This window comes from Bradyrhizobium sp. SZCCHNR1002, from assembly GCF_032381435.1.
Lineage (GTDB): Bacteria > Pseudomonadota > Alphaproteobacteria > Rhizobiales > Xanthobacteraceae > Bradyrhizobium > Bradyrhizobium aeschynomenes.
This window is the reverse complement of sequence record NZ_JAUHIS010000001.1, coordinates 1-57,671: the sequence shown is the minus strand read 5'-3', so window position 1 is coordinate 57,671 and position 57,671 is coordinate 1. Positions and strand designations below refer to the sequence as shown.

Here is a 57,671-nt window from a genome sequence, read left to right as displayed (position 1 = left end):
ACGCCGTGCTTGCCGACGTCGTGGCGCGAGCCCTCGTTGTAGATGCAGCAGCCGCCGAACGCTTCCGACATGAACCAGGACCCCGGGATCCGGTCGCCCCAGAACGGCTCGTCGAACAGGATCGAGACCCGCAGATAATGCGCAGGCCGGTCGAAATAGGCGATGTGCTTGATCATGGACTGGCGCAGCTTCTCGCCCTCCCAGCCGACGGTCGACAGCCAGGAATGCGGCAGGCAGACCAGCACGAGATCGAACTCGCGCGTCTCGGGGCCCTTGCCGTTCATCATGTTGAGCCGGTAGCGACCCTGCTCGGTCTTGCCGATGCGCAGCACGCGGTGATTGAGCTGGATGTCGGCGTCGACCTCGGAGCGCAGGCACTCGATCAGCTGCTCATTGCCGTTCTGGATCGAATACAGACCGATGTAGTCGTCGATATCCATCACGAAGTTCTTGAGCGCGTTGAGGCCGTTGGTGTTGTGGGCCTCGGTCGCGAGGTCGGAGCGCGACATCACCTTGAAGAAGCGCTTGGCGGTGGGATCCTCAACCTCCTCGTCGAGCAGCTCCTCGCAGGTCTTGTAGGCCCAGGGGTGCTCGTTGTCATGGGCGCCGACGCCCTCGTAATATTCGACCGGCGACATCACGTCGGCGCAACGCTTGCGGAACGCTTCGACGGCGGCCGCCGTCTTCGGCCCGTATTTGCGGCGCAGCCCCGGCACGTCGTCGAGCAGCTCGCCATCGAGCTGCACCTGCAACGCGTCCATCGGGATCGTCTGCAGGCCGAAATGCTGGATCAGCTCGCGCAACGGATCGGGGCCGGTCATCGAGTAGTCGTAGATCTCGGCGACACCCGCTTCATACATGGCCGGCGCGCTGTCGAACTTGCGCGTGACGATCTTGCCGCCGAGCCGGTCGGACGCTTCGAAGATCGTCACCTTGCAGAGATCGCCGAGCTTCCGCCTCAAGTACCAGGCGCTCATCAGGCCGCCCGGACCGCCACCAACAATCGCAAGGTCAAGCATCGAAGTTCCGCCATCTCCGGCTGTCAGCGACGTTGCCGGTCGTCCATGTCGCGGGTCCTGCCACCCACCCTCGGCGCCCGACCAGCCATAACCTACCGCTCTCCGCATGGTTTGCGCCTGAGCAAATCAGCGCATCGCATCGCGGTCGACGGACATCATGTCGGCGGATCAGACGCTCCCAGAAGCGCCTTTTTCCCTGAAGGGAAGATGAACAAGGAAGGTGCAGCGCTGCAACAGGAGAAGATAATGTTAAAAAAGGCCGGCAAAAGCCGGCCTTTTTCTATGCTCGATGAACGCGCGGCAGAACCAGGCACCGCTGGCCGGCTCGCCGCTCGTTCGCTTACTCCGCCGGGGGCAACGCCAGCGGCTGCGGCTCGGGCTGCGACGGCACGATCGCCGCCTGCTTCTCGCGCTCGTCCAGAATCAGCTTGTCGCGCTTGAGAGCGACTTCGCGGATGCGAGCCATCGAGGCGCCGGTGCCGGCCGGGATCAGACGGCCGACGATGACGTTCTCCTTCAGACCCTCGAGCGGATCGATCTTGCCGTTGACGGCCGCCTCGGTGAGGACGCGGGTGGTCTCCTGGAACGAAGCCGCCGAGAAGAACGACCGGGTCTGCAGGCTCGCCTTGGTGATGCCGAGCAGAACCGGATTGCCGGTCGCAGGCTTCTTCGCCTCCTCCACGGCCTTCGCGTTCAGCGCGTCGAACTCGATCTTGTCGACCTGCTCGCCGGCGATCATGTCGGTGTCGCCCTGGTCGGTGACCTCGATCTTCTGCAGCATCTGACGGACAATCACCTCGATGTGCTTGTCGTTGATGAGCACGCCCTGGAGCCGGTAGACCTCCTGGATCTCGTTGACCAGATAAGCCGCGAGCTCCTCGATGCCCTTGATCGCCAGGATGTCATGCGGCGCCGGGTTACCTTCGACGATGAAGTCACCCTTCTCGACGATGTCGCCATCCTGCAGATGGATGTGCTTGCCCTTCGGGATCAGGTACTCGCGCGGCTCCTCGGTCTTGTCGACCGGCTCGATCGAGATGCGACGCTTGTTCTTGTAGTCGCGGCCGAACCGGATGGTGCCGGCGATCTCGGCGATGATCGCGGCATCCTTCGGCTTGCGCGCTTCGAACAGCTCCGCCACCCGCGGCAGACCGCCGGTGATGTCGCGCGTCTTGGCGCTCTCGGTCGAGATACGTGCCAGGATGTCGCCCGGCTTGACCGTCGAGCCGACGTCGACCGACAGAATCGCGTCGACCGACAGCATGTAGCGGGCATCGCCACCGCGGGCGAGCTTGAGCACCTTGCCGTCCTTGCCCTTGATCACGATCGCCGGACGCAGATCCGCGCCACCGCGCGTTCCGCGCCAGTCGATGACCACGCGCTTGGCGATACCGGTGGATTCGTCGAGCGTTTCCGAGATCGACAGGCCTTCGGTCAGATCCTCGAACCCGATCGTACCCTCCGCTTCCGTGAGGATCGGACGGGTGTACGGATCCCACTCGGCGATGCGCTGGCCGCGCTTGATCGTGTCGCCGTCGTCGACATGCATGCGCGCGCCGTACTGGATACGATGCGTCGCACGCTCGGTGCCGTCGGAATCGACGATCGCAACCACCATGTTGCGGACCATCGCGATCAGGTGACCCTCGCTGTTGCGAGCGATCGCCTTGTTGCGGATCACGACCTTGCCTTCGAAGTTCGATTCGACGAAGGACTGCTCGTTGAGCTGCGCGGCGCCGCCGATGTGGAACGTGCGCATCGTCAGCTGCGTGCCCGGCTCACCGATCGACTGCGCGGCGATGACGCCGACAGCTTCACCATGGTTGACCGGAGTACCACGGGCCAGGTCGCGACCGTAGCACATCTTGCAGATGCCGTTGACGAGCTCGCAGGTGAGCGCCGAACGGATCTTCACCTCCTGCACGCCAGCCTGCTGGATGGCGTCGATGTGGCTCTCCTCCATCAAGGTGCCGGCCTTGATCAGCACATTGCCGGTGGCCGGATCACGCACGTCATCGCAAGGCACGCGGCCGAGGATGCGCGAGCCGAGCGAGGCCACGATGGTGCCGGCGTCGACGATGGCGCGCATCTTGATGCCGAGATGGGTGCCGCAATCGTCCTGCGTGATGATGCAGTCCTGCGCGACGTCCACCAGACGACGGGTCAGGTAGCCCGAGTTCGCGGTCTTCAACGCGGTGTCCGCGAGGCCCTTGCGGGCGCCGTGGGTCGAGTTGAAGTACTCGAGAACCGAGAGACCTTCCTTGAAGTTCGAGATGATCGGCGTCTCGATGATCTCGCCCGACGGCTTGGCCATCAGGCCGCGCATGCCGGCGAGCTGACGCATCTGGGCCGGCGAACCGCGGGCACCGGAGTGCGACATCATGTAGATCGAGTTGATGTCGGCATCCGCCCCCGTCGCCGTCTTCTTGGTGACGGAGATCTCCTTCATCATCTCCTTGGCGATCTCTTCCGAGGCCTTCGACCAGGCGTCGACGACCTTGTTGTACTTCTCGCCATGGGTGATCAGACCGTCATTGTACTGCTGCTCGAAATCCTTCGCCAGCGTACGCGTCGTGTCGACGATCTTCCACTTGCCGGCCGGCACGACCATGTCGTCCTTGCCGAACGAGATGCCCGCCTTGAAGGCGTTGTAGAAGCCGAGCGCCATGATGCGGTCGCAGAAGATCACCGTCTCCTTCTGACCGCAGTGACGGTAGACCTGATCGATCACGCCCGAGATCTCGCGCTTGGTCATCAGCTTGTTGATGACCTCGAACGTCACGCGCGGATGCTTCGGCAGCAGGTTGCCGAGCATGACCCGGCCAGCGGTGGTCTCGATCCAGCGCTTGGCGATCTTGCCTTCCTCGTTCATCCCCTCCCAGCGGTACTTGATCTTGCTGTGGAGATGGATGGCCTTGGCGTGCAGCGCATGCTCGAGCTCGGCCATGTTGCCGAACGCCATGCCCTGGCCGGGCATGCCCTCGCGCATGATCGAGACGTAGTACAGACCGAGCACGATGTCCTGCGACGGCACGATGATCGGCTGGCCGTTCGCCGGGTGCAGGATGTTGTTGGTCGACATCATCAGGACGCGCGCTTCCAGCTGCGCTTCGAGCGACAGCGGAACGTGCACGGCCATCTGGTCGCCGTCGAAGTCGGCGTTGAAGGCCGAGCAGACCAGCGGATGCAGCTGGATCGCCTTGCCCTCGATCAGCACCGGCTCGAACGCCTGAATGCCGAGGCGATGCAGCGTCGGCGCACGGTTCAGCAGCACCGGATGCTCGCGGATGACCTCGTCCAGGATGTCCCAGACCTCAGGGCGCTCCTTCTCGACCAGCTTCTTGGCCTGCTTGACCGTGGTCGACAGGCCCTTGGCATCGAGCCGCGAGTAGATGAACGGCTTGAACAGCTCGAGCGCCATCTTCTTCGGCAGGCCGCACTGATGCAGGCGCAGCTCCGGACCGACGACGATGACCGAACGGCCGGAATAGTCGACGCGCTTGCCGAGCAGGTTCTGACGGAAGCGGCCCTGCTTGCCCTTGAGCATGTCGGCGAGCGACTTCAGCGGACGCTTGTTGGCGCCGGTGATGACGCGGCCGCGGCGGCCGTTGTCGAATAGCGCATCCACCGCTTCCTGAAGCATGCGCTTCTCGTTGCGGATGATGATGTCAGGCGCGCGCAGCTCCATCAGCCGCTTCAGCCGGTTGTTGCGGTTGATGACGCGGCGGTAGAGGTCGTTGAGGTCCGAGGTCGCGAAGCGGCCACCGTCGAGCGGCACCAGCGGCCGCAGATCCGGCGGGATCACCGGAACCACGGTCATGATCATCCATTCCGGCTTATTGCCGGAGTGGCGGAACGCCTCGACGATCTTCAGGCGCTTGGCGAGCTTCTTGTGCTTGATGTCGGAGTCGGTCTCCTGCATCTCGGCACGCAGCGTCTGCTCGAGCTTCTCGAGCTCGAGGCCGCGCAGCAGCTCACGGATGGCCTCGGCGCCGATCATGGCGGTGAAGCTGTCCTGGCCGTACTCGTCCTGCGCCTTGAGATACTCGTCCTCGGACAGCAGCTGACGGTCCTTGAGCGCGGTGAGACCCGGCTCGAGGACGACGTAGTATTCGAAGTACAGGATCCGCTCGAGATCCTTCAGCGTCATGTCGAGCAGCAGGCCGATGCGCGACGGCAGCGACTTCAGGAACCAGATGTGCGCGACGGGAGCGGCGAGCTCGATGTGGCCCATGCGCTCGCGCCGGACGCGCGACAACGTCACCTCGACCGAGCACTTCTCGCAGATGATGCCCTTGTACTTCATCCGCTTGTACTTGCCGCACAAGCACTCGTAGTCCTTGATCGGCCCGAAGATGCGGGCGCAGAACAGACCGTCGCGCTCCGGCTTGAAGGTACGGTAGTTGATCGTTTCCGGCTTCTTGATCTCGCCGTAGGACCAGGACAGAATCTTCTCCGGAGACGCAATCGAGATCCGGATCTGGTCGAAGACCTGAGCCGGCGTCGTCGGATTGAAGAGATTCATAATTTCTTGGTTCATCGTATTCTCCTCGCGGACCGATCGGGGGTCAGCCGCAAATTCGAAAATCTCTTGGCAGACGGCGTCCTGCCCCGACCCGCGGGAAGAAGGCGCCGGCACCCGGCCGTCAGGGACGGCCGGGCCGGATGTCTTGAACTACTCGGCGGCTTCCGACGTCGGCGCCGGTCCGAGCTTGGAGTTGTGCAGGTCGACGTTGAGGCCGAGCGAGCGCATTTCCTTGACCAGCACGTTGAACGATTCCGGAATACCGGCCTCGAACGTGTCGTCGCCGCGCACGATCGCCTCGTAGACCTTGGTACGGCCGGCGACGTCGTCCGACTTCACCGTCAGCATCTCCTGCAGCGTGTAGGCCGCGCCGTAAGCTTCGAGCGCCCACACCTCCATCTCGCCGAAGCGCTGGCCGCCGAACTGGGCCTTGCCGCCCAGCGGCTGCTGGGTGACCAGCGAGTACGGACCGATCGAACGCGCATGGATCTTGTCGTCGACCAGGTGGTGCAGCTTCAGCATGTAGATGTAGCCAACGGTGACCTTGCGGTCGAAGGCATCGCCGGTGCGGCCGTCATAGACGGTCGACTGACCCGAGGCGTCGAGCCCGGCGAGCTTCAACATCTCCTCGATGTCGGCCTCCTTGGCGCCGTCGAACACCGGCGTGGCGATCGGCACGCCGCGGCTCAGATTGTGACCAAGCTCGATCAACTCGTTGTCGTTGAGCGACTTGATGGTCTCGTCCTCACCGTAGATGCGCTTCAGGGTCTCCTTCAGCGGCTTGACGTCCTGCTTCGACAGATACGCATCCACCGTCTGCGCGATGCGCCGGCCCAGGCCCGCGCAGGCCCAGCCGAGATGCGTCTCGAGGATCTGGCCGACGTTCATGCGCGAGGGCACGCCCAGCGGGTTCAGCACGATGTCCGCATGGGTACCGTCCTCCAGGAACGGCATGTCCTCGATCGGCACGATCTTGGACACGACGCCCTTGTTGCCGTGACGGCCGGCCATCTTGTCGCCCGGCTGGATCTTGCGCTTCACGGCGACGAAGACCTTGACCATCTTCATCACGCCTGGCGGCAGCTCGTCGCCACGCTGCAGCTTCTCGACCTTGTCGAGGAAGCGCTGTTCCAGCCCCTTCTTCGACTCGTCGTACTGCTTCCGCATGGCCTCGATCTCGGCCATCAGCTTGTCGTTCGGCGAGGCGAACAGCCACCACTGCGACTTCGGATACTCGTCGAGCACCGCACGCGTGATCTTGGTGTCCTTCTTGAAGCCCTTCGGCCCCGAGATGCCCTGGCGGCCGTCCAGCATGTCGGCGAGACGGCTGTAGACGTTGCGGTCCAGGATCGCCTGCTCGTCGTCGCGGTCCTTGGCCAGACGCTCGATCTCTTCCCGCTCGATCGCCAGCGCACGCTCGTCCTTGTCGACGCCGTGACGGTTGAACACGCGGACCTCGACGATCGTGCCCTGCACACCGGGGGGAACACGAAGAGAGGTGTCGCGAACGTCGGAGGCCTTCTCGCCGAAGATCGCGCGCAAGAGCTTTTCTTCCGGCGTCATCGGGCTCTCGCCCTTCGGCGTGATCTTGCCGACCAGGATGTCGCCGGCGCGCACTTCCGCACCGATATAGACGATACCGGCTTCGTCGAGGTTCTTCAGCGCCTCTTCCGACACGTTCGGAATGTCGCGCGTGATTTCCTCCGGACCGAGCTTGGTGTCGCGGGCCATCACCTCGAATTCCTCGATGTGGATCGAGGTGAAGACGTCCTCCTTCACGATCCGCTCGGAGAGCAGGATGGAGTCCTCGAAGTTGTAGCCGTTCCACGGCATGAACGCGACCAGCACGTTGCGGCCGAGCGCGAGCTCGCCGAGATCGGTCGACGGACCGTCAGCGATGATGTCGCCCTTCTTGACGATGTCACCGACCTTCACCAGCGGACGCTGGTTGATGCAGGTCGACTGGTTCGAGCGCTGGTACTTCATCAGCCGGTAGATATCGACGCCCGACTTGGTGGGATCGAGATCCTCGGTGGCGCGGATGACGACGCGGGTCGCGTCGATCTGGTCGATCACGCCCGAGCGGCGCGCCGCGATCGCGGCGCCCGAGTCGCGGGCCACCACGCCTTCCATGCCGGTGCCGACGAACGGCGCCTCGGCGCGAACCAGCGGCACCGCCTGGCGCTGCATGTTCGAGCCCATCAGCGCGCGGTTGGCGTCGTCGTTCTCGAGGAACGGGATCAGCGCCGCAGCGACCGAAACGAGCTGCTTCGGCGACACGTCCATGTAGTCGACCTTGTCCGGCGTCATCGGCACGACTTCGCCGGCGTGACGGCAGACCACCAGGTCCTCGGTGAAGCGGCCCTTGGCATCGAGCGGCACGTTGGCCTGCGCGACGCGGTAGCGCCCTTCCTCCATGGCGGACAGATACACCACCTCGTCGGTGACGCGGCCGTCCTTGACCTTGCGGTACGGCGTCTCGACGAAGCCATACTTGTTGACGCGGGCGAACGTCGCCAGCGAGTTGATCAGGCCGATGTTCGGACCTTCCGGCGTCTCGATCGGGCAGATGCGGCCGTAATGCGTCGGATGCACGTCGCGCACCTCGAAGCCGGCGCGCTCGCGGGTCAGACCGCCCGGTCCAAGCGCCGACAGCCGGCGCTTGTGGGTGATCTCGGACAGCGGGTTGGTCTGGTCCATGAACTGCGACAGCTGCGACGAGCCGAAGAACTCGCGCACCGCGGCCGCGGCCGGCTTGGCGTTGATCAGATCCTGCGGCATCACGGTGTCGATGTCGACGCTCGACATGCGCTCCTTGATGGCGCGCTCCATGCGCAGCAGACCGATGCGGTACTGGTTCTCCATCAGCTCGCCGACCGAGCGGACGCGGCGGTTGCCGAGATGGTCGATGTCGTCGATCTCGCCCTTGCCGTCGCGCAGGTCGACCAGGGTCTTGATGACCGCCAGGATGTCTTCCTTGCGGAGGGTGCGCTGGGTATCCGGCGCATCGAGCTCGAGGCGCATGTTCATCTTGACGCGGCCGACCGCGGAGAGGTCGTAGCGCTCGGCATCGAAGAACAGCGACTGGAACATCGCCTGCGCGGAATCCAGCGTCGGCGGCTCGCCCGGACGCATCACGCGGTAGATGTCGAACAGCGCGTCCTCACGCGTCATGTTCTTGTCGGCCGACAGCGTGTTGCGGATATAAGGACCGACATTGACGTGGTCGATGTCGAGCAGCGGCAGGTCCTTGTAGCCCTGCTCGTTCAGCACCTTGAACAGCTTGTCGGTGATTTCGTCGCCGGCCTCGGCGTAGATCTCGCCGGTCTTCGGGTTGACGAGATCCTCGGCGATGTAGTTGCCGAGCAGCTCCTCGTCCGACATGCGCAGCGCCTTCAGCCCCTTCTCCTGAAGCTGGCGGGCGGCACGGACGGTGAGCTTCTTGCCGGCCTCGAGCACGACCTTGCCGGTGTCGGCATCGATCAGGTCGTTGACGGTCGAGTAGCCGCGGAAGCGGTTGGCGTCGAACGGAACGCGCCAGCCTTCCTTGATGCGCTTGTAGATCAGCTTCTTGTAGAAGGTCGACAGGATCTGCTCGCCATCGAGGCCGAGCGCGAACATCAGCGACGTCACCGGCAGCTTGCGGCGACGGTCGATGCGCGCGAACACGATGTCCTTGGCGTCGAACTCGATGTCGAGCCAGGAGCCGCGATACGGGATGACGCGGGCGGCGAACAGCAGCTTGCCCGACGAATGGGTCTTGCCCTTGTCGTGGTCGAAGAACACGCCGGGCGAACGGTGCATCTGCGAGACGATGACGCGCTCGGTGCCGTTGACGATGAAGGTGCCGTTCATGGTCATGAGCGGAATGTCGCCCATGTACACGTCCTGCTCCTTGATGTCCTTGACCGACTTGGCGCCGGTCTCCTCGTCGATATCGAACACGATGAGGCGGAGCGTCACCTTGAGCGGCGCAGCGAAGGTCATGCCGCGCTGGCGGCACTCGTCGACGTCGTATTTCGGCGGCTCGAATTCATAGCGGACGAACTCGAGCATCGAGGTGCCGGAGAAGTCGGAGATCGGGAACACCGAACGGAACACCGCCTGCAGGCCCTCGTCCGGCCGCCCGCCCGTGGGCTCGTCGACCATCAGGAACTGGTCGTAGGATGCCTTCTGAACCTCGATGAGGTTCGGCATCTCCGCGACTTCCTTGATGTGTCCAAAGAACTTGCGAACGCGTTTGCGACCGGTGAATGTCTGCTGCGCCATCGTGGCCTCTCATGTCGTCGCCCGGAGGGGCGATCCTTCCGAAACAGCGGCTGCCACCGCCATCCCGGGTTGAATTTCGATCCATTTCGAAGGTCTGAGGGACAGAACGCGGAACGGAAACGTCCCAGATCTGTTCTTCAGACCGCCAAAACGCAAAACGACGCGCGAGGCGCGAGGACGCACCCGCTCGTCAGAACCATCTCGTCACGGACTGCAAAAGCCCGAAATTGCCTATCTCCCAACGGCTTACGACGGAAACGCCACTCCATCGTCAAAACCGGCTTTTCGTGCTGCCAACCCAATATGGGTTGACATTAGTCGAGATTCGAGAGCGACGTCCCCAAATCTCCACACTTTTCCGTGTTCGGCCCGCAGCGGACTTCCTCGTTGCACGCCTTTTGCAACGATTCCGGCCGATCCGGATACCCCCGCAATCGTCTTTGTCTTTATGATGACCGGGCGATGTTACCACCCGGTCACCAAATTCGTTTGGAAGCGCCGCGCCTTGCCGTCAGGCGGCCCGGCGCCCCGCAAGAAGCCGTCGCTTACTTGAGCTCGATCTTGGCGCCAGCCTTCTCGAGCTGAGCCTTGATCTTCTCGGCCTCGTCCTTGTTGACGCCTTCCTTGACCGGCTTCGGAGCGCCCTCGACGAGGTCCTTGGCTTCCTTCAGGCCCAGGCCGGTGATGGCGCGGACTTCCTTGATGACCTCGATCTTCTTGTCGCCGGCCGAAGCCAGGACAACGGTGAACTCGGTCTTCTCTTCCGCCGGAGCGGCAGCGGCGCCACCAGCGCCCGGAGCGGCGACGGCCACGGCGGCCGCGGCGGACACGCCCCACTTCTCTTCCAGGAGCTTGGCGAGCTCAGCGGCCTCGAGAACGGTGAGGGCCGAGAGGTCGTCGACGATCTTCTGCAGGTCAGCCATTGATGTACTTCCTTGATTTGGTTCGGTTCGAAACCAGGTTGTGAGTGTTTGCGAAGGGCGTCAGGCCGCTTCGCCCTTTGAGGCATGAGCCTGAATGACGCGCGCGACCTTGGCCGCGGGAGCGTTGGCGAGCTGGGCCAGCTTGGTCGCCGGAGCCTGGATCAGGCCGACGAGCTTGCCGCGCAGTTCGTCCAGCGACGGCAGCGAGGCGAGAGCCTTGACGCTGTCGACATTCAGGACGGTTGAGCCCATCGAGCCGCCGAGGATGACGAACTTTTCGTTCGCCTTGGCGAATTCGATGGCAACCTTGGGCGCCGCGACAGGATCGTTCGAAGTTGCGATCACGGTCGGCCCCTTCAACAGGGAACCGATGCCGACGACGTCCGTGCCTTCAAGAGCAATTTTGGCGAGACGGTTCTTCGAGACCTTCACCGATGCGCCAGCCTGCTTCATCTGCTTGCGCAGGTTCTGCATCTGAGCCACGGTAAGGCCGGAATAGTGAGCGACGACGGCAACGCCCGTGGTCTTGAAGACCTCGTGCAGCTGCTCGACCGCCTCTTTCTTTGCCGCTCGTTCCACAGCAAGCTCTCTCCGGTTGGCGGCCTTCGCCCGAAAGCGGGACCGCCGGGTTAAACCCGCCGCCCACCAAACCCGACCTCTGGACGCTAGAACCCCAAAGGACACGTCAGGCAGCACGACGATGAATAGCCTGCCCTTCCCGAGGGCCTGACCGGCCCTGGGAGTGTCGAGGTTCGAACCAAACCTGCATGCCACCGCGACGAGCGCAGAGGACATGCCGAAATCCGGTCTTCACCCGTCTATGCAGGCTGAATGATTAAGCCATTGAGGAAATTTGACTTCCGCGCCGGCGCCTGCAGTCTCGGACAGGATTCGAGGGGATCGGCGGACCGACCTCCCCTGCGGCATTCGAGAGCAGAAAGATCCTTCTTCCTTCCGAGAAATCCAAACGGATATCCTCAAAGGAATGCTGGCTCCCTAGGCTGTCGGAATGCGCGCACGGGCGCGCCAGCAACAGCCAGCCCGCCCGGAAGCCGGTTCTTTAACGGGTCAGTGGCGACTTGCCAAGACCCCCAGGAGCAAAAATCGCACCAATTGGCCATGCCGGAAAGCCCATAGGCTCGCATGCGCGACAGCCGGCGCGCGGGACGCCCGTCGGTCATAGCGACATGCGAACCTCACGTGCCGGCCGGAGAATCCGGATGTCGCTGAGCGCATCCGAGGCTACCGGGAATCACGCGCAGTGGCGCGATCCCGCCTCACCCTTTCGGACAGGCTGCTCCGGCGTCGGCCCAGGCCTTGATCAGCTCACCAAACTGCTTCTGGGTTCCCGGCGCCGGCGTCCGCCCCGCGCCCGGATTCCAGCCCCAGCCGACCAGCTCATCCTCAGCCATATGGTGAACCAGCTGAGCCATGGTCTTGCCGCCGTTGAGCTTCGAATCCTTGATCTGCGCGCAGATCTGGCCGAGGGAGCGGCCTTGCCAGGCCATCTCGATCGGCGCCAGCTGCCACTTTGGATTGCCGGGCACACGTGCCGCGTCGAAATTGGCCTCGTGGTGACAGGTGGTGCAGGCGAGTCCGCCTGGCGCTCCCATGCCGGCTTCGCCGCGGACCACCAGCGGCTGGTGCGGAAGCATCTTGTCGGTCTGCGTCGGGCGATCGCCGGCCGGATGACAGTTCATGCAGCGCGGCGACTGGAGCACCTTGCCGGCTTCCTCGAACAGCGCCACCGCGCGCTCGTCCTTGTTCTTGATCTTGGCGAAATCCGTCACCGGCTTCAGCCCGGCGGCCATGCGGACCGCCTCCGGCGCGGCGTCGGCGCGCTGCAGCCCCGGATAAGCGGCGATCGCAACCGCGGCCAAGCTGCCGGCGAGCAGCGCCAGCGTCCCCGTTCCGACCACTCTCATGCGGTATCTCCCGGCCGGATCGGCAATTGCGTGGGTCGCGGCAGGCCGAGTTTCGCCATGGCGTTGGCGACGGCCGGTCCGAGCGGCGGCACGCCGGGCTCGCCCACACCCGTGGGCTTCTCTGTCGACGGCACGATGGTCACCTCGATCTGCGGCATCTCGTTGATCCGCAGCGAGCGGTAGCTGTCGAAATTGCCCGCCACTGGCCGGCCCTCCTCGAGCGGCTGCTGCGCATACAGGATGTGGCCGAGCGCAAAGCCGATGCCGCCCTCCATCTGGGCCCGGATGATGTCCGGGTTGACGGCAACGCCGCAGTCGACGGCGCACCAGACCTTGTGAACCACCGGTCCCTCCTGGCCCATCGACAGTTCGACCACTTGCGCCACATAGGTATTGAAGCTCTCGACGACGGCGACGCCGCGGGCGCGGCCGGCTTCGAGCTTGGCGCCTTTCCAGTCGGCGAGCTGCGCAACCGCCTTGAGCACGCCAGCATGGCGCGGCTTGTCAGCCATCATGGCAAGCCGGCCCTCGACCGGGTCCTGACCGGCGGCTTCGAGCAGTTGATCGACGAACGCCTCGACGGCGTAGCCGGTGTGGGTGTGGCCGACCGAGCGCCACCACAGCACGGGGACGCCGACATCGACCTGATGCAGGTCGCAGCGGAAGTTCGGCACCTGGTACGGGATCTCGTTCGAGCCTTCATAGGCGGTCGAATCGAGACCATTCTTCATGGTCATCGCCTCGAACGGCGAGCCCTTCATGATCGACTGGCCGACGATCGTGTCCGACCACGCCACGATCTTGCCGTCGCGGACCACGCCGCGCATGCGATGCAGGCTGAACGGCCGGTAGTAGCCGCCACGCATGTCGTCCTCGCGGGTCCATACCAGCTTGACCGGCCGTCCCGGCCCGATCGCCTTGGCGACCTGCGCCAGTTCCAGCGCGACATGGGTCGATTGCTGTGCCCGCCGGCCGAAGCTGCCGCCGGCCAGGATCGTCTTGAGCTCGACCTTGGAAATGTCCAGCCCGAGCACCTGGGCGATCGCGGCATGATCGGGCGTCGGAAACTGGCTGCCATAGCGCGCCGAGGCGGTGTCGCCCTTCCAATGGATGAACGCGTTGATCGGCTCCATCGGCGCATGGGCCAGATACGGAAAGACAAACTCGGTCTCGATCAGCCTGCCGCCCTTGGCGATCTCGGCGTCGACATCACCTTCCTGCTTGACCAGCGCGCCCTGCTTGTTCGCGCGCGAGCGAAACTCCTCGAGCAGTTGCGCTGTGCCGCGCATTTCCGCCTTGCTGTCATCCCAGGTGATCTTGAGCAGCTCGCGAGCTGTCTTGGCCGGCCAGAATCCATCGGCATAGACGGCAACGCCGTTCGGCACCTCCTTGATGTCGACAACACCGGGCACGGCCTTGGCTGCCGCCGCGTCGAACGAGGCGACCTTGCCGCCGAATCGCGGCGAGCGCGCCACCAGCACGGTCAACGTGCCCGGATCCTTGATATCGAGCGTGTACTCGGCCGTGCCGTTCGACTTCGCCACGCTGTCGAGCCGGGTCACGGCGCCTTCCTTGCCGATCAGCTTGAACGCGGAGGGATCCTTGAGCTGCGGGTTCGCCGGCACCGGCTGCTGCATCGCCTTGGCGGCCAGGGCGCCGAAACCGCTCTGCTTGCCCGAAGCGTGCTTGATGATGCCCTTCTCGACCGTGATCTCCTCGGCCGGCACCTTCCATTCGTCGGCGGCCGCGGCCACCAGCATCGCGCGGGCGGCGGCGCCGACCTTGCGCATCTGCTCGTAGGAGTTGGCGATCGCGCTGGAGCCGCCGGTGCCCTGCACCCCGAACAAGAGATTCTTGTAGAGCACCGGATTCGAGGGCGCATGATCGGCGCGCATCTGCGACCAATCCGCATCGAGCTCCTCGGCCACCAGGGTGGCCATGCCGGTGAACGGCCCCTGCCCGAACTCGATGTGCTTGCACAACACCGTAACGGTGTCGTCCTGACCGATCACCAGGAACGTGTTCGGTGCGATGTTGACGGACTTGGCCGCGGCGCCGTCCTGCGCGAAAGCCACACCGTTACGGGCGACATAGGTGGCGAGCACGAGGCCTGCCCCTGCTTTCAGCAGCGAACGGCGTGACAATGCGGTCGAGGCAGCAGGCTTCACATGTGCATTCATGGTCAGCCCTCCAGCGACTTGGCGGCGGAATGGATCGCGGCGCGGATGCGGACATAGGTCGCGCAGCGGCAGATGTTGCCGTTCATCGCCAGATCAATGTCCTGGTCGGTGGGCTTGGGATTGAGCCCGAGCAGCGCGGCCGCGCTCATCACCTGTCCCGACTGGCAGTAGCCGCATTGCGGCACGTCATGCGCGGCCCATGCCTTCTGCACGGCGACGGCTTCCTTGGATGCCAGCCCCTCGATCGTGGTCACCTCGCTCTTTCCGACCGCCGAGACGGGCAACGAGCATGAGCGGACGGTCTGGCCATCGACATAGACGGTGCAGGCGCCGCACTGCGCGACGCCGCAGCCATACTTCGTGCCGGTCAACCCGACATTGTCGCGAATGGCCCAAAGCAAGGGCGTCCCAGGATCGACATCAACCTGATGCTCCCGCCCGTTGATCTTCAAGGTGAACGCCGCCATTGCCGCCCTCGCTCTTCATCCACGAATAGCAATGATTAGAAGCGTTCGAGAACGACTCGCAACTCACAGAGATGTGCAGTGCGTCAGAATATTTCTCCGACTGCGCGGAACGATTTCGGAGGCAGGAGAACGCCGCCGCGAACTGATCACTTGACTTGGTAAGGCAATGTCTCACCGGCGAAGAAGGCGGTGAGATTGGCGACAACGCAGGCCTGCATCGCGACATGCGACTCCCGCGTGTTGCCGCCGATATGGGGCGTCACCACGACATTCGGAAGCGCCGTCAGTTCATCCGGTGCATGCGGCTCGGTTTCGAACACGTCGAGCCCGGCGCCGGCGATGACACCGTCCTTCAGCGCCGCCAGCAGCGCGCGCTCGTCGATGACCGAGCCGCGTGAGATGTTGACGATATGGCCGTCGGGCCCAAGCCTCTTCAGGAGTTCAGCATTGACGACATGGGTCGTCTCGGCGCTGGCGCGGACCGCGATCATCAGCACGGTGCACCATTCGGCGAGCGCATCGAGGCTCGGGAAAGACTGATACGGCAGGTCGTCGTAGCGGGTACGATTGAAATAGCCGACATCGGTCTCGAACGCGGCGACGCGGGCCGCGATCTTGCGGCCGATCTCGCCCATGCCGTAGACGCCGACCCTGCAGCCGGCCAGGCTCGGCGGCGGCTTCATCAGCGGCGACGGCTTGGACCCAGCCCAGCCGCCGTCGCGGACGTAGGCGTCGGCGACGACCAGCCGCCGCGTGCTCGCCAGCATCAGCATCGCCGCGACATCGGCGACCGCCGCGGCATTAGCCCCTGGACTGTGGCCGACGGCGATGCTGCGCGCCGCCGCCGCCTTCAGGTCGACGCCGTCATAGCCGGTGCCGTAGCAGACGATCGCCCCCAGCGCCGGCAGCCGGTCCATCTCTTCCGCGCCGAGCCGCGTGGCGCCGGCCGTGATCAGCGCCCGGACCTGCGCCACCTCCTCCGCCGCAAACACCTCGTCCGCCGGCCTGCCACCAGTGTCGAGCAGGTCGAAGCGGTCGGCGAAGCGCTGGGTGAGGGATTTGGGGAAGCGGGAGTAGATCAGGACCTTGTCGGGCATCGCGGCTGCGGACTCCAAAATGCGAAGGGCGGGATCGTTCGACGATCCCGCCCTTCCTCACTAACTCATGCGAGGCCGCTTACGCGAGCACGGTGCCCGGCTCGACCTTGACGCCCGGGCCCATCGTCGACGACACCGCGACGCGCTGGACGTAGGTGCCCTTGGCGCCCGCCGGCTTGGCCTTCACGACCGCGTCCGCCAGCGCCTTGATGTTCTCGACCAGCTTGTCCTCGGCGAACGAGGCCTTGCCGACGCCGGCCTGGATGATGCCTGCCTTCTCGACGCGGAACTCGACCGAGCCGCCCTTGGCACCCTTGACGGCGCCGGCGACGTCCATGGTCACGGTGCCGATCTTCGGGTTCGGCATCATGCCGCGCGGACCGAGCACCTTACCGAGACGGCCGACCAGCGGCATCATGTCGGGGGTGGCGATACAACGGTCGAAGTCGATGTTGCCGTTCTGAACCTTCTCGACCAGGTCCTCCGCGCCGACCACGTCGGCACCGGCGGCCTTGGCCTCGTCGGCCTTGGCGCCGCGGGCAAACACGCCGACGCGCAGCGTACGGCCGGTGCCGTTCGGCAGCATCACGACGCCACGGACCATCTGGTCGGCGTGACGCGGATCGACGCCGAGGTTGATCGAGACCTCGATGGTCTCGTCGAACTTCGAGACGGCCCGCTCCTTGATCATCTTGATCGCATCAGCAAGCGGGTAGAGCTTGGTGCGGTCGATGCCCTCGCGGGCCTTCTTCAAACGCTTTCCGATCGCCATGGCCGCTTACCCCGCAACTTCCAGACCCATCGAGCGGGCAGAGCCCTCGACCATCTTCATGGCCGACTCGATCGAGTCGCAATTCAGGTCCTTCATCTTCTTCTCGGCGATCTCGCGCACCTGCGCCTTGGTCACCTTGCCGGCCTTGTCACGACCCGGGGCTTTGGAGCCCGACTGGATCTTGGCGGCCTGCTTGAGGAAGAAGGACATCGGCGGGGTCTTCATCTCGAAGGTGAAGGACCGGTCCGCGTAAATGGTGATGACCACCGGGATCGGGGTGTTCTTCTCTTCCTTCTGGGTCTGCGCGTTGAACGCCTTGCAGAACTCCATGATGTTGAGACCGCGCTGACCGAGCGCGGGGCCGATCGGCGGCGACGGGTTGGCCGCGCCGGCCGGGACCTGAAGCTTCAGGTAACCGGTTACTTTCTTTGCCATTGTGATTCTCCAACGCGTTCGCGCTTTTTGCCTGATGCGAACGCACCGCCCTCCGGGCGACAAAACCCTTTGGGCGAGGTTTGGGACCGTGGTCCGGCGCGCTTTGTCCGGCTGGCAAAGCCGGCCGCGCCTCCCACGAACGAAATCGCCCCCCGTTTGGGGAGCGAAGGGCGCCCGATACACGAGATCGGACGAAAAGGAAAGGGTGGAGCACGCGAGCTCCCTCCTCCCGTCATTCCGGGGCGCCCGTCAGGGCGAGCCCGGAATCCATAGCCACAGGGCGCTGTGTTGGGCACCTCAGAAGTGGCAGTTCGCCGTCCCAAACCCGCTTGGGGTTATGGATTCCGGGCTCAGCCCTTTCGGGCTGCCCCGGAATGACGGCGGAGAGGGCGAAGCCGCCGGCCTTAACCCACCACCTTCTCGACCTGGTTGAACTCCAGCTCGACCGGGGTGGCGCGGCCGAAGATCGACACCGCGACCTTGACGCGCGAACGGGCCTCGTCGATTTCCTCGACCACGCCGGAGAAGGACGCGAACGGGCCGTCGGCGACGCGGACGTTCTCGCCGATCTCGAACGACACCGAGGATTTCGGCCGCTCCACGCCTTCCTGCATCTGGTTCAGGATGCGCATCGCCTCGCCTTCGGAGATCGGCATCGGCTTGTTCTCGGCACCGAGGAAGCCGGTCACCTTGGGCGTGTTCTTGATCAGATGAAACGCCTCGTCGGTCAGCTTCATCTTCACCAGCACGTAGCCGGGGAAGAACTTGCGCTCGGCGTTGATCTTTCGACCGCGGCGCACCTCGGTGACATTCTCGATCGGCACCAGCACCTGCTCGAACAGATCCTCGAGATTACGCTGCTTGGCCTGCTCGCGGATCGACTCCGCGACCTTCTTCTCGAAGTTCGAATAGGCGTGGACGATGTACCAGCGCTTGTCGGAGCTTTGCGTTGCGATTGCCATCAGTGGATGCCCAGCACGAGGGTGATGAGATAACGGATGATCTGATCGGCGGCGAAGAAGAACACCGAGGCCAGCGCCACCATCACGAACACCATGATCGTGGTGATGGTGACCTCGCGACGGCTCGGCCACGAGACCTTGGCGGTCTCCGAGCGCACTTCCTGCAGGAATTTGAACGGGCTTGTAGCCATCGTCAGGGGTCCTCGTCCGTCATCGGACGATTGAAGAGTTGACTGGGAAAACCGAACAGCCGACCGCTGCCCACCCTCTTGTCGGAGAGATGAGCCGGAAACCACGGGCTCGCTTGTTCGGGGAGTGAAAAGCCGCGCCGGATATCCGCTGTCCGCGGGCCGGCTGCAGGTTGTCGATATCTACTGTCGGAGCGGTCAAAGGTCAAGATAAGGGCAGGCCGGGTGTCCCCGGTCATTCGCTTGGCAGAGGTCCGCTGGACCCGCCTCACGCCGGTTTTTCGTGCCGCGGCAGGCCATTTCCACACCACGGCAGGTTGAGCAGGTGCCGCGACGAAATGCCCGTTGCGGAGGGTTTCCTGCTCTTGCCGGGCCTGCGGCGCCCGCTCATTCTCACCGGCACAAGAACAATCAGGAGGAACCCCATGACCTTTGCCACGGGCAAGGGACGGACGCGCCTTGCCGCCGTCGGTCTCGTTGCCGGCCTTGCCGCCCTCACCCTTACCGCCATCCCTGCCCTTGCCCAGGCGCCGCTCAAGATCGGCGTGCTCGGCGACTTCTCGTCGGTCTATTCGGACATCGGCGGCCAGGGCAATCTGGAGGCGACCAAGCTCGCGGTCGAGGAGTTCGGCGGCACCATGTTCGGCAAGCCGATCGAGATCATCAGCGCCGACGCCCAGAACAAGGCCGACATCGCCGCCACCATCTCCCGCAAATGGTACGAGAACGAAGGCGTCGACATGATCATCGACATGCCGACCTCGGCCACTGCGCTGGCCGGCATGGAGATGTCGAAGCAGTTCGAGAAGCTGATGATCGTGACGGACGCCGCAAGCTCCGACATCACCGGAAAATCCTGCTCGCCCTACACCGTGCACTGGACCTACGACACCTATGGCAATGCGCACACGGTCGGCCAGGCCATCGTCAAGAACGGCGGCAAGACCTGGTTCTTCATCACCGCGGACTATCTGTTCGGCCATTCGATCGAGCGCGACACCGGCGACGTCGTGCGCGCAGCCGGCGGCACCGTGGTCGGCAGCGCCCGCCATCCTCTCAACAACCAGGACTTCTCGTCCTTCCTGCTGCAGGCGCAGGCCAGCAAGGCCAAGATCATCGGCATGGCCAATGGCGGCGGCGACACCATCAACACCATCAAGCAGGCGGCCGAGTTCGGCATCGTCGCCGGCGGCCAGAACCTCGCCGGCATCGTGATGTTCATCTCGGACATCCACAGCCTCGGCCTGAAGCTGGCGCAGGGCCTGATCATCACCGAGGCCTATTATTGGGACCTCAACGACCGCACCCGCGCCTTCGGCAAGAAGTTCTTCGACAAGATGAAACGGATGCCGACCATGAACCAGGCCGCGACCTACAGCGCCACGCTGCACTATCTCAACGCGGTGAAGGCCGCCGGCACCCGCGACACCAGGCCTGTCCTCGCCAAGATGCGCGAGACCCCGGTCCGCGACGCCTTCACCGACAACGGCTTCGTCCGTGAGGACGGCCGCATGGTGCACTCGATGTTCCTGTTCGAGGTCAAGAAGCCGGAGGAATCGAAGGGCCCGTGGGACTATTACAAGGTGCTGGCGGAGGTGCCCGGCGACCAGGTGTTCCGGCCGCTGAAGGACGGCAATTGTCCTTACGTGAAACAATAAGGACCCGCCAAAACGCGTTCGGGGCTCGCGCATCGCGGGCCCCGGGCAAACTGTCGTCGTCGATTTTGGCTTTAAGTGCTTGATCTCGCTGGCAGGAGTGGAGAGGCTCGAACTCCCAACCCCCGGTTTTGGAGACCGGTGCTCTACCAATTGAGCTACACTCCTAGCGAGCCGGGACAGCGTCGCCGGTTCGGCCGCTTTGAAGCATAGACCTCCCCCCGAATGCAAGGGTGCAATCGGGCAAATCGACTGGTCAGACCACAACTTCCGCGCCAGACTTGATGCAAACCGACAACATCGCCCAGAACAACACTGCTCGAGGGAGAGCCCATGACCCCGTCCCCCGCCCCCAGCATGCCGCTGTCCGCGCTCCGCTCCCTGAGCCTGCCATTGCCGGATGACCGGCCTGAGGCGCTCGGACTGTCCGCGGCGCGGCTGCAGCGGGCCTCGGACGCGTTCAAGCGCGAGGCGGACAAGGGCACGATCCCCGGCGCGACGCTGCTGGTCGGCCGCCGCGGCCGGATCGGCTGGTTCGACGCCATCGGCCGGCAGGCGCCGGACCAGGACACGCCGATGCGGCCCGATTCGCTGTTCCGCATCTTCTCGATGACCAAGCCGATCGTCTCGCTGGGCATCATGATGCTGGCCGAGGACGGCGACCTGCTGCTGTCCGACCCCGTCGCCAAGTTCATCCCGGAATTCGGCGACCAGAAGGTCGGCGTGGACAAGGGCGGCAAGCTGGAGCTCGTGCCGGTGGCGCAGCCGATGACGGTGCAGGACCTGCTGCGCCACACGTCGGGTCTCGCCTATGAGCACACCGGCACCGGGCCGGTGCACCAGCTCTACCAGCAGTCGCGCGTGCGCAGCCGCAAGATCACCAACGCCGAGCACGCTTCGATCGTCGCCGGCCTGCCGCTGATCTGCCAGCCGGGCGCGGAGTTCAACTACAGCCGCTCGACCGACATTCTCGGCCGGATCATCGAGGTCGTCTCCGGGCAATCGCTCGGCGCGTTCCTGGCCGCGCGCATCCTGAAGCCGCTCGGCATGAACGAGACCGGCTTCTTTACCAGCGAGGCCAATGCCGGCCGGCTGGCCGAGCCGTTTGCCAAGGACCCGTGGACCGGCGAGGCCGTGAACCTGTTCAAGATGACCGAGCAACCGGTGATGGAATCCGGCGGCGGCGGGCTGGTGGCGACCACCATGGACTACGCCCGGTTCTGCGCGATGCTGCTCAACAAGGGCAGCTTGGACGGTGTCAGGCTGGTCGGCCGCAAGACGCTCGAGCTGATGGCCTCCGATCATCTCGGCCCCGACGTGAAGACGGTCGGCACCCTGCTGTCGCCGGGTCACGGCTTCGGCCTCGGCTTCGCCGTCCGCCGCGACGCCGGCATCGCCCCCTTCCCCGGCTCGGTGGGCACCTTCTTCTGGAGCGGCATCGCCGGCACGTTCTTCTGGATCGACCCGAAGGAGGAGCTGTTCTGCGTGTTCATGGCGCAGGCTCCGGGACAGCGGGACTATCTGCGCACGCTGGTGCGCGACGTCGTGTACGCGGCGGTGGAGTGAGCCGGCTGCGTCGTATGCCCGGATCTGGCGACACCCACCACCGTCATCCCGGCGAACGCCGGGATCCATACCGCGTGATCTGTCGAGGGATGTCACTGCCAGTTGCCTGCCTCATGATGGCCGGTGGTTATGGGTCCCGGCGTTCGCCGGGACGACAGTGGTGAGTGTCTGTGGAGTGAGGGACGTATGCTCTCTCCGTCGTCATGCCCGGGCTTGACCCGGGCATCCACGCGCATCGACACCCGCCGCTCGACGTGGATGGCCGGGACAAGCCCGGCCATGACGGAGAGCGCAGAGACAGCGTCGACCTCAACTGATCGTCGCGCCGCCGTCGATCACCATGGTCTGGCCGGTCATGAAGTTGCCGGCGGCCGAGCCCAGGAACACCGCCGCGCCGGCGATCTCGTCCGGGATGCCGATGCGCAGCAGCGGCGAGCGGGCGGTCGACGCTTTCAGATTGTCCGGATTGTCCCACAGCGCCTTGGCGAAATCGGTCTTGATCAGGCCGGGCGCGATGCAGTTCACGCGCACATTGTGCGGGCCGTATTCGCAGGCGAGGTTGCGCGCCAGCTGCATGTCGGCGGCCTTGGAGATCGCATAGGCGCCGAGGATGGTCGAGCCCTTCAGGCCGCCGATCGAGGAGACGATGATGATCGAGCCGTCCTTGCGCGCGATCATCTGCGGCACCACCATGCTGATCAGCCAGTTGTTGGCGACGATGTTGTTGTCGAGGATCTTGCGGAACTGATCGTCGGAGATGCCGGCGAGCGGTCCGTAATACGGGTTCGACGCGGCGTTGCAGACGAGAACGTCGATCTGGCCGTAGATGCGGTTGGCCTCGTCGACGAGGTTCTGCAAATTCTCCTTGCTGGAGATGTTGGCGGCGACCGCAGCCGCCGTGCCGGCACCGAAGCGCTCGTTGATCTCCTTGGCGACGGCGTCGCAGACATCGGCCTTGCGCGAGGAGATCACCACCTTGGCGCCGTGCTCGGCCATGCGCTCGGCGATGGCGAGACCGATGCCGCGGGTGGAGCCGGTGATGACGGCCACCTTGCCGGTCATGTCGAACAGGGTCATGGGGAGGTCCTCCTAGGTTGTTGTTAGGTCGTTATCGGGTCGACATTTGTCGTGAGGCGGATGGAATCCGTTCCACCCACCGCCGTCATGCTCCGCGCAGGCGGAGCATCCAGTACGCTGCGGCGGTCGTGAGACCCGGGAGGCCGGCGTGTACTGGATCGTCCGCCTCCGCGGACGATGACAGTTGAATGTGCGGGTGCACTGAGAGGCTCACCACCCATATGCGACCTGTCGAACACCCGCGCGTCTCCTCACGCCAGCTTGCTCGTCGTGACCTCCGGCCCGGCCGGCTGATGCATCGCGCGGTGCGCGGCGTCGGCGATCCAGGGCTGCTGGTTGACCATCGGCAGGCGCCACGTGCTGACGTCGCCGGCCTGGATGTGATCGAGTCGCGTCACCGAGCAATTGTCGATGTCGAACGCGAGCCCCTTCTCGACGAGACCGCCAAGCGCCAGGCCGACTGCGGCCTTGATGGTGCCGCCATGGCCGACCGCAACGACATCGCGACCGGCTTCCGCCACCGTGATGCGCGCGATCGCCGCGATGACGCGGGTATACAGATCCATGTAGCTCTCGCCGCCCGGCGCGGGCTCGTCGATGGCGGCGAACCAATGGCTGCCGGCGGGACGGCTCGCCAGAAAGGCGGCGCGGTTCATGCCTTGCCATTGCCCGAGATGCTGCTCGGCAAAGGCGGCTTCCTTGATCATGTCCGCCGGGCGCGGAAAGCCGGCCTGCCAGATCGCCTCCGCCGTCTGATGCGTGCGCATCAAGTTGCTCGCATACCAGACGGCGCTGCGCGGCAGGATCTTGGCCACGGCTTCGAACACCTCACGGTCCCCCGTGTCGCAGGCGATGTCGGACTGGCCGTAGATGTTGCCGCCGTCGCTGCGCACCGGCGCGTGGCGCACCCACCACCAGCGCGTGGTGACCACAGAAGGCTTGCTTCCATCACTCGTCATCGCTCACCCTTCCCTCTGCCGGTCTCTCGCTGTACGTGAAGGCCTCAGTCGTCTCAAGCCGCTTGCCGATCTCAGCACGTTTGAAACGATGTTTGAATTCCGTTGCGCGGCACGCAACTGATCACGAAACAAGCAGGAGGAAACATGGGCCGCCTCGAAGGCAAATCCGTCATCATCACCGGCGCCGGCAGCGGCATCGGCCGCGCCGCATCCCTGATGTTCACGAAGGAAGGCGCGCGGCTGATCGCGGTCGATCGCAGCGAGGCCGTCAAGGAGACGGTCGAGATGGTCAAGCAGCAGGGCGGCATTGCGGAGGCCGTGCTCGCCGACGCCGGCTCCGAGGCCGATGTCTCCGGCTTCATCGATCGCGCGGTCGCGACCTACGGCAAGCTCGACGTGATCTGGGCCAATGCCGGCATCTCCGGCGGGCTGAAGCCGATCGCCGAGCAGACCGTCGAGCACTGGCAGGAGATCCTGCGCATCAATCTGATCGGCCCGTTCCTCGCGGTCAAATACGCGATGCCGCACATGGTGCGCCAGCAGCGCGGCGCCATCGTCTGCACGGCCTCCGTTGCGGGCCTGAAGTCGGGCGCCTCGGGCCATCCCTATGCCGCGAGCAAGGCCGGCGTCATCAGCCTGGTGCAGACCACGGCCTACTCGCTGTCCGGCACCGGCGTGCGCATCAACGCGGTCTGTCCGGGTTTGATCGAGACCGGCATGACCAAGCCGATCTTCGACGGCGCCAAGGAGCGCGGCACCGAGGGCAAGATCGGCCAGCTCAATCCGCTCAAGCGCGCCGGTCAGCCGCACGAGATCGCCGCCATGGCCCTGTTCCTCGCCAGCGACGAAGCCTCCTACGTCAACGGCCAGGCGTTCCCGGTCGATGGCGGCCTCACCGCGTCGATGCCGTATGCGGGGAAGCCGATCTAGCGCTCTGGCCCTTTGCGAGGGCGCCGATACGGCCCCTCCTCTCGCCTCCGTCATGGCCGGGCCCGTCCCGGCCATCCACGTCGAGCGGCATATGCGGAACGACGTGGATGCCCGGGACAAGCCCGGGCATGACGAACATGAGATTAGCGTCATCGCGACACACAAAAAGTTCGCGGGAAAATGGATAGACATGCGCATACATTCCCGCGGCGCATCCACGCCCGAGTGATCCGATCGTCGCCGCCCTCCAATCGAAGGGCGCAGGGAAGGCCAGGCGTCGGCTGACGCCTGCGGCCCGCCTGCGAAAAAAATGCAGGCGGCAGGTACCACAGGTGCAGCCGAGAACACCCGGCCTTCCCTGCGCGACGGTCTTAACGCTTATACGCAGTCTCCCTGGTGCGCCGGGCTCGTTGGCCACCATCACCGCGCGGCGCTCAGGCCAACGCGACTTGATACCAGCGTCGGGGTATCAGGACCCTGCGACTTCACGTCCGCGCCGAGCCGTTCGTCCGCGCATCGCAAGGACACGCTGCGGCTCCATCGCGGCCATCGCCTCCCCGCCTCGCGTGTCGTGACGATCGCGCGCAACGCCCCTCCGAGTGAGGCGGGATGACCACAGCAAAGCACAAATTCCGAAAAAGCGAAAGCAAAATCTTTCGTCCGCCCGGACTGATCGAGACGATCGTCTTGATCGCGCTCGCAAACTTTCTTTGACGGCGCGACCGCGTCATGTCGCAGCGAGCAGCAGTCCGGTTCAACCGCAGACATCGGCACTGGCGGGTTTTTTTCAGCGCGCCTCTTCGAACCGCCTGCCCCGAGGCTCCGTCGAACTTCGCAAGCGGACCATTTCCGGCTTCGCCAAACCGAAGGATGGAATCAGATGTCGAGACTATCGAAACTGCGACTGCTCACCCTGATCGGCGCCCTCGCGGCCGGGGCGGCTGCAACCAGCGCCCAGGCGCGCCAGCCCAGCCTGCCGCCGTGCGAGCTGAGCTCATGGGGCTCCTGCGGCACCTACCAACACGTGCAAGAGGGCCCGCGCCGCAAGAGCACCGACACGTCGCCGATCTACATGAAGCAGACCGATCCGCGCTACAGCAGTGCGATGACGACGGCCGGTGGGGGCGGCGGCGGTGGAGGTGGCGGCGGTGGCCGCTGAGAGGGTGTGTCGCGCGTATCCCGGATGAGCGAAGCGACATCCGGGTTCACCGCAGCAGCACGTGAGAACCCGGATGTCGCTGACGCTCATCCGGGCTCCAAGAGGCTACACCGCACCCGCCTTCTGCGCGTACTCCCAGGCCTGCTTGGTCATCGGCACCATGCGCTTGACCGACTCGATGGCCTTGTCGTTGGCGGCGGTGCCGTCGCGGATGCGGCCGATGATGCCCTGGAGAATGCCGGCGAGGCGGAACAGATTGTAGGCGAAGTACCAGTTGAGGTCGGGCAGCTCGGTGCCGGTGACGCCGCGATAGATCTCCGCCGCCTCCTCCATGGTCGGAATGTTCAGCGCCTTGAGGTCGACGCCGGCGAGACCGGGCATGATCCACTGCATCAGCAGATAAGTGAAGTCGGCCATGGGATCGCCCAGCGTCGACAGCTCCCAGTCGAGCACCGCGATGACACGCGGCTCCGAGGCGTGGAAGATCATATTGTCGAGGCGATAATCGCCATGCACGATCGAGACGCGCTGCTGCACCGGCAAGGTGCGCGGCAGCCACTCGATCAGCTTCTCCATCTCCGGCAGATGCTCGGTCTCGGACGCCCGATACTGCTTGGTCCAGCGGTCGACCTGGCGGGCAAAATAGTTGCCGGGCTTGCCGAAATCGGCGAGGCCAATCGCTGAGGGATCGTAGGTGTGCAGCTTCGCCAGCGTCTCGATCTTGCTGGTGAAGATCGCGCGGCGCTCGGGAGCCCCGACATGCGGCAGGGTCGGATCCCAAAACACCCGGCCCTCCTCCATCGACATGATGTAGAAGGCCGAGCCGATCACGCTATCGTCGTTGCAGAGCGCATAGGCCTTGGCGACCGGAAAGCCCTGCTTGCCGAGCGCCGCGATGACGCGGAATTCACGATCGACCGCATGCGCCGACGGCAGCAGCTTGCCGAACGGCTTTCGGCGGAGCACGTAGGAGCGCGACGGCGTGTTCAGCCGGTAGGTCGGGTTCGACTGGCCGCCCTTGAACTGCAGCACGGTCAGCGGGCCGGCATAGCCCTCGACATGCTCGGCCATCCACGCCGCGAGCCTCGCCTCGTCGAACCGATGCCGCTCCTCGACCGGCTTGGTGCCGGAGAATTCTTCGTCCTTCTTGACGCCGTCGGCCACGACGAGGCTCCCTTCTGGCTGTTCGTCATTCCGGGGCAGCCCGCGAGGGCTGAACCCGGAATCTCGATCTTGTCAAACTCATCTCTGGATTCCGGGTTCGACGCTGCGCGTCGCCCCGGAATGACGCAAGTGGTGAGTCACCGCTGCACATTGACATTGGTAGGGTGGGCAAAGCGAAGCGTGCCCACCATCTTGTTTTGACTCGAAATGGTGGGCACGCCTCCATCATCGCGCTTCGCGCGACGACGGAGGCTTTGCCCACCCTACGAGTCTACACTTAGTGGCGCGGCTCGTTGGCGTATTTCTTCATCTCGAGCCGGGCGATGGCGCGGTTGTGCACCTCGTCCGGGCCGTCGGCCAGGCGCAGCGTGCGGATGTTGGCGTAGTCCTTGGCAAGACCCGCATCATCGGACACGCCGGCGCCGCCGAACGCCTGGATGGCGTCGTCGATGATCTTGAGCGCCATGTTCGGGGCGGCGACCTTGATCATGGCGATCTCGCCCTGCGCGGTCTTGTTGCCGACCTTGTCCATCATGTCGGCGGCCTTGAGGCAGAGCAGCCGGCACATCTCGATGTTGGTGCGCGCCTCGCCGATGCGCTGCTCCCACACCGAATGCTCGATGATCTTCTTGCCGAACGCCTGGCGCGTCATCAGCCGGCGCACCATCTTCTCCAGCGACTCCTCGGCCTTGCCGATGGTGCGCATGCAGTGATGGATGCGGCCCGGGCCGAGACGTCCCTGCGCGATCTCGAAGCCGCGACCCTCGCCGAGCAGGATGTTCTCCGCCGGAACGCGGACGTTCTCGAGCAGCACCTGGGCGTGGCCGTGCGGCGCGTCGTCGAAGCCGAACACCGGCAGCATCTTCTCGACCTTGATGCCGGGGGTGTCGAGCGGCACCAGGATCTGGCTCTGCTGCTGATGCTTGGCGGCGGACGGATCGGTCTTGCCCATCAGGATCGCGATCTTGCAGCGGGGGTCGCCGACACCCGATGACCACCATTTGCGGCCATTGATGACGTAGTGATCGCCGTCGCGCACGATGCGGGTCTCGATGTTGGTGGCGTCGGACGAGGCCACGGCCGGCTCGGTCATCAGGAACGCCGAGCGGATCTCGCCGTCCATCAGCGGGCGCAGCCATTTGCGCTTCTGCTCCTTGGTGCCGTAGCGGATGAACACTTCCATGTTGCCGGTGTCCGGCGCCGAGCAGTTGAAGACCTCGGAGGCCCAGGAGATGCGGCCCATCTCCTCCGACAGCAGCGCGTATTCGAGATTGGTCAGGCCGGCACCGCGGAACTCGTCGTCCTCGTGCGGCGACGGCGGCATGAACATGTTCCACAGGCCCTCGGCCTTCGCCTTGGCCTTGAGGTCCTCGAGGATCGGGATCACCTTCCAGCGGTCGCCCTCGGCGTCCTGCTGCTTGTAGATCGGCACCGCCGGGCGGACATGCTTGGTCATGAAGCTGCGCACGCGCTCCAGCCATTCCTGCTGCTTCGCCGACATCGTGAAGTCCATGGGACTCTCCTTGGGTGTTTCCTGGCCGCGTTTTGCTGCAGTGTCGATCCGCTGGCCGCGTCAGCGCAAGAGCGATCTTGCGCGGCACGGTTTCTCCGGGATCGTCGCTGCAGTGCCGAAATCTCGCCGCGCGGAAGCACCGCGATTGACATTCCGGCCGTCTCAAACAATAGTTTCATACAATCGTTTGAAACGCAACGGGGACCCTATGGCGACCGACCAGACCCGGACTGCGATCCTCGTGGCGGCGGAGCGGCTCTATGCCGAGCGCGGCTTCTCCGACGTGACTCTGCGCGACATCGTCGCGGAGGCCAACGTCAACCTCGCCGCGGTGAACTATCATTTCGGCTCCAAGGACGAATTGATCGCCGAGCTGTTCGTGACGCGCTCGATCGCGCTCAACCGCGAGCGGCTGCGCGAATTGCGGGCGGCGGAAGACGCCGGCGGCGGCCGCGCCGAGATCGGCGCCATCCTGCGCGCCCTCGTCGGCCCGATCCTGCGCGGCTGCCTGGGGCCGGAGAACCAGCGTTCGCCGGTGGCGCGCTTCATGATCCGCGCCTCGATCGAATCGGTGCCGCCAATTCGCCGCATCAAGAACAAGGAAATCGACCATCTGCGGAAATTCGCCGCAGCGATGAAGCGCGCGCTGCCGGAGAGCTCCGAAGTCGACCTGTTCTGGGGCCTGCATTTCGCGCTGGCCATGGCGCATCACACCATCCGCGAGAGCGAGCGCCTCACCAAGCTGTCCGACGGACAATGCGACCTCGACGATGTCGAGGATGTGATCGACCGCGTCGTGCGCGGCGCCGTGCTCGGCTTGACCACGCGCGTGCCGGCGGCAAAGTCGAAGGCCAGGATCGCCGCGCGCACTCCGTAGCCCGGATGAACGTAGCGACATCCGGGGTCATCACCGGCGGTCGTGGCGAACCCGGATGTCACCATCGCTCATCCGGACTACGAGATCCCGCGCTTCATCATGGAGTCTCGCCGTGACGCACAGACCGCAAATGCTGCTCGCCTTCGTCGCATCATCCCTCGCGCTGCTGACGGCCAGCGAGCCGGTGCTGGCGCGCGGCGCCGCCGCCAACATCATGAACTCGCCGGGCTATCAGCGCCGCCTGCAGGAGTCGCGGCAGCAGCTCGGGGCGCCGCCGCCGGCTCCGTATGTGTCAGAGCCGCGCTATCACGCGCCCAGGCACAAGGCGAAGCGCTACCGTCACCACCGCCACAACTGAGGCACACTTTCTCCACGGGTCGTCCCGGCGAACGCCGGGACCCATACCGCGTGATCCGTCTTGAGGCACGCGGGGAGAGAGGATCAGCACCGCGGCCGGTGGTTATGGGTCCCGGCGTTCGCCGGGACGACACCGGGGAATGCCGCGATTGTCGCGCCCTACACCACGCCCTGCTGCTTCAACGCCGCGATCTTCGCCGCGTCGTAGCCGAGCCCCGCCAGCACGTCCTGCGTATGCTCGCCGAGCAATGGCGGGGCGCGGTAGTCGGTGATCGGGGTGCCCGAGAACGTCAGCGCGTTGCGGATCACCGACAGCTGCGGCTCGAACGGGTGATCGACCTTCACCTCCATGCCGCGCGAACGGACATGCGGATCGGCGAACACGTGGGCGAAGTCGTTGACGGGACCGCAGGGCACGCCCGCCTTCTCCAGCTCCTCCAGCCAATGCGCGACCGAGTTCTTCAGGAACAGGCCGGCGAAGATCGCCATGATCTCCTTGCCGTTGACGACGCGGTCGTTGTTCTTGACGAACTTCGGATCGGTGGCGAGTTCCGGCGCCCCGAGCACGGCGCAGGTGCGCGCGAACTGCGCGTCGTTGCCGACCACCAGCATCAATTCGCCGTCGGTGCAGCGGAACACGCCGGCCGGCATGCCGCCATTGCCCCAGGTGCCGCGCCGCGGCGGCGATTTGCCGTTGATCAGGAAGATCTGCGCGTAATGCGACAGCGAGGCGATCACGGTGTCGAACAGGCAGACGTCGACATGCTGGCCGCCGCCGCCATTGACGTCGCGGTGATACAGCGCCGAGAGAATGCCGATCGAGGTGTTCATGCCGGTCATGTAGTCGACGATCGACGGTCCGACCTTCATCGGCCCCGCCCCCGGCTCGCCGTCCATGTGCCCGGTGACGCTCATCAGCCCGCCCATGGCCTGGAAGATCGCGTCATAGCCGGCGCGCGGCGCGTACGGCCCGGTCTGGCCAAAGCCGGTGACGGAGCAGTAGATCACGTCGGGATTGACCGCCTTGATGGCGTCGTAGTCGAGGCCGTAGCGCTTGAGGTCGCCGACCTTGTAGTTCTCCATGAACACGTCGCAGTCTTTGGCGAGGGCGCGGATGATCTCCTGGCCCTCGGGCGAGGCGATGTTGACGGTGACCGATTTCTTGTTGCGGTTGGCGCAGATGTAGAACGAATTGTTGTTGTTGGCTTTGCCCTCGGGGTCTTTCAGGTAGGGCGGGCCGAAGGCGCGCGCGTCATCTCCGGTACCCGGCCGCTCGATCTTGATCACCTCGGCGCCGAGATCCGCCAGCATCTGGGCGGAGAGCGGCCCCGCCAGCACGCGGGTCAAATCGAGAATCTTGATGCCAGACAGCGGCAGGGCCGACATGAATGTTCCTCCGGGATCTTATTCCTTGTGGCGGACATGCCCCGCGGGGCGCCGCCAGTCACTCGCGGATACACCATTTCGGCCGTCCGAGCACTGCGCTCTCGGCATGCGGCCTTGCCCGGGACAGGAGGTGAGCCGCCTCTCCAGGAGAGGTCGTCATTCCGGGGCGTGCGCAGCACGAGCCCGGAATCCATTTATCCGCACGTTCTGCCGCCCGATGGATTCCGGGCTCGCGCTTCGCGCGCCCCGGAATGACGGCGGGCGCGGGGCAAGCTCTGGTGCACACATCCGGAATTCGCGCCAGTCGGTCGACTTTCTTGCTTCGTTTTGTGTGCGCGGCGGGTCCAGACACATCCGTACACATGGAACAAGCAGCCGTTAATCGTTCGAGCCCCACCTGGAGGCAGGTTTGATGTCGCAACCCTCGGAGCATGCCATGACGTCGATCTCCGCCTCCTCCATGACCGGCTTTTCGCCGCTCGACCTGCTCAAGCAGGAGCTCACCAAGGAAGTCTCGGCCGGCAAGGTCAGCTCCGCAGACCAGACCGCGCTGTCTTCGGCGCTCGACGACATCGACTCCGCGTTGCAGAGCGGCAGCTCGTCGGCGTCGACCAGTTCCAGCAAACCGCCGTCGCCCGAGGAGATGCAGTCGAAGATCGACGATCTCATCCAGAGCGAGGTCGACAGCGGCAAGCTGACCTCGGACCAGGCGACCGAGCTGAAGAACGTATTTGCCAACGCCTTCTCCGGCGGTCCGGGCGGCGCAGGTGGCGCCGGTGGTCCGCCGCCCGGTCCGCCTCCGAGCGACGATGAGTCCAGCACCGACACCACGTCGAGCACCTCGTCATCGACGTCGTCGGACTCCTCGTCCCAGGTCGAGGAGCTCCTGAAGAAGCTGCTGGAGGCGCTGCAGAGCTCGAACAGCAGCAAGACCTCGTCCTACAGCGCCAACGGCAGCAGCTCGTCGAGCTCGACCAGCAAGTCGCTGGTGGTGGACTTCTCGGCCTGACCAAGCCTTGCGCCACGCGGCGCGAGCGGTCGCGCGGCGCACTATCCTCTCATCCCCGTCATTGCGAGCGAAGCGCGCTTCGCTCGCAATGACGGTGGCGAAGCAGGCGGGCCCACCCTCGCAGCGCGTGGGACCCCGCATGTCGCTTCGCTCATGCGGGCTACAAGAGCTTCACTCCGGCGCGTTGAACGTCCGCGCGAAATACACCGGCGCTGCCGCAGCCTTTAACCGATACAGCTGCGCCGGCCGGTTCGGCCCCTTGCGCATCTTGTCGATCGGCTCGATCAGGTCGGCTGAGAGCATGCGGGTGCGGAACGCGCTCTTTTCCAAGGGACGATCCAGCACGATCTCGTAGGTCCGCTGCAGCTCGGGCAAGGTGAACTCCTCCGGCATCAGATAGGCCGGCAGCGAGGTGTATTCAACCTTGTTGCGCAGCCGCTGCACGGCGGCCTGCAGGATCTCCTGATGATCGAAGGCGAGCTTCGGTTTCACGCTCGCGCCTTGAAGCGGAGACCATTGCGCATCGGCCGCGAGCGCCGTCTCCGCGGCTGAGGCCGGGATCAGCGCGAAATAGGCATGCGTCGCCGACCAACCGCGCGGATCGCGCGTGGCGCTGCCCCAGCTGCCGAGCTGCTCGAGATACGGACTGACCACGCCGGTCTTCTCGGCGAGCTTGCGCCGCGCACAGGCCTCGAGGTCGCGATCCCTCGCGACGTCGACGAATCCGCCCGGCAGCGCCTGCGCATCCGGAAACGGCTCACCCTCGGCACGGCCGCGGCGCACCAGCAGCACATGCAGCGCCTCCTGCCGGATCGTGAAGATGACGATGTCGACCGTGGTCAGCGGCCGTGGGAAATCCAGCGCGCGCCTCTTGGCCCCGCTCTGCACCGGCTCCCCCGCCCCGGTTCCCGGTCCCTGCCGTCCTGCCATACCGACGCCCCCTTCGATTTTGCCGCTTGACACTAGCATACTTAGTTGTACTGTCCAACTTACTTAGTTGGCGTGACACACTTACGCCATCAAACGTCAGGAGGCCGCCATGTTCGGCTTACGCTTCATCAAGGCCCAGCCCACCACCTATTTGCTCAAGTACCGCGCCGGCACGATCGTCGAGGAAGGCGCCGGGCTCTCCACCTTCTATTACGGACCCGCCACCTCTCTGGTCGCGGTTCCCATCGGCAGCCGCGACGCCGCCTTCATCTTCCAGCAGATCGCCCGCGACTTTCAGACGCTGACGATCCAGGGCCAGGTCACCTACCGCATCGGCGAGCCGAAGAAGGCGGCGGCGATGCTGAATTTCACGCTCAAGCGCGACGGCAAGACCTACGAGTCCGACGACCCGGAGGAACTGCCGCAGCGCGTGCTCGGCGCGGTCGAGGTGCTGGCGCAGCAGGCGGTCAAGGACATGACCCTCCGGGAAGCGTTGCGCGCCTCTGACCGGATCGCGGAGGCGATCGCGGCCGGGCTGAAGCAACGGGCCGACATCGATGCGCTCGGGCTGGAGATCCTCGGCGTCGCCGTCCGTGCGGTGAAGCCGACGCCGGAGACCGCCAAGGCGCTGGAAGCCGAGGCGCGCGAGGCGATCCTGAAGACCGCTGACGAAGCCATCTTCGCCCGGCGCAATTTCGCGGTCGAGCGCGAGCGGGCGATCCGCGAGAGCGAGCTCGATACCGAGATCGCGGTCGAGCAGAAGAAGCGCTCGATCCGCGAGACGCAGATGGATGCGGAAGCCAGCGTGGCCGCCAAGAAGAACGAACTGCGCGAGGCCGGCATGGTCGCCGACATCGGGCTGGAGGCCAAGCGCAAGGACTTCGTGTCGCTGAACGCGGCCAACACCCGCACGCTGGCGGACGCGGAAGCCTATCGCGTCGGCGCGCTGATGAAGATCTTCGAGGGTGTCGACACCCGCGTGATCCAGGCGCTGGCCGCGACCGGCATGCAGCCGGGCCAGCTGATCGCGCAGGCGTTCTCTGGCCTCGCCGAAAAGGCCGAGAAGATCGGGCAGCTGAACGTCTCGCCGGAGCTGTTGAACAGCCTGATGCAGAAGCCCGCGGAGGCCCCCCGTGTCCGGCAATGACCGCAAGGTGATCCTGGTCACCAGGAGAACGCGGCTGGAGGAGCTGATCGCAAAATTCCTCACCGCGGACCAGGCCCGCTTCTATGTCGAGCATCTCGGCGCCGACTTCTCCGACTACGAACGCGAGCACGCGGCCTACCAGGCCGCGCGCGCCACGGCGACGCAGACGCTGGAGCGCTGGGGCCGCTACCAGATCGTCGACCGCGGCTTCCTGCCGAACTTCATCTTCGGCCCCGCCGACATCGTCGCGGCCCTCGGGCCCGACGGGCTGGTCGCCAACACCATGAAATATCTCGACGGCCAGCCGCTGCTCGGCCTCAACCCGGACTCCCTGCGCCATGACGGCGTGCTGCTGCCGTTCGCGCCGGATGATCTCGCGAACCTGCTGCCGGAGGTCGCCGCCGACAAGCGCGCGGCCAAGGTGGTGACCATGGCGCGCGCCAGCCTCGCCGACGGCCAGGTGCTCTATGCCGTCAACGACCTCTTCATCGGCGCGCGCACGCATGTGTCGGCGCGCTACGAGATTGCGACGCGCGAGCGGCAGGAGCGGCAGTCGTCGAGCGGGCTGATCGTGGCAACCGGCCTCGGCTCGACCGCCTGGTTCAAGAGCATCGTCACCGGTGCTCTGGCGATCGCGGGCCGCTATGGCAGCCATGGCGACGGCGACTACACCGCCCTGCCCTGGGACGCCCGCGCCTTGCGTTTTGCCGTCCGCGAGCCGTTTCCGAGCAAGACGTCGCAGACGTCGCTGGTGTGCGGCGGTCTCGACGGCGGCGAGACATTGCGCCTGCGCTCGCTGATGCCGGAGAACGGCGTGATCTTCTCGGATGGCATCGAGGCGGATCATCTGGACTTCAATGCCGGGACCGAGGCCGTGATTGGCATTGCGGAGCGGCAGGGGCGATTGATTGTGTAGTCCGGCCCTGCAGATGACTTCGCCGATGTCGCGCCCCGCTCTCACCACGTCATTGCGAGCGCAGCGAAGCAATCCAGAGTCCCGCCCACCACCCTGGATTGCTTCGCTGCGCTCGCAATGATGGCGGCAATAGTTCGGATCTCCTCGCGCATATCGCTCTGCGCAGGGGTTGCACGCTCTCTCCACGCGTCATTCCGGGGCATTCGCGCGCAAAATGGCGAAGCCATTTTGAGGCAGCGCGGATGAGCCCGGAATCCATAACCACGACCGGTTGTTTGTCGAGGATCGGCTCAACGATCATCTCGCGTCACACGCCAGCCTGTGGTTATGGATTCCGGGCTCGCGCCGCTGCGCGACGCGCCCCGGAATGACGGAGAGAGCGCGGGCGGCGCATCAGCTCCGCGCGAACACCAGCACGCCATTGGCGGGAATCGTCACCATCGCCGAATTCGGCTGGCCATGCAGCGCGGGGCCGTTCGCATTCACCGCGCCGTTGTTGCCCACCACACCTGGATTGACCCAATTGTCGTAGACGTCGCTGTTGAACACCTCGTGCCAGGTGCCGCCGGCCGGAAAGCCGATGGCGTAGTCGCGCCATGGCGTCTCGCTCAAACTGACGATCACCATGACGTCGTCGCCCTTTCCATCCCAGCGGTGGAAGGCGAGGACGCGGTTGGCGTCGTGGACGTGGACGATGGCGCAGCCCTCGGAAGTCAGCGCCGGGTGGGTGCGACGGATGGCGATCAGCTCGGATGTGAAGCGCATCGCATCGGCGGTGATCTTGTCCTCGCCGTCGAGCAGCGCCCATTGGATCGTGGTGTCCAGGCTGGGCGTGTCGCTCCACGGCCGGTCCTCGAACAGCTCCTGGCCCATGAACAGCATCGGGATGCCCGGCGCGGTCAGCAACAGGCCTGTGGCGACGCGGCAGCGGCTGCGCGCGTACCAGCAGCGGCTGTCGATCGGATCGGCGAGACGCGAGATGCGCGGCTCGCGGCCGGCATACACGATGTCGTGGTTCTCGATCGAGTTGACCGCGCGCCAGCGATTGCTCAGGCTGAGGTCGGCGATCGCGGCGGCGATCGGCTGCATGGCAACCTGAGCCCCCGCCCCTCCAGCGGCACTGGCAATCGCGCCGCGCACGGCGAGCCGCAGGCCGTCGCTCCAGGTCGCATCGAAACCGGCGCCGCCTTGCGCGATGTCCTTCACCACCCACGGATTCACCGGCCAGAATTCGGCGATCTGGATCGCGTCCGGCTTCTCGGCGCGCAGCGCCTCGGTGAGCTGCTGGCAGGTCGCCCAGCCGCCGAAACGGTCCATCACGCTGACCTCGTCGAAGCGCAGGCCGTCGGCGTGATATTCGCGATACAGCATGATGGCGTTGTCGACGAGGTACTGCCGCACGTCGGCGTTCCAATAGGCGAACACCTGGCCGCCAGCCCAACCCTGGTCGGTGAAATACAGGCTGCGGTTGGGATCGCCGTAAGGCTGGCGATCGAAGAACCAGATGCTGTTCTCGTCGAAGCCGCCGCCAGCGTGGTTGTAGACGACGTCGAACAGCACGGCAATGCCGTGGACATGGCAGACGTCGATCAGCGCGCGCAGCTGGTCGTCGCAATGCCTGACGACGCCGAGATCGGCGTAAGGCGCAGCACCGGCGGCCGTCAGGATCTCGTTGGTGCGCGCGAAATAGGCCGCGAGATGCGCCTCCTCCGCCTCGCCATAATCGGTCTCCGGGCTGAACAGGTCGGTGCCGTTGTAGCCCATGCTGAACATGGTCGGAAATTCCTGCACCGGCAGCAGCTCGATGGCGTTGATTCCGAGCTTGGCGAGATGCGGCACGCGCTCGATGACGTCGAAGAAGCAGCCGTCGGGATTGCCGGCCTTCATGTCGAACGTGCCGACATGAAGCTGATAGATCACCAGCTCGTTGTTGGGCGGCGGCGTGAAATCCGCATCATGCCAGGGGAACGCTTGCGGATTGCGCAGCACCGAATGCGCCTGCGGGAACGGTGGATCGACGGTGAGCAGCCGCGCATGCGGATCGCGCTTGTAGCCCGAATTGCCCTCACCTTCGACGAAGTACATGTAGGCGTCGCCGTCCTTCAGGCCGGGGATGAAGATCGCCCAATGGCCATTGCCGATCGGCGCCAGCCGGCAGCTCGCATCCTGCGTCCAGTCGTTGAACGGGCCGGACACGTAGACCGCCTTGGCATGCGGCGCGAACACGCGGAAGGTGGCGCCGCCGGTCACCAGGGTGCCGCCCATGGGAGCCTGGAGAAGATGCATCTGCCTCAAGGAAATTCGGATGCCTTCGGGGAATGGCGGCAGCGTAACAGGTTCCAGCAGCATATCCACGGTCTCGTCCCCGCTCAGAACAGCCGCGCGCCGTTGGGCACGGCGTTGTCAGGCTTGAACAGCACGACATTGCCGGCCTCGTCCGGGAAGCCGAGCGTCAGCACCTCCGACATGAACTTGCCGATCTGGCGCGGCGGGAAGTTGACGACGGCCGCGACCTGGCGGCCGACCAGCGTGGCCGGATCATAGAGCGAGGCGATCTGCGCGCTGGAGCGCTTGGTGCCGATGGCCGGGCCAAAGTCGATGGCCAGCTTCAGCGACGGCTTGCGCGCCTCCGGGTACGGCTCGGCGGCGACGATGGTGCCCACGCGGATGTCGACGGCCAGGAACTGGTCGAAGCTGATCTGGGCGGCCGCGGGTGCTGTCGGATCATGGGCGAGATGCATGGCGGCCTCATCGAACGCGGGGACAGGCCGGCGGGGCATCATGGTTCCCGGCGCGGCGCGAATTGGAAATTCCTCAACCGGATCAATTTCTAGTCGCCGGGTCGGGCGGTGACAATGCACGGGCCTGGGAACGCAAGCCCCACCGACTTTTGTTCACTCCTGTGTGGCCTAAGAGCCGCACGACGCACAGGATCAACCGAAGCCGCTCCGCAAAAATTTAATAGCTGCGATGCCTGAATTGCGGAAGACACATAGGGTCCAGAAGACAGGTGCCAAACGGTAACTGATCCAAGCGGCCCCTTACCGCGCTGGCCCTGTCAAGTCTCAGTGACCTGCCCACTACGCGGGGACAAACGACGAATTCGCTTGCTCCCGTTGCTCTTGACACCCCGCATGGACTGCCAATCCGCCAGAACCTCACGTCAACGACTAGGCGTAAATCGGTAGACCGTCAGGCATCAGGCCGAAGCCACGCCCCAACCGACCTGAGAACACATAGTTTCCACCAACGCGAACTCTGCCTGCGCCACTCATTTTCCGGTTGCATACGACAGAATCCACGCCTATATTTTGCCACATTTCGGAAGGTGACGCTCTCCGGGAGAATGCTCCATTGAACAACAGCGACTTGCCGACATCAAAAACTACACGACCGAGCCCCGCTCTGCGCGCGGCCGAGTCAATACCCGGACGAACATTGCGCGCTCTTATACCGCTAGTTCCATACGTTGGAGAGAGCATTTCTGTATTAGTCGAGGCGCAGCTCAGCGCGCACCAAGGTCGACGAATAGATGAGCTCTTTGAAAGAGTAGCGCAACTCGAGAACACGAAAGAAACGGCCTACTCAGATTTGCTGCTAGAAAAAGCAATAAATATTGCAAGGAAGGTCGACCTTCCTAAGGTTCCACTTCTGGCTAAGATTCTTTACGACGCCCCCGAACAAGATCCATCAGAAGTCATACGATCTCACCTGTTAGATATATGCGAAACTCTTACATCCTATGAGCTCGCATTACTTGCGAGCCTTTCCGAACTTCCAAACTCAGCACGACCATCCTTGGACCTCGCAACAACGCTGCACGAGATAAGACTCAATACGCCAGACATGAAAGAAATTCACGATTTCTCCCTGGATCGACTCCGACTATTCCAATTGATAAATCAATCTGATCAGAAGACCACCCTGACGCGTTTGGGACAAAAGTTTATTTCGATCATAATTGAATGACAACAATCTTCCACACCCCATTCCCGCCGTCTAACGACCTACCGCGAGTTCATCAGCGTATTTTAGGTCGATACCGCCACAGCGATATCCGCAGATCGCGCGAGGCGCTCACGAGAATTGAAAGATGTCCCGACGACTTACCGTTCGGCACGCCGATCAACGACATTCTGAATCATTACAAGTTTGCTACAGTTGAATCAGCGGAAACGTTTTTCCGGGCCTACTTAGCGCGCCGCTACGGATCGCAGATCGACGATGACAGCCTCAACTCGAACATCTCCAGAACCATAAATTGCCTACCCGGAAATTACATTGAAGACGAACACAAAGTTGACCGCGCGTTTTGCGCTATCTTTAGAGATCTTAATTCCCGAATACAGAAGAACTCCGAAACCGGGACTCCTACTGTGAATTTTTTGGTAGGACCAACGGGATCCGGGAAGACCCTCTTCAGCAAGTCGTTATTCTCCGTTTGCCTACGTCTTTTCTGGCAGCACAGGATCATACCCACTCGTTTCGAATATTCGAAATATAATAAACGCACCTCAAAGCTCGAGAGGATCGACCTCGAATTCTTCAACCAAATGCGACAATGCCAGTTCAGAGATTTGCTGTTTTTCGTCTTTGGATCACGACTGATCAGCGATAACGATATCATTCGCCTCATTGGCGACGCAAAACTCGCACCGACAGCCGAAAACTCACTTCGAAAATTGCATGAGGCTAGCCGCAAAGACACCATTGACGGGCAAAGAACCCCGATAGACTCGCGAACTCGACTCCAATACCAAAAGTACGCTGATCAAATCGATGATGCATATAGATTTGAATTCTTGAAGCACACATCCGCCAGCTTAGGCCTAAAATATGCAATCTCATTTGACGGATTTGATAGCACAAGGATCGAACACTTCTTGTTCGACGAGCAAGCTCCCACTCCGATCGTGCCACTAATCCAACTCTTGAAAGGCCTCCACGAAAAAACAGAGCGCATTCAACCACTCAAATTTCACACCGACAATCACTACCTTCTCTATCTCCGAGACACAACATTTGACCACCTGAGAGCACGCATCACAAGCAGCGGCGTACGTCCGGTCGACTATCCACGATATTGGATAATTCCTCCAAAGTATGACCAACTAGTAGACAACATTGCTAAATACATAACTCAATCTTCGGATCCAACTATTCACCGATCGAAAGAGCTTACAGCCGACATCTTTCGAGGCATTGATAAGCACGTATTCGACGGAACAGGCATGCTCGCCTCTAGTCATATGGCATTCTTGTTCGGCTCAAACGCGCGCAGCATGAAGCGACATATTCGCCAGACGCTCACCTCAAGTCTCTATCGATCAGTATCGGAAGGAAGCATAAGCCTTGATCGAGAGGCATCCGGAATTGACATAAAGACGATATGGACATCACTAGCGCAGACTAACAACATAAGGGACATCCCTAGGCACTTAGCATTTGAAGATCTATTCCTGAACGAAACGCGCCAACTCATTCCAAAGCTACAACTCGACGCCGCACGCGCAACAGAGCTACTCAATGAAAATAGCTTTGAGAAATTAATTCCCCAAATTGAGGACCGAGATCAGGAGACCGGGAACTTTGGATGTCTCTTCAATTATTTCTACGACTATGAAATTACCTCGAAATCCCAAAGACAGCCCGCGATACTGCTGCTCATCAGAGTACTCCAATATGTCTACTTCAACAATCGATGCAATTCACGAGAGGTGCGACAATTCATAGAGAACCTGGGATACTGTCTTCCTAAACCAGCATTCAATTTCATTTTGTTTGTCCTAATTCGAACTGAATTGATTAAATGGGACGGAAGCACTGATGCTCGACATATAAATGATGTCCCTCTTTATCTTACAACAAAAGGCATTATTGGACTGACCAAAATCCTATACTCGACCACATACCTTTCGGAAAGCATCTGCGGAAGCCGCATCTTCGATCGAGAACTCTCTGCGTTTCTTAAAGGACGTGACCCAGACAATCCAATCTGGATTGCCGACTGCCTCAACAACGCCAGCATCGCCCTCTATTTGATCGGTGAAACCGAGAAGATTGAGGAGGTCCACGCCTCTGACAACTCGACGACCTTTGAGAAGTATCGGCTGTACGCAGGCCTGAGAGAACATCTAAATCGTGAGGCATCCGCAATTCTGCGGCATCCCCACCCTGCGACGGCCTCGCGTTGGAATGAAAACAGAACCTCTCTAGAACGCGCTCAACTAAAATATCAAAGTCTAGTCTTGCCGGAGAGCCAAGATGGATCTTTATAAGAAGGTAGCACTCAAGTACTTCGATCAAGATGCGGATGGATCTCTAAACGATCGGGAAGAAGCCGAGTTGCTTCGCGTTAAAGAGCTAAACAAACTTAGCTTGATTGAATTTCGTTCGTTTCCAGCGAAAGATCAAGAAATTGCTGAAGAGCTGTGGACGGCAGATATTCTCGATCGAAACTTGAAATTGCTGCAAGATCAGACAGATTTGCGACGTCTAGAATTGTCTGCATATCGGTCGCGCAAGGCCAAAGATCCTAAAGATCGCGACTGATTTCGAACTAAGTCTGTATAGGGAATCGACTTCTAACAAAAGCGCCTTGAAGAAAAGTCATTGCGATTCAGACCCAGATAGTAGCATTGCACAAGCTTACGCATTCTCCAAATGACACGCCACCCACTGGTCCTCGCCCTTGAGCCTGAGCTCCGGCACTTCGCTGCGGCAGCGGTCGAAGGCCAGGGGGCAGCGCGTGTTGAAGCGGCAGCCTTTGGGCGGGTTGACCGGGCTCGGCACGTCGCCCTTGAGGATGATGGGCGTGCGCTCGGCACCGGGCTCCGGGACGGGCACGGCCGACAGCAGCGCCTTGGTGTAGGGATGGCCGGGCGAGGCAAAGATCTGCCGCCTCGGCGCCATCTCGACGATCTTGCCGAGATACATCACGGCGACGCGGTGCGTCATGTGCTCGACGATGGCGAGGTCGTGGCTGATGAACAGCAGCGCGAGGCCGAACTCGCGCTGCAAATCTTGCAGCAGGTTGACGATCTGCGCCTTGACGGAGACGTCGAGCGCGGAGACCGCCTCGTCGCAGACGATGAGGTCGGGCTTGGCGGCGAGCGCGCGGGCAATGCCGATGCGCTGGCGCTGGCCGCCGGAGAATTCGTGCGGACGGCGGTTCACCGCGTCACGCGGCAGGCGGACGATCTCCATCAACTCCTTGATGCGCGCGTCGAGCTCGGCCTTGTCCTTGGCGAGGCCGAAATTGTTGATCGGCTCGGCGAGGATGTCGCGAATCCGCATGCGCGGATTGAGGCTGGAGAACGGGTCCTGGAACACGACCTGGACGCGGCGGCGCATCTCGCGCAGCCGGTGCGGGCCGAGATCGTCGATACGTTGGCCGTCGAGCACGATCTGGCCGCCGGTGATGTCGAACAGCCGTAGAATCGCGCGGCCGACGGTGGACTTGCCGCAGCCGGATTCGCCGACCAGCGACAACGTCTCGCCGCGCGCGATCTCGAACGACACGCCGTCGACCGCGTGCACCTTGCTCTTGGTGCGACCGAACAGGCCGCCCGAGATCGGGAAGTGCTTCTTGAGGTCGTTGACCTGGAGCAGCGGCATGGTCATGCGGCAGCCTGCTCCTTCAAGGCGAAATGACAGGCGGCGATGTGATGCGCGGCCTTCTGCTCCAGCCCCGGCGCGTATTGGCGGCAAAGGTCGGTCGCGAGCGCGCAGCGGCCGGCGAAAACGCAGCCGTCGATGCGCTGCTTGAGGTCCGGCACCTGGCCGGGGATTTCGGCAAGGCGCTTGGTCTCGCCCGACAGCGAGGAGCCGAGCTTCGGCAGCGCGCCGAGCAGGCCCTGCGTGTAGGGATGGCGCGGCGAGCGGAACAGCTCTTTCACCGGCGCTTCCTCGACCTTGCGGCCCGCATACATCACCATCACCCGCTCGGCGACCTCGGCGACGACGCCGAGATCGTGGGTGATCAGGATGATCGCGGCACCCACGCGCTGCTTCAGTTCGAGCATCAGCTTGAGGATCTGCGCCTGGATGGTGACGTCGAGCGCTGTCGTCGGCTCGTCCGCGATCAGGAGCTTGGGATTGCAGGCCAGCGCCATCGCGATCATCACGCGCTGGCGCATGCCGCCCGAGAGCTGGTGCGGATATTCGCGCACGCGGCGCGCCGGCTCGGGGATGCCGACCAAGGTCAGCATCTCCACGGCGCGGGCCTCGGCTTGCGCCTGGTCGAGCCCCTGATGCAGCCGCAGCGTCTCGCCGATCTGGCGGCCGACGGTCAGCACGGGATTGAGGCTCGTCATCGGCTCCTGGAAGATCATCGAGATGTCGTTGCCGCGCAAGCTCCGCATCTCGCGGTCGGAGAGCGTGAGGATGTCCCTGCCCTCAAGCTTGATCGAGCCCGCGATCTTGCCGGGCGGCTCCGGGATCAGTCGCATCATCGACATCGACGTGACCGACTTGCCGCAGCCGGATTCGCCGACGATGGCGAGCGTCTCGCCAGGGTTGACGTGGAACGACACGCCGTCGACGGCGCGGTTGATGCCGGTCGGCGTGCGGAAATGGACCTGGAGATTCTCGACCTCGAGCAGCGGCATCAGTTCAGCTCCGGGCCGTGGCGTGAGGCCGCATGCGGTGACAGTGGGGCCTCATGGTTCGAGACGCGCCGCGCATTGCAACTGCCCGCGATCAAGGGCAACTCGGCGCGGCGCTCCTCACCATGAGGGTCGGGGTCCGAGATCGGCGCTGCAGCGTTGTCATGATCAGGGTCCCCACAGCGCACGCTCCCACCCCTCACCCTGAGGAGCTCGCCGGAGGCGAGCGTCTCGAAGGGCGAGGCCCCAACTCGGCCGTCAAATTTTGACATCACCCCGCTCATGGTGACTTCGCCATGCGCGGATCGAGCGCGTCACGCAATCCGTCGCCGACGAGGTTCACGGCCAGCACCGTGATCGACAGGAACGCGGCCGGGAAGAACACGATGTAGGGCTTGACCTGCCACAGCGCGCGGCCCTCGGCCATGATGTTGCCCCAAGACGGAATGGTCGGCGGCGTGCCGGCGCCGATGAAGGACAGGATCGCCTCGGTGATCATGGCGCTGGCGCAGATGTAGGTGGCCTGCACCAGCATCGGCGCCGTGGTGTTCGGTAGGATGTGGCGCAGGATCACCATCGGCGTGCGCGTGCCCGACGCGACGGCGCCGTCAACGTAAGGCTGCTCGCGCAAGCTCAGCACCACGCCGCGCACGAGGCGCGCGACGCGCGGGATCTCGGCGATGGTGATGGCGAGGATGACGTTGCCGACGCTGCCGCGGGTCAGCGCCATCAGCGCCACCGCGAGCAGGATCGGCGGAATCGACATCAGCCCGTCCATGCAGCGCATCAGCACGCCGTCGGCCCAGCGCAGGAAGCCGGCGACGAGGCCGATCGCGAGCCCGATCAGCGAGGCCGCCAGAGCGACCGAGAGGCCGACCGTGAGCGAGACGCGGGTGCCGTACAGCACGCGCGAATAGATGTCGCGTCCCAGCGCGTCGGTGCCGAACCAGAAATCCGCCGACGGCAACCGCGTGCGCTTGGCCGGCGCGATCGCGGTCGGATCGACGGTGAACAGGAACGGCGCGAACACGCCGATGATCACGAGCACGAGCAAGAGCGCGCCGCCGATCGCGACCGTCGGATGGTTACGCAGGAAGCCGACGGCGCCGCGCCGGATCTTCGGGGCCGCCATCAGATCGGGCAGACGAGGCGCGACGACGAGGCCCGGCGGTGGAGAGGTTGTGGTCGTGGCGGTCAATAGCGGATCCTCGGGTCGACCAGGGTGTAGGTGATGTCGATCAGGAGATTGACGAGCACGTAGACGAAGCTGAACAGCAGCACGATGCCCTGAATGACAGGATAGTCGCGGCGCAGGATGGCATCGATGGTGAGGCGGCCCAACCCCGGGATCGCGAACACGCTCTCGGTGACGACGGCGCCGCCGATCAGAAGCGCGATGCCGATGCCGACAACGGTGACGATCGGCACCGCGGCGTTCTTCAGCGCGTGGATGAACAGGATGCCGCCCTGCCCCAGCCCCTTCGCGCGCGCGGTGCGAATGTAGTCCTGCTGCAGCACCTCGAGCATCGCGGCGCGGGTGATGCGCGCGATCAGCGCGATGTAGACGCAGCCGAGCGCGACCGCGGGCAGGATCAGGTTCTGCAGCCACGGCCAGAACCCTTGCGACAATGGCGTGTAGCCCTGCACCGGCAGCAGGTCGAATTTCAGCGCGAACACATAAGCGAGGATGTAGCCGACGACGAACACCGGCACCGAGAAGCCGAACACGGCGAAGGCCATGATCACGCGGTCGATCCATGTGCCCGCCTTCCACGCCGCGATCACGCCGAGCGGCACGGCGATGATGACGGTGAGGAACAGGGTCACCATCATCAGCGACAAGGTCGGCTCGATGCGCTGGGCGATCATCGAGGCCACCGGAAGGTTGGTGAAGATCGAGGTGCCCAGATCGAAGTGCAGCAAGCGCCACACCCAGCTGCCGAACTGGACCAGGAAGGGCTGGTCCAGTCCGAGATTGGCGCGGATGCGCTCGACGTCGGCCGGGCTCGCCTGATCACCGGCGATGACAACGGCCGGATCGCCCGGCGCGATGTACAGCAGGCTGAAGACGAACAGCGCGACGATCGCCATCACCGGCAAGGTCGACAGCACGCGTCGGAGCGCATAAGCGAGCATGTGAGTTCAGCGCCTTATGCGGTCTTCGACACGCCCCAGAACAGCGGGATCGGCCCCTTGGTCACGCCGGAGACGTTCTTGCGCCACGCGGTGTAGCCGAGGAAGAAGCCGGTCGGCGCGAACACCACGTCGTCGATCGCCGCCTTGTTGATCTTGCCGGCGATCACCTTCTCCTCGTCGAGCGACTTGGCGTTGAACCAGTTGGTGATCTCCGTCTCGACCTTCTCGCTGGTCGGCCAGCCGAACCACGCCTTGTCGCCGTTGGCACGCAGCGCGTTGTAGGCGGCCGGGTTGATGCAATCAGCACCGGCATGCCAGGTGTGGAACATGTGCCAGCCGCCCTGCGCAGGCGGCGTCTTCAGCGCGCGGCGAGCACCGACCGTGCCCCAATCGGTGGCGACGAAATCGACATTCATGCCGAGCTTCTTCAAGAGATCCGCGGTGACGTCGCCGAACGCCTTGGTGATCGGCTGGTCCTGAGCCACCACGCAGGTGATCGGCTCGCCCTTGTAGCCGGCCTCTTCCAAGAGCTTCTTAGCGGCGGCGATGTCGCGCTTGCCCTTGAGGATGTCGCCGCCTTCCTCGGTGTAGAGCGGCGTGCCGGGCGTGAACACGCCAGGCAGCGGCTTCCACAGCGAATTGTCGTCGCCGACGAGCGCGCGCATGTAGTCTTCCTGGCTCATCGCCATCAGGATGGCCTGCCGCGCCTTCACATTGTTGAACGGCGCATGCAGATGGTTGATGCGGAACGCGCCGACATTGCCCAGGGGATCGCCGATGTCGACGCCGATGTTCTTGTTGCCCTTCAGCACCGGGACGAGATCGGTGATCGGGTTCTCCCACCAGTCGACCTCGCCGTTCTGCAGCGCGGCGGCCGCGGTCGCGGGGTCCGGCATGATCACCCATTCGACGCGATCGACCAGCACCTGCTTGCCGCCGGCAAGCCACACCGGCTTCTCCTGGCGCGGCACGTAGTCGGTGAACTTCTCGAACACCGCCTTGGCGCCCGGCACCCATTCGCCCTTGACGAATTTGAACGGGCCGGAGCCGACATATTCGGACATCTGCTTGAACGGATCGGTCTGCGCGATGCGCTCGGGCATGATGAAGGCGCAGGGCGCATTGCCCTTGCCGAGCGCGAACAGCATCTTTGGATAAGGCTGCTTCAAGACCCATTTGAAGGTCTTGTCGTCGACCGCGGTCAGCTCGTTCTGGATCGCCTTGAGCATCAGGCCCATCGGGTCGCGCGCCGACCAGCGCGTGAGGCTGGCCACGACGTCCTTGGCGAGCACCGGCTCGCCGTCATGGAATTTCAGGCCGGAGCGCAGCTTGAAGGTCCAGGTCAGGCCGTCGGACGAGACCTCTTCGGACTCCACCATCTGGCGCTGCGGCACGAACTGATCGTCGATGCCGTACAGCGTGTCCCACACCATCGCCGCTGCGTTGCGCACGACATATTGCGTGCCCCAGATCGGATCGAAATTGGCGAGATTGGCCTGCGGAACGAAGCGCAAGGTGCGCGCGGATGCGCCCTGCGCGATCGCCGGCGCCGCAAACCCACCGGTCAGCGCCAGACCACCGGTGCCCGCCAATCCCTTCAATACCGTTCTGCGATCCATGTTCTCTCCTGATGCAACGTGCCTGAGTTCAATTGCCGAAATTGTAAGCAAGGCCCATGCCATGCGCGTCGCGTGCATTCATTTGAACGCAAATGAGGCATGGGACGCAAGGCCCACTCTCTCCTCCCGTCATTCCGGGGCGGGCCGCGCGGCCGCGCGAGCCCGGAATCCATAGCCACAGGCGGGCGTTGGAGGAGCGAGATGTCACTGCCTGCGTGCCCCGCACATCTGCCTGTGGCTATGGATTCCGGGCTCATCGCTGCGCGATGCCCCGGAATGACTCGTGGAGGGGTCTCGGCCTTGCATCACTGCTTCTTCACCGGCGATCCATCGGCCATCAGCCTTTCGCCTTTGCGTTCGACGATCATCCCATAGGCCTGCGGCTGGCGATGGACGTCGAAATTGAAGATCGTCTGCTTATAGGACTTGCACAGATCGAGGTCGCAGCGCGCCAAAGCGATCTCGTCGCCCTTGGTGGCGCAGGCCGCGACGATCTCGCCCGACGGCGCGATGATGCAGCTGCCGGCGATGTGGTCGATGCCCTCCTCGATGCCGCCCTTGGCGACACCGATCACCCAGGTGCCGTTCTGATAGGCACCGGACTGCATCACGAGGCGGTTGTGGAACAGCGAGAGGTCGTCATGCTCCGGCGCCGGCGGATTGTGCACCGGCGTGTTGTAGCCGATCAGCACCATCTCGACGCCCTGCAGCCCCATCACGCGATAGGTCTCCGGCCAGCGGCGATCGTTGCAGATCGCCATGCCGAGGACGCCGCCGAACGCATCGGCCACGCCGAAACTCTTGCCGGGCTCGAAGTAGCGCTTTTCCAGATGCTGGAACTTGCGCCACGGCTCGTGCTCGGCATGACCCGGCAGATGCACCTTGCGGTATTTCGAGACGATGCGCGCGTCCTTGTCGACGAGGATGGCGGTGTTGTAGCGGTGCACGATGCCGTCTTCGACGGTCAGCTCCGCATAGCCGAGGCAAAATCCGATGCGCAGCTCCTTCGCGAGCGCGAACAAGGCCTGCGTTTCCGGCCCCGGCATCTCGCGCTCGAAATAGCAATCGATCTCCGCCTGATCGGCCATGTACCAGCGCGGGAAGAAGGTCGTGAGCGCGAGCTCGGGATAGACGATGAGATCGCAGCCATTGGCGTGGGCCTGGCGCATCAGGGCGATCAACCGCGCAACCACCGCGGTCCGTGACTCGCTCCTGGCGATCGGGCCGAGTTGACCAATGGCGACGTTGACGAAGCGCGGCATGATTATGTTCCTTATTTCGGAACTGGCTCGTCGTTCCGTGGGCGCGCAGTTCTTGCACCGATCATGCCATGCAGCCTCGTCGGCGCAAGCACCTCATTCACGACATCGTCTCATTCACGAACGCCAGGCGCGTAGCCGAAAGCGATCGCCGGCTCGGCCGCGGTCTCGACCCACACGCTCTTCACCTGCGTATATTCGTACAGCGCCTCGACGCCGGAGGAGCGGCCATGGCCGCTGTTGTTGTAGCCACCGAAGGGCGAGGCGACGTTGATCGTCTTGTAGGAGTTGATCCAGAACGTGCCGGCCTTCACGCTCGCTGCAACGCGATGCGCGCGCGCGACGTCCTTCGTCCACACCGCGCCGGCAAGACCGAACTCGCTGTCATTGGCGATCGCGATCGCCTCCGCCTCGGTCTCGAAGCGGATCGCCGCGACCACGGGGCCGAACACCTCCCTGCGCGCGATGCCCATCGCGTTGGTGACGTTCTTCAGCACGGTCGGCTTGACGTAATAGCCGCTGTCCGCGCGCTCACCATTGCTGCCGGCGACGATCTCGGCGCCCTCCGCCGCCCCCTCACGGATGAGCGACAGTACGTGATCATATTGCCTGGCGTTGTTGATCGGGCCAATCTCGGTCTCCGCCGACAGCGGATCGCCGCATTTGATCTTGGCTGCGCCTTGGGCCACGAGATCGACGAAGCGGTCATACACTGCGCTCTGCACCAGGAGACGCGAACCGGCGACGCAGCTCTGGCCGGCGCCGCCGAAGATCGCGGCCTGCGCGCCGATCGCAGCGCGTTCGAGATCCGCATCGGCGAACACGATGTTGGCGGACTTGCCGCCGAGCTCGAGCACCGACGGCACCAGCCGCCGCGCCGCGGCCTCGCCGATCAGGCGGCCCGTCGGCACCGAGCCGACGAACACGACCTTCTTTACAGCGGGCTGCTCCAGCGCCGCCTGCCCCGTGGTGTGGCCGAAGCCGGCGAGCACGTTGACGACGCCGTTCGGCAGCCCCGCGCCCTCGGCGATCACCGCGAGCACCAGGGACGTCAGCGGCGTCAGCTCGGACGGCTTGAGCAGCACTGCATTGCCCATGCTGATCGCGGGCGCGATCTGCCAGCCGGCGGTGAAGATCGGCGCATTCCACGGCGTGATCTGCAGCACGACGCCCATCGGCTCGCGGCGCGTGTAGTTGAGATGGCTCGACGGCACCGGGATGACGTCGCCGTGGAATTTGTCGGCCCACCCCGCATAGTACTCGAACATCTCCGCGACCTTGGCGACCTCGCCCCTTGTGTCGCGGATCGGCTTGCCGGCGGCGAGTGCTTCGAGCTGCGCGAGCGGCTCGGCGTGGGCGAGGATCGCCCGCGCGATGGCCTGCATGATGCGGCCGCGGCCCGCAGCCGTGAACTTCGCCCACTCCGCCTGCCCGGCCACCGCGGCCTGCGCCGTCATGGCTGCGACATCGGCGCCGGCATCGGCATAGCTGAACAGCACCTTGCCGGTCGCGGGATCGTTCACGGTAACGGTCGCGCCGGTGCCGATGACGAACGTGCCGCCGACATGCGACCCGATGATCTCGAACTGCGGCCAGAAAGGCAGCGCGGCTGTGCGCAGGCGGGGATCGATGAAATGGGTCATGGCTGCACTCTCACGGCTTCGAGATCGGGCCGAGCTGCAGCTCGACGATGCGGTTGAAGTCCTCGCCATCGGCGATACGGGCGGCGCTGTCGGCCCAGATCCGCGCGGTGTCGGTGGCGATGGGCAGCGCGAGGCCGAGCTCGCCGATGAACTGCGCCGCGAGCCTGACGTCCTTGCGCATCAGCTGCATGGTGAAGCCGGAATCGAACGCGCCGTTGAGGATCCAATTGGGCACGTTGACCAGCGTGACACCCGAGCGGCCCGAGCCGGCATTCACCCCTTCGAGCAGCCTGAAGGCATCGACGCCGGCGGCCTCAGCGATACGCAGCGCCTCGGCTGCGGTCAGCAGATGCGCGGCGCACAGCAGATTGTTGACGATCTTGGCGACATTGCCAGCGCCGACGCCGCCGACATGCACGCGCTTGGCGCTCATGCGCTCCAGCACCGGCAGCACGCGCGCGAGATCCTCGTCTTCGGCGCCGATCACCATGGTCATGGTGCCGGTCGCGGCGCCCTTCGGTCCGCCGCTGACCGGCGCATCGACGAAGCCCATGCCGCGCGCCTTGAGCAGCTCCGCCAGCCGGCGCGAGGTCTCGGGATGGGAGGTGGACGTATCGACGATGACCACACCGGCGCGGCCATGCGTGAGGATGCCGCCAGCCCCCTCCACGACGCGCTCCACGATCTCGGCGGTGGGCAGCGACAGAATGACGATGTCGGCGGCGGCGACGATCGCGCCGATGCCGTCCGCGAGCGCAATTCCCTCGGCGGCCAGCGCCGTGCGCGTCGCCTCGGCTGCGTCGTAGCCGGTGACGGCAAAGCCCGCGCCCTTGAGCGTCAGCGCCATGCCGCGTCCCATGTTGCCAAGTCCGATGATGCCGACCGCGGTCACGTCGCCTCCTGTTCCGATTGCCCCGGAAACGTAACAGCCGCGTTTTGCGGCAGACATCAGCGGCCTGCCACGCTAATGTTGACCTGAAGTCAACGCTTCGGATCTGCCGTGACCTCGCCCCTGCTCGACCACCACCGACTGCACTACCTCTACGAAGCCCTCCGGCTCGGCTCCGTTCGCGCCGCCGCCGAAGCGCTCGACATCAACGCCTCGGTGATCAGCCGCCAGATCGCGCTGCTGGAAAAGGAGCTCGGGCTGACCTTGGTGGAGCGGCTGAGCCGCGGCATCCGCGCCACCGAAGCTGGCGCGCTGCTGGTCGAGCGCTTCCGGCACTGGCAGGCCGACCAGGCCGACACGGTTGCGAAACTGCGCGAGCTTGTGGGCCTCAAGCGCGGCCATGTCGACATCGTGCTCGGCGAAGGCTTCGTGAGCGACCTGATGTCCGGCCCGCTCGGCCGGTTCTGGCAGCGCCATCCCGATCTGACCATGGCGTTCGATCTCGCCGGCACCAACGAGGTCGTCAACGCGGTGGCCGAGGATCGCTATCACATCGGCCTGGTGTTCAATCCCTCAGCCGATCCGCGCATCCGGATCGCCACGGCGAGCCGCCAGCCGCTGTGCGCGATCACGCCGCCGGATCATCCGCTGGTGCGGCTCGGCCGCCCCTTGCGCCTGCGCGAGCTCGCCGACCATCCGCTCGGCCTGATGCATCCAAGCTACGGCACCCGCCAGATCGTCGCGCTGGCAGAAGCCGCCGAGCACATCGCCCTGGCGCCGAAGCTCACGACCAGCTCGATCAACGTGCTCCGTCACTTCGTCAAGAGTGGCCTCGGCCTGACGCTGCTCCCCGCGTTCTCCATTGCCGCCGATCTCGCCGACGGCTCGCTCGCTGCGATGCCGGTCGACAGCCGCCTGCTGTCCTCGAGCGAGGCCTGCGTCATCACCCGGCGCGGCCGCGAGCTGCCACATGCGGCAAGTCATCTGCTGCGCTTCCTCAGCGGTCAGATGAAGGCGTTCAAGGGCGGCGCAGCAGCACGCAGGCCCGGCATCGGCGCCGCCGCGCGATGACGGCCTGACGTTCCCGATTGCTCTCTATTGCACTAGCGTATTGGTTGCGGTTGGATATCGCAACGCCAGGAGACACCGTCATGCGCCACGTCCTTACGATCGCCTTCCTGCTGGCAGCGACCGCAGTCCAGGCTGAGACCTGCCAAGTCATCGGCAATCAGGTCGTGTGCGACGGTGGCATGTCCGGGCAGCGCATCGGCAACAACACCTATTGGAGCGATGGCACCTCGTCGCAGCAGGTCGGACGCTTCACCTACAACAGTGACGGGACGAGCTCGCAGCAGATCGGCAGTCACACTTACTACAGCGACGGCACATCCTCGCAGACGATCGGGAACACCACCACCTTCAGCGATGGCAGGTCATGCCGGCGGATCGGCAATCAGATCTATTGCGATTGACCGGTCTCCAGCAGAGTCGGCGCCATCTAGTTGGCTGGACGGTCTGGAACGGGTGAAGGCTGGAGCGGGTGAAGGGAATCGAACCCTCGTATTCAGCTTGGAAGGGTGTCGGCCCCTGAATACTTCCAAGGCGCATTCGGACAAAATGCCGCTCGGAGCAAGATTGAAGCGCTACGACTTTTCCAGCATGTCCGAACTTAAAGGGTCAAGTCCACACTCGCATCCGATCTCCCGATCGGCGAGCGGTCAATTTTGCCAGAACGGTGGCTCGCCCCGTCCTAAGGGTTAGCAGGTGCTGCTAGTTTACCGGACCAACAAAGGCTTTTGCGGTCGTCTATTTTACCCCAAGAACATGCACCGATATCACCCTCTGCCTGCAGCTCCGCCCAAATGCCGGAAGCCTGGGAAGCCACGAATCAGCAGACTGCTGCTCCTGTTATCCGGCGTGCAAATTTGACCCCCTAGACTGGGGGATCGGCGTCCAAAATTGACCTCCCGATTGTTGGCCGTAGCAGGCTGCCCGCTTCGGGTTGAAGCGGGTGGTCAGGGGGATGCTGGTTGTGGAGACAATTGCGCGCATCAGGCGCGAGCACTTCGTCAAGGGCAAGACGATCAAGGAGATTGCCCGTGACCTCAATGTCTCGCGGAACACCGTCCGCAAGGTGCTGCGGTCGGGCGAGACATCATTCGAGTACGAGCGGGTGGTGCAGCCCCGGCCGAAGCTTGGGCAATGGACGAACGAGCTCGAGCGATTGTTGTCGGCCAACGCGGCGAAGGCGTCACGCGAACAGCTGACGCTGATCCGGATCTTCGAGGAGCTGCGCGGCCAAGGCTATGACGGCAGCTATGATGCGGTGCGGCGCTACGCCAGGCGCTGGGCCAAGGAACACGGTGAGGCCACGGCGGCGGCCTATGTGCCGTTGAGCTTTGCGCCGGGTGAGGCCTACCAGTTCGACTGGAGCCACGAGATCGTTCTGTTGAACGGGGTGACGGTGACCGTGAAGGTCGCCCATGTCCGGCTCTGTCACAGCCGGATGCTGTTCGTCCGCGCCTATCCGCGCGAGTCGCAGGAGATGGTGTTCGACGCTCACGACCGGGCGTTCGCCTTGTTCAAGGGCGCCTGCCGTCGCGGCATCTACGACAACATGAAGACCGCGGTCGAGACGGTGTTCGTCGGCAAGGACCGACAATACAATCGCCGCTTCCTGCAGATGTGCAGCCATCATCTGGTCGAGCCAGTCGCCTGCACGCCCGCTTCCGGCTGGGAGAAGGGCCAGGTCGAGAACCAGGTCGGCCTGGTCCGCGAGCGCTTCTTCACGCCCCGGCTGCGGTTCAGGAGTTACGACGAGCTGAACGCCTGGCTGCTCGACAAGTGTATCGCCTACGCCAAGGCGCATCGCCATCCCGAGTTGGCGGAGCAGACGATCTGGGAGGTGTTCGAGGCCGAACGCCCCAAGCTCGTCCCCTATGCCGGACAGTTCGACGGCTTCCATGCGGTGCCGGCCTCGGTCTCGAAGACCTGCCTGGTCCGCTTCGACAACAACAAATACTCGGTGACGGCGAGCGCCGTCGGCCGCCCGGTCGAGGTGCATGCCTATGCAGACCGCATCGTCATCCGCCAGGACGGCAGGATCGTCGCTGAGCACAGCCGCGCGTTCGGCCGAGGCGAGACGCTCTACGACCCCTGGCACTACGTCCCGGTGCTTGCCCGCAAGCCCGGAGCCCTGCGCAACGGTGCGCCCTTCAAGGACTGGGTGCTGCCGGCTGCGATGGAGCGCGTGCGGCGCAGGCTTGCCAGTGTCGACGATGGCGGCCGGCAGATGGTCGATATCCTCACCGCCGTGCTGACCGATGGCCTGCCGGCGGTCGAGGCTGCCTGCACCGAGGCGATCGCCGAGGGCGTCCACTCCGCCGACGTCATCCTCAACATCCTGGCGCGCCGGCGCGATCCGGAACCGCCTCCCTCCATCTTCACGCCCGCCGCACTGACCCTTCGCCACGCCCCCGGTCGCCGATTGCGCCCGTTACGACAACCTCAGGAGAACCGTCTGATGGAACGATCCGAACTCTTCGATCTCATGGCTGAGCTCGAACTCCATGGCATGAAGGCTGCCTTCGACGAGATCATGGCCAATGCCGTCAAGCGTCAGCATGAACCCCAGCGCATCATCGGCGATCTGCTGACGGCCGAGATTAGCGAGAAGCAGGCCCGCTCGATCAAATACCAGCTCACCATCGCCAAGCTGCCGCTGGCCAAGGATCTCGGCGACTTCCAGTTCGAGGGCACGCCGATCAATGCAGCTCTGGTGCGCGATCTCGCCGGTGGGAGCTTCCTTGCTCAGCAGCGTAACGCCGTCCTGATCGGCGGCACCGGGACCGGAAAGACGCATCTGGCCATCGCCATCGCCCGCAGTTGCATCCGTGCCGGTGCCCGCGGCCGCTTCTTCAACGTCGTCGACCTCGTCAACCGGCTGGAATCCGAGGCTCGCAATGGTCGGCAAGGCCGGCTCGCCGACCACCTGACCCGCATGGACTTCGTCGTTCTCGACGAGCTCGGCTATCTGCCATTCGCCCAGTCCGGCGGCCAGCTGCTGTTCCACCTGATCAGCCGCCTCTACGAGCGCACCTCGGTGATCGTCACCACGAACCTGTCGTTCGGCGAATGGCCGACTGTCTTCACCGATGCCAAGATGACGACCGCACTGCTGGACCGCCTCACCCACCACTGCGACATCATCGAAACCGGCAACGACAGCTGGCGCTACAAGAGCCGCGACGACGATCATATCCCAACCCGCGCTCGCGGCGTCTCCGCAACCCCGACCAGCTCCAACGCCGCGAGCGCTACCGCCAGGACTCGTGGCACCAGGGGGTCAAAGTTGGACGCCGATCCGGGGTCAATTTTGAACGCCGGTTGACAGACATAGGTCCAGACGCGCCCGGTGCGCGTCTTGCCGTTGGCCAGAACCGGCACGGTGGTGTCGTCGGCACGGATGCGCTCGGCAGCGAGGACATGCGCCTTGATCGCCTCGACCAGCGGCATCAAGGTCGCAGCCGCCGCGCCGACCCAGTCCGCGAGTGTGGAGACATCGAGCGCGATGCCCTCATGCGCATACGTCGTGCTCTGCCGGTTGAGCGGCAAATGCAGCCCGTATTTGGCGAACAGGATATGCGCCAGCAAACGCGGTCCGGCACGTCCGCGTGAGATCGGATGGAACGGTGCCGGCGGCTGCGTGATCGCCTCGCAGGCGCGGCAGGAGAACTTCTCACGCACATGCTGGATCACCTTCCACTGCCGCGGCACGAGCTCCAGCGTCTCGGTCACGTCCTCGCCGATCTTGCGCAGCCTGTCGCCGCCGCAACATGAGCAATTGGTCGGCGCCGGATGCACGATGCGCTCCCGCGGCAGGTCTTCGGGCAGCGGCCGCCGCGCCGGACGCCGCCGCTCGAATGGCTGCACGCCTATCTTCGCGGCCTTGGCGCGTTCGGCTGCCAGATGCGCCTCGGCTTCGGCCTCCGACGCATCCTCCTCGAGATCGGCGAGGTCAAGCTTGAGCTGTTCGAGCACCGAGGCGCGCTCCGACGACGGTCCATATTGCTGGTGCTTGAGCTTGGCGATCGTGAACTTCATCTGTTCGATCAGCAGCGTGCGGGCGCGGACCTCGGCTTCGAGATTGCGCGCCTTGGATTCCGCTGCAAGCTGCGCCGCCTGGCCGGCGAGCACCAGCGCCTTCAGCGTCGCGACATCATCGGGGAGCGAATCGGCTGTGATCATCGACAGGGATGGAATCACAGCTCCGCCCGGCACGCATCAGTGCCGTTACGTTCGAGCGCTCAACCAACAGCTTCCGGGCGCCACGTCCGCTTCGGATGCCGCCAGTCGATGCCTTCAAGCAGATAGCCGAGCTGGGCCGGCGTGATCGTCACCGCTCCGTCCATAGGCTTTGGCCAGATGAAGCGGCCGCGCTCCAGCCGCTTGGCGAACAGGCACATCCCCTGGCCGTCGTGCCACAGCACCTTGATCAGGCCGCCGCTGCGGCCGCGGAACACGAACAGATGACCGCCATGCGGATCGCGCTTCAGCGTCTCCTGCACCAGCAGCGCCAGGCCGTCGAAGCCCTTGCGCATGTCGGTATGGCCGGTCGCCAGCCAGACCTGGGTCCCGGAGGGAATCGGGATCGTCATCGCGAGCCTGCCCGAAGCGCCGTGATCACCGCCGTCACCGTCGCGGCATCCGCCGCGCCGCTGATCCGGATCTTGGCCTCAGTCCCGATCTCGACCTCGATCAGCCCCTGCGTGCAGGCTGTTGCCGCGTGCGGATTGGCGGCGATCGCCACCGCGGCAAAGCGGGGCGGCGACGCCTCCTTGCCACACAGCTGCTGGCGCCAGCGGAACACCTGGCTGGAATGCACACCGAACGCTCGCGCCACGCCCAGGATCGTCGTGCCCGGCTGCAACGCCGCCGCGACGACACGCTCCTTGTCAGCCCGCGACCAATGCCGCCGTCGCCGCTCCGACGTGATCACTTCCACTTCCGCTTTGGCCATAGGACTAGCTCCAGGACTAGGTTCTGTACTCATAAATGGATTCCGTTAGCTGACGGACGGTGATTCACTCCCCTTAGGTGATTTGGGGGGGGG

46 protein-coding genes, 1 tRNA gene and 2 pseudogenes (1 of these 49 running past the window's edge) are annotated in these 57,671 nt (G+C 64.2%); 16 read left to right on the top strand and 33 right to left on the bottom strand.

Translation table 11 applies throughout. The features are described from left to right. The 13 genes from QX108_RS00245 to secE form a co-directional block, all read right to left on the bottom strand. On the bottom strand, window positions 1-1,019 hold the start of the coding sequence (locus QX108_RS00245) for an FAD-dependent oxidoreductase (protein ID WP_315719560.1). The gene continues 1,048 nt to the left of window position 1, outside the view; 1,019 of the gene's 2,067 nt are visible here — the first part of the coding sequence; it begins with the start codon at window positions 1,017-1,019; the stop codon falls past the left edge of the window. Window positions 1,020-1,359: 340 nt separating this feature from the next. After that, window positions 1,360-5,559, bottom strand: coding sequence for a DNA-directed RNA polymerase subunit beta' (rpoC, locus tag QX108_RS00240; RefSeq protein WP_172108054.1), 4,200 nt, complete (start codon window positions 5,557-5,559; stop codon window positions 1,360-1,362). Window positions 5,560-5,694: 135 nt separating this feature from the next. Then, window positions 5,695-9,813 carry a DNA-directed RNA polymerase subunit beta gene (gene rpoB / locus QX108_RS00235; protein WP_172108052.1) on the bottom strand — a complete coding sequence of 1,373 codons (4,119 nt, stop codon included), beginning with the start codon at window positions 9,811-9,813 and terminating at the stop codon, window positions 5,695-5,697. A 545-nt stretch (window positions 9,814-10,358) separates the two neighbouring features. Then, the gene (gene rplL, locus QX108_RS00230) at window positions 10,359-10,736 is read right to left on the bottom strand and encodes a 50S ribosomal protein L7/L12 (RefSeq protein WP_172108050.1); all 378 of its coding nucleotides are present in this window, start codon (window positions 10,734-10,736) and stop codon (window positions 10,359-10,361) included. A gap of 60 nt (window positions 10,737-10,796) precedes the next feature. Then, window positions 10,797-11,315 (bottom strand): 50S ribosomal protein L10, encoded by a 519-nt coding sequence (gene rplJ, locus QX108_RS00225; RefSeq protein WP_172109746.1) that lies wholly within the window; start codon window positions 11,313-11,315, stop codon window positions 10,797-10,799. A 698-nt stretch (window positions 11,316-12,013) separates the two neighbouring features. Continuing rightward, window positions 12,014-12,661: an Isoquinoline 1-oxidoreductase subunit gene (locus QX108_RS00220; RefSeq protein ID WP_315785066.1), complete on the bottom strand. Its 648-nt coding sequence runs from the start codon at window positions 12,659-12,661 to the stop codon at window positions 12,014-12,016. After that, window positions 12,658-14,841 carry a xanthine dehydrogenase family protein molybdopterin-binding subunit gene (locus QX108_RS00215; protein ID WP_315785069.1) on the bottom strand — a complete coding sequence of 728 codons (2,184 nt, stop codon included), beginning with the start codon at window positions 14,839-14,841 and terminating at the stop codon, window positions 12,658-12,660. The genes QX108_RS00220 and QX108_RS00215 overlap by 4 nt, the downstream gene beginning before the upstream one ends. 2 nt (window positions 14,842-14,843) lie before the next feature. Further along, window positions 14,844-15,308, bottom strand: coding sequence for a (2Fe-2S)-binding protein (locus QX108_RS00210; RefSeq protein ID WP_315719556.1), 465 nt, complete (start codon window positions 15,306-15,308; stop codon window positions 14,844-14,846). A gap of 146 nt (window positions 15,309-15,454) precedes the next feature. Further along, complete coding sequence (locus QX108_RS00205; RefSeq protein WP_315785072.1) at window positions 15,455-16,405, bottom strand: 2-hydroxyacid dehydrogenase; 951 nt, start codon at window positions 16,403-16,405, stop codon at window positions 15,455-15,457. Between the two features lie 79 nt (window positions 16,406-16,484). Further along, window positions 16,485-17,177: a 50S ribosomal protein L1 gene (rplA, locus tag QX108_RS00200; RefSeq protein WP_172108040.1), complete on the bottom strand. Its 693-nt coding sequence runs from the start codon at window positions 17,175-17,177 to the stop codon at window positions 16,485-16,487. Window positions 17,178-17,183: 6 nt separating this feature from the next. Beyond that, window positions 17,184-17,612, bottom strand: coding sequence for a 50S ribosomal protein L11 (gene rplK / locus QX108_RS00195; RefSeq protein ID WP_006611824.1), 429 nt, complete (start codon window positions 17,610-17,612; stop codon window positions 17,184-17,186). A 404-nt stretch (window positions 17,613-18,016) separates the two neighbouring features. Next, window positions 18,017-18,574 (bottom strand): transcription termination/antitermination protein NusG, encoded by a 558-nt coding sequence (gene nusG / locus QX108_RS00190; RefSeq protein ID WP_008960377.1) that lies wholly within the window; start codon window positions 18,572-18,574, stop codon window positions 18,017-18,019. Continuing rightward, window positions 18,574-18,765 carry a preprotein translocase subunit SecE gene (gene secE, locus QX108_RS00185; protein ID WP_006611822.1) on the bottom strand — a complete coding sequence of 64 codons (192 nt, stop codon included), beginning with the start codon at window positions 18,763-18,765 and terminating at the stop codon, window positions 18,574-18,576. The genes nusG and secE overlap by 1 nt, the downstream gene beginning before the upstream one ends. 422 nt (window positions 18,766-19,187) lie before the next feature. Here secE and QX108_RS00180 point away from each other — a divergent pair, with 422 nt between their 5' ends. Continuing rightward, a complete protein-coding gene (locus QX108_RS00180; RefSeq protein ID WP_315785077.1) occupies window positions 19,188-20,420 on the top strand; it encodes an ABC transporter substrate-binding protein in 1,233 nt (410 codons plus the stop codon). Window positions 20,421-20,509: 89 nt separating this feature from the next. Here the strand turns inward: QX108_RS00180 and QX108_RS00175 are convergent. Then, a tRNA-Trp gene (locus tag QX108_RS00175) sits at window positions 20,510-20,585 on the bottom strand. A 165-nt stretch (window positions 20,586-20,750) separates the two neighbouring features. Here QX108_RS00175 and QX108_RS00170 point away from each other — a divergent pair. Then, a complete protein-coding gene (locus tag QX108_RS00170) occupies window positions 20,751-21,983 on the top strand; it encodes a serine hydrolase domain-containing protein (RefSeq protein ID WP_315785080.1) in 1,233 nt (410 codons plus the stop codon). 309 nt (window positions 21,984-22,292) lie between these two features. Here the strand turns inward: QX108_RS00170 and QX108_RS00165 are convergent, their stop codons facing one another. Together QX108_RS00165 and QX108_RS00160 are read right to left on the bottom strand one after the other, a co-directional pair. Continuing rightward, window positions 22,293-23,060: an SDR family NAD(P)-dependent oxidoreductase gene (locus QX108_RS00165; RefSeq protein ID WP_006611819.1), complete on the bottom strand. Its 768-nt coding sequence runs from the start codon at window positions 23,058-23,060 to the stop codon at window positions 22,293-22,295. A 251-nt stretch (window positions 23,061-23,311) separates the two neighbouring features. Next, window positions 23,312-24,019, bottom strand: coding sequence for a histidine phosphatase family protein (locus QX108_RS00160; protein ID WP_315785086.1), 708 nt, complete (start codon window positions 24,017-24,019; stop codon window positions 23,312-23,314). Window positions 24,020-24,163: 144 nt separating this feature from the next. Between QX108_RS00160 and QX108_RS00155 the strand changes: the two genes are divergently transcribed. Together QX108_RS00155 and QX108_RS00150 are read left to right on the top strand one after the other, a co-directional pair. Further along, a complete protein-coding gene (locus tag QX108_RS00155; protein ID WP_172108031.1) occupies window positions 24,164-24,949 on the top strand; it encodes an SDR family NAD(P)-dependent oxidoreductase in 786 nt (261 codons plus the stop codon). Between the two features lie 880 nt (window positions 24,950-25,829). Then, window positions 25,830-26,108 carry a hypothetical protein gene (locus QX108_RS00150; RefSeq protein ID WP_172180303.1) on the top strand — a complete coding sequence of 93 codons (279 nt, stop codon included), beginning with the start codon at window positions 25,830-25,832 and terminating at the stop codon, window positions 26,106-26,108. A gap of 105 nt (window positions 26,109-26,213) precedes the next feature. Here QX108_RS00150 and QX108_RS00145 read toward each other — a convergent pair whose 3' ends face one another. Together QX108_RS00145 and QX108_RS00140 are read right to left on the bottom strand one after the other, a co-directional pair. Continuing rightward, entirely contained in the window at window positions 26,214-27,272 is a 1,059-nt protein-coding gene (locus QX108_RS00145) for a phosphotransferase family protein (RefSeq protein ID WP_315785091.1), read from the bottom strand. 277 nt (window positions 27,273-27,549) lie between these two features. Beyond that, window positions 27,550-28,785, bottom strand: a complete 1,236-nt coding sequence (locus QX108_RS00140) for an acyl-CoA dehydrogenase family protein (protein WP_315749560.1) — start codon at window positions 28,783-28,785, stop codon at window positions 27,550-27,552. Window positions 28,786-28,993: 208 nt separating this feature from the next. On the opposite strand from QX108_RS00140, the gene QX108_RS00135 reads away from it, so the two are divergent. Next, window positions 28,994-29,662 carry a TetR/AcrR family transcriptional regulator gene (locus QX108_RS00135; protein ID WP_315785094.1) on the top strand — a complete coding sequence of 223 codons (669 nt, stop codon included), beginning with the start codon at window positions 28,994-28,996 and terminating at the stop codon, window positions 29,660-29,662. A 112-nt stretch (window positions 29,663-29,774) separates the two neighbouring features. After that, window positions 29,775-30,020, top strand: a complete 246-nt coding sequence (locus QX108_RS00130; RefSeq protein WP_315785097.1) for a hypothetical protein — start codon at window positions 29,775-29,777, stop codon at window positions 30,018-30,020. Between the two features lie 158 nt (window positions 30,021-30,178). On the opposite strand, the gene QX108_RS00125 is transcribed toward QX108_RS00130, so the two are convergent. Further along, window positions 30,179-31,405: a CaiB/BaiF CoA-transferase family protein gene (locus QX108_RS00125; RefSeq protein ID WP_315785099.1), complete on the bottom strand. Its 1,227-nt coding sequence runs from the start codon at window positions 31,403-31,405 to the stop codon at window positions 30,179-30,181. A 436-nt stretch (window positions 31,406-31,841) separates the two neighbouring features. On the opposite strand from QX108_RS00125, the gene QX108_RS00120 reads away from it, so the two are divergent. Then, a complete protein-coding gene (locus QX108_RS00120) occupies window positions 31,842-32,414 on the top strand; it encodes a hypothetical protein (protein ID WP_315719546.1) in 573 nt (190 codons plus the stop codon). Between the two features lie 171 nt (window positions 32,415-32,585). Here the strand turns inward: QX108_RS00120 and QX108_RS00115 are convergent, their stop codons facing one another. Further along, complete coding sequence (locus QX108_RS00115; RefSeq protein WP_315785102.1) at window positions 32,586-33,344, bottom strand: NUDIX hydrolase; 759 nt, start codon at window positions 33,342-33,344, stop codon at window positions 32,586-32,588. Window positions 33,345-33,453: 109 nt separating this feature from the next. On the opposite strand from QX108_RS00115, the gene QX108_RS00110 reads away from it, so the two are divergent. Both QX108_RS00110 and QX108_RS00105 read left to right on the top strand, forming a co-directional pair. Further along, a complete protein-coding gene (locus tag QX108_RS00110; protein ID WP_315785105.1) occupies window positions 33,454-34,491 on the top strand; it encodes an SPFH domain-containing protein in 1,038 nt (345 codons plus the stop codon). After that, entirely contained in the window at window positions 34,478-35,407 is a 930-nt protein-coding gene (locus tag QX108_RS00105) for a sugar kinase (RefSeq protein ID WP_315785108.1), read from the top strand. Before QX108_RS00110 ends, QX108_RS00105 begins: the two co-directional genes overlap by 14 nt. A 393-nt stretch (window positions 35,408-35,800) precedes the next feature. Here the strand turns inward: QX108_RS00105 and QX108_RS00100 are convergent, their stop codons facing one another. Together QX108_RS00100 and QX108_RS00095 are read right to left on the bottom strand one after the other, a co-directional pair. Beyond that, the gene (locus QX108_RS00100) at window positions 35,801-37,756 is read right to left on the bottom strand and encodes an alpha amylase C-terminal domain-containing protein (RefSeq protein WP_315785170.1); all 1,956 of its coding nucleotides are present in this window, start codon (window positions 37,754-37,756) and stop codon (window positions 35,801-35,803) included. Between the two features lie 20 nt (window positions 37,757-37,776). Continuing rightward, window positions 37,777-38,148, bottom strand: coding sequence for a tRNA-binding protein (locus QX108_RS00095; protein WP_315785173.1), 372 nt, complete (start codon window positions 38,146-38,148; stop codon window positions 37,777-37,779). A 613-nt stretch (window positions 38,149-38,761) separates the two neighbouring features. On the opposite strand from QX108_RS00095, the gene QX108_RS00090 reads away from it, so the two are divergent. The 3 genes from QX108_RS00090 to QX108_RS00080 are packed head-to-tail and all read left to right on the top strand — an operon-like array spanning window position 38,762 to window position 41,959. After that, window positions 38,762-39,376: a hypothetical protein gene (locus QX108_RS00090; protein ID WP_315785111.1), complete on the top strand. Its 615-nt coding sequence runs from the start codon at window positions 38,762-38,764 to the stop codon at window positions 39,374-39,376. Further along, window positions 39,373-41,685: a hypothetical protein gene (locus QX108_RS00085; protein WP_315785114.1), complete on the top strand. Its 2,313-nt coding sequence runs from the start codon at window positions 39,373-39,375 to the stop codon at window positions 41,683-41,685. Before QX108_RS00090 ends, QX108_RS00085 begins: the two co-directional genes overlap by 4 nt. Next, window positions 41,672-41,959 (top strand): hypothetical protein, encoded by a 288-nt coding sequence (locus QX108_RS00080; RefSeq protein ID WP_315785118.1) that lies wholly within the window; start codon window positions 41,672-41,674, stop codon window positions 41,957-41,959. The genes QX108_RS00085 and QX108_RS00080 overlap by 14 nt, the downstream gene beginning before the upstream one ends. Before the next feature lie 96 nt (window positions 41,960-42,055). On the opposite strand, the gene QX108_RS00075 is transcribed toward QX108_RS00080, so the two are convergent. The 8 genes from QX108_RS00075 to QX108_RS00040 all read right to left on the bottom strand — a co-directional run bounded on the left by QX108_RS00075 (window position 42,056) and on the right by QX108_RS00040 (window position 51,562). After that, window positions 42,056-43,030 (bottom strand): oligopeptide/dipeptide ABC transporter ATP-binding protein, encoded by a 975-nt coding sequence (locus QX108_RS00075; RefSeq protein ID WP_315785121.1) that lies wholly within the window; start codon window positions 43,028-43,030, stop codon window positions 42,056-42,058. Continuing rightward, window positions 43,027-44,016 carry an ABC transporter ATP-binding protein gene (locus QX108_RS00070; RefSeq protein WP_315785125.1) on the bottom strand — a complete coding sequence of 330 codons (990 nt, stop codon included), beginning with the start codon at window positions 44,014-44,016 and terminating at the stop codon, window positions 43,027-43,029. Before QX108_RS00070 ends, QX108_RS00075 begins: the two co-directional genes overlap by 4 nt. 277 nt (window positions 44,017-44,293) lie before the next feature. Then, the gene (locus QX108_RS00065; RefSeq protein WP_315785128.1) at window positions 44,294-45,211 is read right to left on the bottom strand and encodes an ABC transporter permease; all 918 of its coding nucleotides are present in this window, start codon (window positions 45,209-45,211) and stop codon (window positions 44,294-44,296) included. Further along, window positions 45,208-46,149, bottom strand: coding sequence for an ABC transporter permease (locus QX108_RS00060; RefSeq protein ID WP_315785131.1), 942 nt, complete (start codon window positions 46,147-46,149; stop codon window positions 45,208-45,210). Before QX108_RS00060 ends, QX108_RS00065 begins: the two co-directional genes overlap by 4 nt. A 14-nt stretch (window positions 46,150-46,163) precedes the next feature. Next, window positions 46,164-47,768 (bottom strand): ABC transporter substrate-binding protein, encoded by a 1,605-nt coding sequence (locus QX108_RS00055; RefSeq protein WP_315785134.1) that lies wholly within the window; start codon window positions 47,766-47,768, stop codon window positions 46,164-46,166. A gap of 305 nt (window positions 47,769-48,073) precedes the next feature. Beyond that, window positions 48,074-49,030 (bottom strand): N-carbamoyl-D-amino-acid hydrolase, encoded by a 957-nt coding sequence (locus QX108_RS00050; protein WP_315719535.1) that lies wholly within the window; start codon window positions 49,028-49,030, stop codon window positions 48,074-48,076. 110 nt (window positions 49,031-49,140) lie between these two features. Further along, a complete protein-coding gene (locus QX108_RS00045) occupies window positions 49,141-50,670 on the bottom strand; it encodes an aldehyde dehydrogenase family protein (RefSeq protein WP_315785139.1) in 1,530 nt (509 codons plus the stop codon). Between the two features lie 10 nt (window positions 50,671-50,680). Further along, window positions 50,681-51,562: an NAD(P)-dependent oxidoreductase gene (locus QX108_RS00040; RefSeq protein WP_315785142.1), complete on the bottom strand. Its 882-nt coding sequence runs from the start codon at window positions 51,560-51,562 to the stop codon at window positions 50,681-50,683. Window positions 51,563-51,670: 108 nt separating this feature from the next. Here QX108_RS00040 and QX108_RS00035 point away from each other — a divergent pair, with 108 nt between their 5' ends. The 4 genes and pseudogenes from QX108_RS00035 to istB all read left to right on the top strand — a co-directional run bounded on the left by QX108_RS00035 (window position 51,671) and on the right by istB (window position 55,949). Continuing rightward, the gene (locus QX108_RS00035) at window positions 51,671-52,630 is read left to right on the top strand and encodes a LysR family transcriptional regulator (RefSeq protein ID WP_315785144.1); all 960 of its coding nucleotides are present in this window, start codon (window positions 51,671-51,673) and stop codon (window positions 52,628-52,630) included. An 80-nt stretch (window positions 52,631-52,710) separates the two neighbouring features. After that, window positions 52,711-53,031 carry a hypothetical protein gene (locus QX108_RS00030; protein WP_315785147.1) on the top strand — a complete coding sequence of 107 codons (321 nt, stop codon included), beginning with the start codon at window positions 52,711-52,713 and terminating at the stop codon, window positions 53,029-53,031. A 551-nt stretch (window positions 53,032-53,582) separates the two neighbouring features. Further along, window positions 53,583-55,083: pseudogene (istA, locus tag QX108_RS00025) on the top strand (IS21 family transposase). Beyond that, complete coding sequence (gene istB / locus QX108_RS00020) at window positions 55,083-55,949, top strand: IS21-like element helper ATPase IstB (protein WP_315785150.1); 867 nt, start codon at window positions 55,083-55,085, stop codon at window positions 55,947-55,949. Before istA ends, istB begins: the two are co-directional and overlap by 1 nt. Window positions 55,950-55,951: 2 nt before the next feature. Here the strand turns inward: istB and tnpC are convergent. From tnpC to tnpA, 3 genes and pseudogenes are all read right to left on the bottom strand, one after another. Next, window positions 55,952-56,824 (bottom strand): annotated as a pseudogene (tnpC, locus tag QX108_RS00015) (IS66 family transposase); the annotation flags it as partial. Between the two features lie 41 nt (window positions 56,825-56,865). Further along, window positions 56,866-57,216, bottom strand: a complete 351-nt coding sequence (tnpB, locus tag QX108_RS00010; protein ID WP_315785153.1) for an IS66 family insertion sequence element accessory protein TnpB — start codon at window positions 57,214-57,216, stop codon at window positions 56,866-56,868. Then, window positions 57,213-57,578, bottom strand: coding sequence for an IS66-like element accessory protein TnpA (gene tnpA, locus QX108_RS00005; RefSeq protein WP_315785157.1), 366 nt, complete (start codon window positions 57,576-57,578; stop codon window positions 57,213-57,215). Before tnpA ends, tnpB begins: the two co-directional genes overlap by 4 nt. Window positions 57,579-57,671 lie beyond the last annotated feature (93 nt).

What these genes read in the sequence shown, in the direction of transcription:
- rpoC (WP_172108054.1), bottom strand. Translation starts at nt 5,559, where the DNA reads ATGAACCAAGAAATTATGAATCTCTTCAATCCGACGACGCCGGCTCAG.
- rpoB (WP_172108052.1), bottom strand. Translation starts at nt 9,813, where the DNA reads ATGGCGCAGCAGACATTCACCGGTCGCAAACGCGTTCGCAAGTTCTTT.
- rplL (WP_172108050.1), bottom strand. Translation starts at nt 10,736, where the DNA reads ATGGCTGACCTGCAGAAGATCGTCGACGACCTCTCGGCCCTCACCGTT.
- QX108_RS00220 (WP_315785066.1), bottom strand. Translation starts at nt 12,661, where the DNA reads ATGAGAGTGGTCGGAACGGGGACGCTGGCGCTGCTCGCCGGCAGCTTG.
- QX108_RS00215 (WP_315785069.1), bottom strand. Translation starts at nt 14,841, where the DNA reads ATGAATGCACATGTGAAGCCTGCTGCCTCGACCGCATTGTCACGCCGT.
- QX108_RS00210 (WP_315719556.1), bottom strand. Translation starts at nt 15,308, where the DNA reads ATGGCGGCGTTCACCTTGAAGATCAACGGGCGGGAGCATCAGGTTGAT.
- QX108_RS00205 (WP_315785072.1), bottom strand. Translation starts at nt 16,405, where the DNA reads ATGCCCGACAAGGTCCTGATCTACTCCCGCTTCCCCAAATCCCTCACC.
- rplA (WP_172108040.1), bottom strand. Translation starts at nt 17,177, where the DNA reads ATGGCGATCGGAAAGCGTTTGAAGAAGGCCCGCGAGGGCATCGACCGC.
- rplK (WP_006611824.1), bottom strand. Translation starts at nt 17,612, where the DNA reads ATGGCAAAGAAAGTAACCGGTTACCTGAAGCTTCAGGTCCCGGCCGGC.
- nusG (WP_008960377.1), bottom strand. Translation starts at nt 18,574, where the DNA reads ATGGCAATCGCAACGCAAAGCTCCGACAAGCGCTGGTACATCGTCCAC.
- secE (WP_006611822.1), bottom strand. Translation starts at nt 18,765, where the DNA reads ATGGCTACAAGCCCGTTCAAATTCCTGCAGGAAGTGCGCTCGGAGACC.
- QX108_RS00180 (WP_315785077.1), top strand. Translation starts at nt 19,188, where the DNA reads ATGACCTTTGCCACGGGCAAGGGACGGACGCGCCTTGCCGCCGTCGGT.
- QX108_RS00170 (WP_315785080.1), top strand. Translation starts at nt 20,751, where the DNA reads ATGACCCCGTCCCCCGCCCCCAGCATGCCGCTGTCCGCGCTCCGCTCC.
- QX108_RS00165 (WP_006611819.1), bottom strand. Translation starts at nt 23,060, where the DNA reads ATGACCCTGTTCGACATGACCGGCAAGGTGGCCGTCATCACCGGCTCC.
- QX108_RS00160 (WP_315785086.1), bottom strand. Translation starts at nt 24,019, where the DNA reads ATGACGAGTGATGGAAGCAAGCCTTCTGTGGTCACCACGCGCTGGTGG.
- QX108_RS00155 (WP_172108031.1), top strand. Translation starts at nt 24,164, where the DNA reads ATGGGCCGCCTCGAAGGCAAATCCGTCATCATCACCGGCGCCGGCAGC.
- QX108_RS00150 (WP_172180303.1), top strand. Translation starts at nt 25,830, where the DNA reads ATGTCGAGACTATCGAAACTGCGACTGCTCACCCTGATCGGCGCCCTC.
- QX108_RS00140 (WP_315749560.1), bottom strand. Translation starts at nt 28,785, where the DNA reads ATGGACTTCACGATGTCGGCGAAGCAGCAGGAATGGCTGGAGCGCGTG.
- QX108_RS00135 (WP_315785094.1), top strand. Translation starts at nt 28,994, where the DNA reads ATGGCGACCGACCAGACCCGGACTGCGATCCTCGTGGCGGCGGAGCGG.
- QX108_RS00125 (WP_315785099.1), bottom strand. Translation starts at nt 31,405, where the DNA reads ATGTCGGCCCTGCCGCTGTCTGGCATCAAGATTCTCGATTTGACCCGC.
- QX108_RS00120 (WP_315719546.1), top strand. Translation starts at nt 31,842, where the DNA reads ATGACGTCGATCTCCGCCTCCTCCATGACCGGCTTTTCGCCGCTCGAC.
- QX108_RS00115 (WP_315785102.1), bottom strand. Translation starts at nt 33,344, where the DNA reads ATGGCAGGACGGCAGGGACCGGGAACCGGGGCGGGGGAGCCGGTGCAG.
- QX108_RS00110 (WP_315785105.1), top strand. Translation starts at nt 33,454, where the DNA reads ATGTTCGGCTTACGCTTCATCAAGGCCCAGCCCACCACCTATTTGCTC.
- QX108_RS00100 (WP_315785170.1), bottom strand. Translation starts at nt 37,756, where the DNA reads ATGCTGCTGGAACCTGTTACGCTGCCGCCATTCCCCGAAGGCATCCGA.
- QX108_RS00095 (WP_315785173.1), bottom strand. Translation starts at nt 38,148, where the DNA reads ATGCATCTCGCCCATGATCCGACAGCACCCGCGGCCGCCCAGATCAGC.
- QX108_RS00085 (WP_315785114.1), top strand. Translation starts at nt 39,373, where the DNA reads ATGACAACAATCTTCCACACCCCATTCCCGCCGTCTAACGACCTACCG.
- QX108_RS00080 (WP_315785118.1), top strand. Translation starts at nt 41,672, where the DNA reads ATGGATCTTTATAAGAAGGTAGCACTCAAGTACTTCGATCAAGATGCG.
- QX108_RS00075 (WP_315785121.1), bottom strand. Translation starts at nt 43,030, where the DNA reads ATGACCATGCCGCTGCTCCAGGTCAACGACCTCAAGAAGCACTTCCCG.
- QX108_RS00070 (WP_315785125.1), bottom strand. Translation starts at nt 44,016, where the DNA reads ATGCCGCTGCTCGAGGTCGAGAATCTCCAGGTCCATTTCCGCACGCCG.
- QX108_RS00060 (WP_315785131.1), bottom strand. Translation starts at nt 46,149, where the DNA reads ATGCTCGCTTATGCGCTCCGACGCGTGCTGTCGACCTTGCCGGTGATG.
- QX108_RS00055 (WP_315785134.1), bottom strand. Translation starts at nt 47,768, where the DNA reads ATGGATCGCAGAACGGTATTGAAGGGATTGGCGGGCACCGGTGGTCTG.
- QX108_RS00050 (WP_315719535.1), bottom strand. Translation starts at nt 49,030, where the DNA reads ATGCCGCGCTTCGTCAACGTCGCCATTGGTCAACTCGGCCCGATCGCC.
- QX108_RS00045 (WP_315785139.1), bottom strand. Translation starts at nt 50,670, where the DNA reads ATGACCCATTTCATCGATCCCCGCCTGCGCACAGCCGCGCTGCCTTTC.
- QX108_RS00030 (WP_315785147.1), top strand. Translation starts at nt 52,711, where the DNA reads ATGCGCCACGTCCTTACGATCGCCTTCCTGCTGGCAGCGACCGCAGTC.
- istB (WP_315785150.1), top strand. Translation starts at nt 55,083, where the DNA reads ATGGAACGATCCGAACTCTTCGATCTCATGGCTGAGCTCGAACTCCAT.
- tnpB (WP_315785153.1), bottom strand. Translation starts at nt 57,216, where the DNA reads ATGACGATCCCGATTCCCTCCGGGACCCAGGTCTGGCTGGCGACCGGC.
- tnpA (WP_315785157.1), bottom strand. Translation starts at nt 57,578, where the DNA reads ATGGCCAAAGCGGAAGTGGAAGTGATCACGTCGGAGCGGCGACGGCGG.